Origin of the sequence: Acinetobacter sp. T_3_1 (assembly GCF_025377055.1) — a bacterium.
Taxonomy (GTDB): domain Bacteria; phylum Pseudomonadota; class Gammaproteobacteria; order Pseudomonadales; family Moraxellaceae; genus Acinetobacter; species Acinetobacter kookii.
Map to the genome: position 1 here is coordinate 115,344 of NZ_JACHVD010000004.1, position 57,671 is coordinate 173,014.

Consider the following 57,671-nt stretch of genomic DNA (forward strand, 5'->3'; position numbering starts at 1 on the left):
GCTGTTGCCGGTTTAAACAACGCGATTATTCGTATGACAGGCCAAGATCAAATTTTTAATATTGATGATAATGCCCAAGAACGCGTTACGGTAAACATACAAGAAGTCAGTTTTGAAGGTTGTCAAAAGAGCGTCTGTGCCGATCGCGGTGGTATTTTATACAACAATGAAAACCTGGTTCTAAAGTATGTCAAACTCACGGGAGGAATAGCGCGTTTAGGAGGAGCTATCTATAATGTGGGTGAAAATGCCGATGCCGACGTATATAGTAGCCGTGTATCGATTAGCAACAGTTTGATTGAAAATAACGAAGCAGTGAGTGGTGGTATTTTATACAGCCAACGGCCAAATTTCACCATCACGAATGTCGTTTTTAAAAATAATAAAACCACGTCGGGTGCGGCTAATATTTTTAGCGAAAAGAATATTCCAGACCCTTCTAAACTGACCTTTCCCTCTAAGATCAATATGATTACCAATAGTACCTTTGTGAATAACACAGGCTATGCGGTTAACATTCGGGATGGGGTAGGCTTAAATAACCTCACCATTGTTGCAAATACCGCTGGGGTGCAATTTGAAGCACCAAATGCTCAAGGCTATATGGCTAACAGTATTGTGATTGGTAATCCAAACGGAACAAATAATAATTGCCAATTTAGTGGTGATGATAAAAGTATTTTGCAAAATAACCTGGTTACTTCTGAATGTAGAAGTGGTGATGTCAATTATCCGAATGAATTTTGGACTGGAAATAAAGTTTTTGCAGGAGACAGTAGCGAGGGCAGTTGTAAATCACTTATTGCAGACCAGGAAGCTTTACTTTGTCCTTATGCAACACCAAAAGATAGCTTTTTAGGATATATACGGCCACGTATTTTACTGAGTGCAAAGAACATGTTTGATACGCTCATTTTAAATAAAGGGCGAGTTGATTCAAATACTGAGCATGTTCAGGTGATCTGTGAAGGATTAGACCAGCGTGATATGAGCCGAACCACTGATAACAGCTGGTGTGACCGCGGTGCTATCGAGATTATTGTACCCACGACTATTTCACGTATTGGACAGGATTTAAAAGTAGGTGAAACAGCGAAAATCAATATTTTGCAATATCTGGGTGATAGCGACTTATATCCAAAAGAAAAATGTGAAGCGTTATTGGGTAAACATCCTGAGGGTGAACAATGGCAAGATGGCTGTCTATATGTTGATCAAACCTTAACGGAGAGTAAAGGTTCACTGACTTTAGATATTGATGGTAATTTGGTTTACACGCCAAATGGTAGTTGGCGCGGTGCGGATATTTTTGAACTGCGTGTCGTTACATCTTCTACACGTTTTAATGAAAATAAAAAATATCTGGTGCTTAGTGCAAATATCGTGCAAGAGCAAAGTAATGCTATGGAAAGCAAGAGCGTCAACACATCAGGTGGTGCATTGGGGCTGTTGAATATATTAGCTTTATTAGGTCTAATGGGTCTACGTCATTATAAAAAATAAAAAATAAGAAATAGGGAAAAGTGATGCACAATTATAAAAAAGGATTGCTCTGTGTGATGGTTTTATCCGCTATGTCATTAATGGCAGCAGAGGATAAAACCATTAAAGTCACAACATTTGTAGATGAAAATGGCGAGAACACAAATGCTTGTTCATTGCGTGAAGCAATCATTACTGCGAAAAAAAATACAGCTTATGGTGGGTGTACTCCCGGAAATACACTGAATGGTGTAGCGGATAAGATTCAATTAGAAGCTGGTACATATAGGTTAAATTCAGAGCTGGTGCCGGAATCGGCTTTGGTGATTAGTGGCGTTTCACGTTTTAACTATGATGAAAAAGATAAACTGACGCAAAAATATCCTGCATTTGAACAGATCAAAACTATTATTAGTGGTGAAAATCGTTCAAGAATTTTTAATACCAGCGAGAGTGAAACCAGTCTAACGCTAAATGATATTCAACTTGAAAAAGGTTATGCTGAAAATGGTCGGGGTGGAGCATTATTGCTCGGTGGGACTTTAAGCTTCAATAAAGGTGCAATTCTAAACTCGAAAGCAGATATTGCGGGTGGGGCAATTTATAATATTGCGCAAAATATTGAAAAAGAAGTCAAGATAAGTAACAGCTTAATTCAAGGAAATCAGGCCAATAAAGGCAGTGTTATCGCAATGGATTGTTACAGCAATCTAGGCGATACCAAACCTGTAGTGACTATTTCTCAAAGCAGTATTATTCAGAATGGTTCGACCACCAGTACCAGTACATTAGATTTTTGTGGTGTTGCAAATATAAACTTATCTGCGAATACGATTGCGCAGAATATAGCAAACTCAAGCAGCGGTAGCATTCTACGGGCAGTAAGCGATGGTTTAGATCGTTTTAGCCCTTATTCGACTTTTACTGCTATCAGTAATACGATTGTAGAAAATTCGGGATATAGCACTTTTTTATATGATGAATCGGGCGCCAAAGTTTTCGCATTTAATATCTTAGCTTTTAATAATTCGGATAAATCTTGTCGTTATAACTCGGATAATGGTGTTCCGAGTGAAAAAATGATCTTTGTTGCCAGCAATAATGCCTTGAACTTGGCGACAGGATTAAATCAATGTGTGTTACCTAAAATTGCTTTAGAATCCACGATTGAAAGTTCGAAAAACTTAGATGTCTCTAATATCAGTTTTTCTAGCTTACTGTCTAGGATGACAGAATCATCAGCATATAATATGTTCTTGCCTTTATATTATCCAAGAGATAATCAAAATGCGGCAGATTTAATTGATGTCAATCGTTCAGGTTGCAGTGATTTTGATCAACGCGGTTTAAGCCGTTTTTTAGATACGGTTTTACAACTTGAACCAAGCAAAAAGAATAGCTGCGATATTGGTTCGGTTGAACGTATGAATTTATCCGCTATAGATATTACAGATTTAAAAAATAGCTCGATTATTAGTTTATTGGAATTTTATCAGTCCAATATTGATGAACTTAAGGCATTAATTGCAGAAGGAGTTAAAAACTCAACCGGGATCAATGATTTCAAAGAGGAATTAGCTCAATATGAAAACCTGTTGACATATACCAAGCAGCACCAAAAATACCGTGCAATTTATTTTGATCCATTTGTACTGGCGATTCCCACAGAAGAGCGGGTAAGTGATACATCGGGTGAAGATTACCGCATCAAGAGTTTAAATGCCGATAACTATACCGTTGAGGTTGAGCCTTACGGCATTGGCACACTCACCGTCACCGGTGGTAATGCTGTGCTAAAAGGTGGACTGGATGACTTAAAATGCGAATGGAATGCAGATTTTAAACAGATCATGATCTATCGCACACGCGGTGAATTGCTTAATCCCGCTGATTATGCCTACTGTAAATACACGCTTAAAGAAAAGGGTGGTGAAGCCAAGCAGTCTTCAGGTATTTTACAGGCAAGTTTTGTCAATATTACTCCTGTTGCAAAGGACGATATCTATTCAATTAGCTCAAGTTCTAATCTGGAAATAACCGTTAATCCTCTGGAAAATGATCATGATGATGGGGATGGCCTGACTTCTACTTTACCTGCAGCAAAACCAGCATTTTACCAGGATAAACAAGGACAAGAGATTCCAATCCAAATTGAGAAGTTACCAGCTGGGTTGACTATGACGGCAGAGCGTCAGGGTCCTTGTCCTGGTAATGATGTCAGCAATATATGTTATGGTGGAAAATTACATTTTGCAGTTAAGAATAATTTCAGTCAGTTCGATTATCCGGTGACTTATAAAATATATGATGCTGAGGGATTGGGATCGAATACGGCAACTATTTATTTAAACAACACTGCCAAGAATACTAATTCAACATCGAGTGGTGGGGGGGCATTCGGAGTGTATGGGGTATTTGCTCTTCTAGGTTTAACTTTATATCGACGTTATCGAATGAAGTGATAAAAAAGCCGCTCAAGTCAGCGGCTTTTTTTGATTTTAACTTCTTAAAAATAATCACATGATTAATGAATGGTAGTCGTTTGTGGGAAATATTTACTGATATATTCTTCACGAATGAGGGGGCGCTCTTCGGGTGTCGCCTTTTGCATACGAATACCTAATTCTCTACGTTCCTGACTGCTCATTTTCTGCCAGGTTTCACGCATTTTTTGTTTTTCTTGCTCTGGAAGCTGGGTAAACCAATCCATACGTTGCTGTAAGGTGGTACTTTGGGCTTCAGGTAATTCTTTCAGCGATTGGTAACGTTGAATGAGTGCACGTTGCTCACTATCGGATAATGTTTCCCAGGTTTCTGCAACTTGAGTATCGGCATCTTTGGAAAAAATCCAAAAACGTTCGAAACCAGCAAAACTGGTTTGTAAAAATCCGAGTGCACAAAAAGCAAATGCTAATTTTTTAGCTGCCATGTGGAACCTTATCCTCACCTAAAACCAGTAACATTTCCAAATCTTCAACCATTTGAGGAGAGAGTTTTGGAGTCACCACCACTTGATTTTGAGGTTTTGTTGACATTTCAAAGGAGTCTGGCAACACCACAAATCCAGCAATGGCTGCAGCAAGAGCAAAACCTGACATTTTCCAAAGACCATAACGGGATGTTTCCCGTGCTTGAATTTCTTCGATCACGTGATTCATCACCACAGGTTTAGCTTGGTGATGTTGTGCGAGCCCATCGAGTTTGGAAGTAACTTGTTTTAAGAAATCATCTTGTTTCATTCGGATGACCCTCCACGATATGGATTCAAATGTGCTAAAGCAGCCCGGAGACCTTGAATAGCACGGTGATAATGAGTTTTTACACTACCTTCACTGCACTGCATGATTTGTGCCGTCGTGTGTGTATCAAAACCTTCCCAGGCACGAAGCATAAAGGCTTGTTGCTGGCGAACTGGAAGCTGAGCGATGGCTTCTTTTATTTCTTCGGCCGTCACGGCTTGATCAAGAAAATCGAATGGACTGGGAGTGTTTTCATCGACAATATCATTCAGCTCAATATCATCATCTAGACTGACCTTCTTGAAAAAAGAAAAAGGTTGCGCCCGACGGGCTTCCTTTCTGCGCCAGTCCTGCAGTTTATGGTTTAAGATGGTATAAAACAGGGGATACCATTCATCGGTCGATTTATCGGCATAAGCTTTGTGCAAGGAAATAAATGCTTCCTGTACCAAATCCATCGCAATGCCTTGTTGACCTTGGGTCGCACTTTCCATCATGACCAGGGCACGTCCAGTCACATCCTGCATAAAAATCTTCAGGCGTTGTTCAGCCGTACTCTTCAAAGTACTTAAATTTTCCGACTGAGACTGTTTCGGTGCTGAATCCATAGAGATGGAAAATCCTGTCATTGGATACCCACCATTATTTCCAATTTCATAATTATATAACGTTGGAAATAATGGTTTGGTTGACAAAAATAATATTATTTTTCTAGTGTAGTCTATTTTTAAACATCCACCAGTGATGTTTAAAATAAAGTAACGAAAGAGCTGTTTATAAACGCTGGCGAACCATCTCGAAGAAACAGACTGAACCGGCGATGGCAACGTTTAACGATTCCTGTCCGCCAGGCTGGGGAATTGAAACCGCCTGTGCATGTGCAAGCGCATATTCAGAAACACCTTGGCCTTCGTTGCCTAAAATCCAGACACAAGCTTGAGTCAAATCTTTCGTATACAAGCTTTCTGATTCATGTGAACTGGTTACGTATACCGGAATCTTGAATTGAGACAAAATATCTTCCAGTGCCACATTTTCATAAGTATGCAAGGAAAAATGTGCGCCCATTCCGGCACGGAGTACCCGTGGCGACCAGAGCGAAGCTGAACCTTTGGTGCAGACAATTTGGCGAATACCAGCGGCGGCGGCAGAGCGGAGTAATGTACCAACATTGCCCGGATCCTGAATATTTTCCAGAATCAAGGTGTCTGCTGTGAAATCGAGTGCATTTCGGGAGCTGGGTAAATCGACGATGGCAAGACAAGCCAGTGTGGTACCGAGCGTACTTAAATCCTTATACAGGGATTCACTAATAACAAAGACTGCACCCTGATATTGCTCGGCAATACGGTCAAAATCGGGATGGCTTAAAGCCTGTTCGGTAGTAAAAATAGATTTGATTTTTCTATCTTCTGCTAACCAGGCCAGACACAAATGGGTACCTTCAAGTACGGTTTGACCTTGTTTTTTACGATAAGAATTTTGCTCAATTAAGCCACGCAAGTGCTTAATTTTAGGATTGTCTTTTGATTCTAGAAAAATAGTCGGCATGGGAGAATAAATCCACGGAAGCAAGTCATGAGGACTTACTTCCGCTATAAAAAATTAATTATGATAGCCAGTTACGAGGTCAACTTCGTTTTTAGAACCAATCACAACAGGAACACGTTGGTGAAGTTCAGTCGGCTGTATGTCCAGAATACGTACACGCCCCGTTGTTGAAGCGCCACCAGCCTGTTCCATCAGCATACTCATAGGGTTGGCTTCATACATTAAGCGCAGACGACCGGCTTTTTTCGGGTCTTTAGTGTCATATGGGTACATAAAGATACCGCTACGGCAAAGAATACGGTGGATATCACCTACCATACACGCCACCCAACGCATGTTGAAGTCTTTTTCACGCGGACCTGTTTTACCTGCAAGCAACTCGTCGATATAACGTTTTACCGGTGCTTCCCAATGACGTTGATTCGATGCATTGATCGCATATTCTTTGGTATCTGCTGCAACCTGAATACTTTCAGAAGTCAGCAAAAATTCTTTAGATTCTGGGTCAAAGGTAAAGAATACCACACCCGCACCTACAGTCAGCGCCATCATGGTGGATGGACCATAAAGAACATAACCTGCTGCGACCTGGTGGGTACCTGCCTGCAAGAAATCTTCTGCCTGTGTTAGCGCATTTTTTGCTGGAAGAATCGAGAAAATAGTCCCGACACACATGTTGATATCAATGTTGCTAGAACCATCAAGAGGATCAAACAATACCAGATACTTGCCGTTTTCTTGAGCTGGAGTGAATTCGTCCAATTCTTCAGAAGCCAGTCCACCCACGTGTGGATGGACTTTTAGGGCATCAATTAAATAATCATTTGAAATAATATCAAGTTTCTTTTGTTCTTCACCCTGAACGTTTTCGTGTTGTGCACTCCCTAAAACACCAGCCAAAGCACCTTTTTGCAATAATTGATCGATGTCTTTACATGTATTGCCAATTGTTTCAATAACTTGAGCCAATTCAGGTGTAAGATTCCCGTTTTGTTGTTGTAAATACTGGGAAAGGGTGAGGTATGACATGACAGGAAAGCTCCAATTAGAAAATGATAAAAAATTATCAAAAGAATATGGGCAGCTATTTTAGATGAGAACGCGGCAAAAGAACAATTAAACTCGACTATTTGTCGCGATTTTACTCTTGTAAGTTCTGTGGAAAATGCTATGTTGGGGTCTATAGGTTATGGAAAACGTGATAGGAGCATAATTATGACAACGCAAAAGTTTGATGCGACTCCAACGCCAAATGAAGCTATGAGTTTAGATGATATTTCTGCCGAAAAAGTGAAAGAAGCGTGGAAAGCATATGAAGCTAAACCTGAATACAAAAAATTCAACAAGCATGATCTGATTGAATCCATGCAGCATCCGCAAGAAGCCTCTCAAGCATCTGAGAAAGCTTAAAAAAAGCGCTCAAGATTGAGCGCTTTTTTATTGGAACCCTTATTTTAATAGAGGGGGAACGGCTTCGTAGTTAATTTCTACGCGGCGGTTTTCTTTCCATGCATTTTCGTCATGACCTGGATTAATCGGCATTTCCTTACCATAGCTCACGGCTTCCAATTGGGTTGCAGCAACACCGTTAGTCAGCAGGAAACTTTCTACAGCTTTGGCACGGCGTTCACCCAAAGCCATGTTGTATTCACGGGTACCACGTTCATCGGTATGACCGGTCAAAGCAACTTTTGAATTGGCATTGGCGACAAGAAATTGGGCATGTGCCTGAAGGGTTTGATAGTCTTCATTTGAAAGTTCACTGCTGTCATAGTCAAAGTGAACCACACGCTTGGCCAAGAACGCCTTGTTCGCAGCAGTGACACCTTTAGATGATGCACCTGCCAGGTTCTGTGCATTTAAGGCTGCATCTTCACTTAGACCTTCAGTACTGACGCTAGTGGCCTCACTCGGATTTTGTCCTGCCTGAATTTCAGCAGCAGGCTTGCGGCTGGCACATCCAGTCATCACCAATGCCGTTGCAAGCACAGGAAGTACCAATAATTGAACTGCTTTCATCTTTATCTCCATGATTATCATTACTTTAGATTAATAAAATTAAATTGTTATTTTGGTGCCCAAGCCGGTTCGCGAACTTCGCCCTGTTCACTTGGCAAGTTCATGCGGAAACGGCCATCCAGTGACATGATGGACAATAAGCCTCGATTTCCTTCACGGGTTGCATAGACCACCATTTGACCATTTGGAGAGAAACTTGGTGACTCATCCAGGCTGGTCGGGGTAAGAATGTTGGTAATACCGGTGTTGATGTCCTGAATGGCAACTTTGTAATTGCTGCCACTTGGACGATGGACCAAAGCAATTTTTTTGCCATCTGCACTTAATGTACCACGGGCATTAAATGCACCCCGGAAGGTCAAACGCTTACTTGTGCTATTGGCAAAATTATAGCTATAAATCTGTGCTGAGCCACCGCGGTCAGAGGTGAAAATAAAGGATTTGCCGTCAGGAGCATAACGCGCTTCGGTATCAATGGCACTGTCACTGGTCATGCGCTGCAGTTCACGCGTATCCAAGTTCATTTGATAGATTTCAGGATTGCCATGCATGGAAGCCGTAAACAACATGTTCTTGCCATCCGGTGAGAAGCTCGGTGCACCATTCAGCCCACGGAAACTGGCCAGCTTTTCACGTTTCCCTGTAGCCAGGTCCTGTACATAAATGGCCGGACGTTTGGTTTCAAATGAAACGTACGCAATTTTTTTCGCGTCTGGGGTCCAGGCCGGTGACAGGATAGGATCGCGGGAAGTCAGAATGGTTTTCGGCTGCTCACCATCGGTATCGGCAATTTGCAGGGTATAGCGCTGTTCCGGGGTGGCAGGGTTACGCAGGACATAGGCAATACGACCGCTAAAATCGCCTGGAATACCGGTTAAAGCCTGATAAATGGCATCACTGATCATGTGGCCGGCTTGACGAATACGTGAAGCAGGTACAGTCAATAATTCATTTAACAGGTATTGCTGTTTTTCTACATCATAGAGCTGATAATGAACTTCAAAACTGCCATTGTCCGTCGTTTTCACTGTTCCGGTCACCACATAGGGAACACCGGCAGATTTCCAGGCTTCTGCATTTGGAGCATTCATGCTTGCTGTTGCAGGAAGATTTTTGGAAGCGCTGGAAAATTTGCCGGAACGGTTCAGGTCGTTTTCGACGATTGGATAAATACTTTGATCATTATTAAATGGAATAATGGCAATTTTTGGCGCTTCTTCAGGGGCTTTGGCAATCTCCAGATGTAACTGAGCATGGGATTGGGTGGCTAATACCGGGCTTAAAGCGGTCAAAATGGTCAGGCAAAGTAGATGTTTACGCGTCATTTCCATCATCTGCTACGTACTCTAAAAGATATAAATTATTGTGAATTTGCTTGTGTCACATAATGGCATGATTTTGAATGATTGAAAGCACATCATGATGACTAAACTGTTATAAGACTGTGAAAAGTGAATAAAATTTTAGCTGTTTTATCAGCTGTCTTAGTTTAAATGCCAAAAAAGCCACATCAAACAAAATTTGATGTGGCTTTTTATACTATTTCGCCGTAAAGCTCGAAGTAAAGGTTCTTGCTTCACGTCGTGCATCTGGATCGGATGGCATAGGATAAGGTGCAGCTGCCCGAACTGCGGCTTCTACGCTGGCTTTCATGTCAGGGTCACTTGAGTTGACAATCACGGATTGAACCGAACCGCTATCACTTAAAGTCACACGGGCAGTGGCTTTTTGACCTGATGAGCCACTTGGAATGTCCCATGCACGTTTGATTTTATTTTCAAAATCACGTTTTGCAGTTGAGGCAATTTTCTTTGCTTCAGCCTTTTTGGTTGCCGCTTCTTCTGCAGCCTGTTTAGCAGCTGATGCCTTGGCTTCTTCCGCGGCACGTTCACGTGCTTCCGCATCTGCTTTCGCCTTTGCAGCGGCATCAGCCTTTGCCTTATTAGCCGCATCTGCCTTGGCTTTTGCAGTGGCCTCAGCTTTGGCTTTATTCGCTGCATCTGCTTTTGCTTTTGCAGCGGCATCGGCTTTGGCTTTATTTGCTGCATCTATTTTAGCCTTGGCAGCAGCGTCAGCCTTAGCTTTATTTGCAGCATCGGTTTTTGCTTTCGCAGCGGCATCTGCCTTGGCTTTATTCGCTGCATCTATTTTAGCTTTAGCAGCGGCTTCAGCGCGCTGTTTATCCGCTTCCGCTTTTCTTAATGCATCCGCTTTTAATTTTTCTGCTTTCGCACGTTCAGCCTGATCTAGTTTACGTTTGGCATCAGCTTCCGCTTTTGCAGCAGCCTCCGCTTTAGCTTGGGCTTTTAATTTATTTGCTTCAGCAACTTTTGCATTTTCAGCAGCCTTTTGTTCAGCTTTTTGTATCGCTTCTGCAGCCGCCTTGGCTTGCTGTGCAGCTTTATCCGTATCAGGTTTTACTTGCGCTGGAGTAGGGGGCGCAACTGGAATCACCGGAGCCGGTTCCACACTTGGTTCAGCCGTTTGGGTAATTTGCTCAGCGACATTTTGGTGGGCTGTTTCATCAAACTCTGTGACTTCACGTGTCATAGGTTTTAAATCTTCAGGTTTAACTAAAACCGTCGTGATTTTTTTGGGAGGCTCAGGTGGTTTACTCATGCCTAAAAAAAGTAAGCCAGTCAGTGCCACCACATGGACACCGATGGTAAATCCAAGCGCAATCGTTTTTTCTTTAGATTGTGGCTTTGTGAAATCTTTCATAAATTATTTTAATGGCTCAGTCAGTAAACCTACTTGAGTTAATCCTGCATCCTGTAAGGCAGACATGAGTTTCATGACTTCACCATAAGGACGAGATTCACTGCCGTTAATCAGTACGCTCATTTGTTTTTTCTGTTCCGACGCTTCATGTTGCGATTCAGTCAGCACAGCTTTTAATTCATCGAGTGTCATCACATCATTATTATGTGATTTATCTTCAAGTTTAATGGTGCCATCCGTTTCAAGCGTGACAATGGCAGGGCGGTCTTCGGCCTGCATGGGCGTGCCATTGGCTTGAGGTAAATCAACTTTTACCCCGGTCGTAATCATGGGGGCCGTGACCATAAAAATTACTAAAAGCACCAGCATGACGTCGATATAAGGGACGACATTCATGTCACTTTTTAACGGTTTTTTAATACGCTCGAAGCGTCCAGAACGTTGAATTGCCATCAGTCATTGTCCTGTGTAGAGCCCACAGTTTGACGTTGTAATAGCGCCACCATTTCTTCGGCAAATAAAGCCCGGTTTGAATAGACTGTTTCCCCTTTAGCAGTGTAATGGTTAAAGGCCAACACGGCTGGAATGGCTGCAAACAGGCCAATTGCGGTTGCAATTAATGCTTCCGCAATACCTGGAGCAACTGTTGCCAGTGTAACCTGATCGACATCTGCCAGACCAATAAAAGCATTCATAATGCCCCAAACCGTACCGAACAGGCCGACATAGGGCGCAACTGAACCAATGCTCGCTAAGGCGCCCAAACCTTGTTCCAGATTGCCCTGGTCACGGCTCAAGCCAACGCGTAAAAGGCGTTCTGTGCCTTCAATGCTTTGCTGGGCCGGCGCATTGCGTTTGTTAAGTTTTAAAAATTCACCCAGGCCCTGATAGAAGATATCTTCCAGACCGACACGTTTGGAATTGAGCTGGGCATTGTTATACAGGGTATTTAATTCGGCGCCCGACCAGAAGATTTTTTGAAAGTGTTGATCTTCGGCCTGGGCTTTTTTATAACTCATATGTAACTTAGCAATCAGATACCAACTATATAGTGATGCCAGAAGGAGCAGCAGCATTACCAGTTGAACGACAGGACTTGCTTGTAAAATAAGATCTGATACGTGTAGCGAAGATTCTAGTTGTGTTGCCATAGTTACAATGTGCCAATAAATTTTTTTAGTCTTGTCCTAACTCTTTCAGAATTAGTGAACGGATTTCCTCAGGAAGTCGTGTTGGACGCATGCCGTCTACACTGATACATGCCAATTCGACTTCACCAGATGCAAGCATGATTTCACCACGATAAATATTCTGTTGCAATACAAATGATGTCGCTTTACACGAAACTACACTCGCGGTAACAGTAATCAGGTCATCCATCAGGATAGGGCGTGCATATTTTACGTTAATTTTATGGACCACAAAGTGATAATCTTTTTGGTGCCAGTAATGTTCAACACCCGCCGCACGTAACCATTCAGTACGGGTACGTTCCATAAAACGAATATGGTTAGCATGATAGACAATGCCACCTGCATCGGTGTCTTCAATATATACACGAATGTTGAATTCGAATTTATTCGCCATGATGGATCCCATTTTTCAATTCAGTTTTATGGTTTTAGCTGTACTTTTAGCAGGTTAAAAAACTGTGAGAAATGACGTTTTTTCTGCCAAGAGTCAAGCTGTGTAACGCATTGCAGTTTATCATTCTGAGATTTGAGTCCAATGGCACAAGGTTTCAAATGAAATCTATTCTGTGTTCAATCGTCAAGACCTTTACATAGATGTAAAAAAAGTGAGCAAAGGATGCTCACTTTTTAAAAAAATGGACTTTATTTTTTTGCAGCTTGCATCTTTTTCCAGTCTGCCTGTACCTGTTCGGCAACTTTTGGATAATCCAAGATAAAGCGCACATGGCTTTCTACCCCGGTTTTTAAGGTCGCATTATCGACGATAAATAACGGGTTATGGTTCGGCGCCGCTTTGGCCATGTCCTGATCGGCAGGTGTTGCGCCTACAAAGACAAACAGGGATGGCATCAGCTGCCCATAATATGAAAAATCTTCGCTGGCACTGGCATTGTTGTCCAGCACATGCAGTTTGTCTTCGCCATTCACATGAGCCAGGGTGGGTTGCATCAGTTTTGTTAAGGTTTTGTCATTGGTGGTCACAGGCGCGTATGGCGCAATTTCCACTTTTGCAGTGACATTATTTGCAGCAGCATTATGTTCTAGCATTTTAGGCAAACTTTTTAAAATGCCCTGGCGGACATCTTCACTGTTAGAACGAATGGTGCCGACCATATTTACCTGATCGGGGATGACATTACCCGTTGTCCCGCCGTGAATGCTGCCAATACTGACTACGCCCATGCCTTTGGTCAAATCTGCATTACGGCTGATCAAACTTTGCATGTTGTTGATCATTTGCGAAGAAGCATAGATTGGATCGCGACCCAGCCAAGGCATGGAGCCATGTACCTGTTTGCCATTCACTTGAATGCGCAAATGATCGGCACTGTTCAGAATCGCGCCATCTTTATACAAGATATTGCCGCTTGGCATACCTGCCATGACGTGCATACCAAAAATCACTTCCGGTTTTGGATTGTCCAATGCCCCATCGGCAATCATTTTACGTGAACCGATTAAATGACCTTGGCTAAAGTTATCGACATCGGCACCGCCTTCTTCAGCCGGCTGGAATACGAATACCACGGTGCCTGCAATTTTATCTTTATTGGCTGCCAGGGCTTTGGCTGCACCCAGTAACATGGCTGTATGCGCATCGTGACCACAACCATGCATGACATGCGTTTCTGCACCCTGATACATGGCTTTGGCTTTGCTGGCATAAGGGAGTCCAGTTTTTTCTTCAATCGGAAGGGCATCCATGTCGGCACGTAAAGCCATCACTGGACCGGGTTTCGCGCCTTTAAGCACCCCAATCACACCTGTTTTGGCATAACCTTTACGCACTTCAATGCCATAAGATTTCAACTCTTTTTGTACCAGCTCAGAAGTTTTGAATTCCATGTTGCCAAGTTCAGGATGTTGATGAATATGTTCCCGCAGCTTAATAGTGTGGGCTTCTACGTTTTTAACGGAATCATCAATCCAGTCAGCAAGGCTGAGTTGGCTACAAAAGAGAAGTGGAAGACAAAGGGAAATCTGCTTGTACATGTTCATATCTTGGGAGAACCTTAAGAGTTTGAAATAGTTAAAGTGACTTTCTAGAATTGCATATTGTTTTAAATTTAATCAAAACCCTCTAAGTATTTGTTTATACTTTAAAAGTATATTAAGTATTAATGTTTGTTCTAAAAGGGCTTTATTCGCTTTTTTACATTGTAAAATTATGTATTTCATGTGAGAGTGAGTTTATAAAATTTGTATATAACACTTACTTTTTGAATCTATGCTTAGCGATTTCATTTGATTCAATCTATGGATGGCGCATTGCATGACGGGTAAATATTAGAGTTTAAAATGAACCGTTTTTTGAAATATCTCATCATTTTCGCTATTGGTTTTGCACTGTGGGATTACTGGCTGAAACCGGATAAAGGTATTTCAGATGCTGCTGATTATCAGTCTACTGGAGCAGTCCATCAGTTTCAGGGGTATCGTATCAACAATCTGGAAGCTTATGCTGGCGAGTTTCGGGTTTTATCCAGAGAAGACTATAGTTTTGGGCGAGAGGCAGAACTCAGTCCGGTTGATTTTGCTTTGGGATGGGGCAGCATGACCAATCCTGCTGTTTATAAGCAGTTGTCGATCAGTCAGAGTAACCGCTGGTATTACTGGCGTTATGAAAATGCACCACCCATTCCAGTCAATGAAATTTCAACGCACAGCGCCAATACGCATTTGATTCCTGCCTCGAAACAGATTGCAAAACAGCTAAAAGAGATTGATCAGGATGATCTGATTTATTTAAAAGGGCAATTGGTTGAAGTCTCGGCTGCTGATGGCTGGAAGTGGCGCAGTTCTTTGAGTCGGGAAGACACGGGGAATGGTGCGTGTGAGCTGATGCTGGTGGAAGAGGTGAGGGTGATTTCTAAATCATAGAGCTTTTATTTTTAGTGGTGCTAGTTTGTTGATCAAACAGCAGCTATATCCTTTGATTTTGTGCTTATAAAAGTTTTAGCATTCGCTTAGATAAATTATAAGATTTCATTGCCACAATTTTTCAATAAAATTGAAATGCATTTGTGTAGGCAAGGTCTTACTTTTGAGAGGCCAAAATGAGGATCTCAAAATATATTTTGAGTCCGCAAGAAAAGCCTTTGTTACCCATACACAACATCCTGAGCCAGTTTTAAGCACTGCTTTAAAATACAGCGTAAGAGATGACTAACGTGTGGCATCCCTGCCACACTCGTGTATCCAAAGCTTGCATAAATTAAGCTATAGGACACTAATAAATCTAAGCTACTTTACTTATCTTTCGGTTCTGGCGGCGTCATTCCAAACTGCAAATACGCCATATTGGTGGCAATACGACCACGTGCTGTACGCATGGTATAACCTTGCTGAATCAAGTAAGGTTCAATCACATCTTCCAATGTGCCTGAATCTTCCGCCATGGCAGCAGCTAAAGCTTCAACCCCGGCAGGACCGCCATCAAAACGTTCCAACAGCATGCTCAAGTAGCGACGGTCTAAAGTGTCCAAACCATCTTTATCGACATTTAGCATGTCCAGTGCACGTTGAGCCATTTCCTGAGTCACTTCACCGGTACCTTTGACTTGGGCATAGTCACGCACACGACGCAGCAGACGGTTGGCAATACGTGGTGTACCACGTGCACGACGGGCAACTTCTTTAGCCCCTTCTTCAGTGATAGGTACATCCATTAAATTCGCCGAACGCGAAACAATATGCGTCAGGTCTGCAACCGAATAGAACTCCAGACGTTGCACAATACCAAAACGGTCACGCAGTGGAGAGGTGAGCAAGCCCGCACGTGTGGTTGCAGCGACCAAGGTAAATGGCGGCAAATCCAGTTTAATGGAACGTGCACCAGGGCCTTCACCAATCATGATGTCGAGCTGGTAATCTTCCATCGCTGGATACAGAATTTCTTCAATTACAGGTGAAAGACGGTGAATTTCATCAATAAAGAGTACATCGCCTTCTTCCAGATTGGTTAGCATGGCAGCCAGATCGCCTGCACGTTCAAGGACCGGGCCTGAAGTCGATTTTAAATTACCGCCCATTTCCCGTGCGATAATATTGGCCAGCGTGGTTTTACCTAAACCCGGTGGGCCAAAAATTAAAGTGTGATCGAGTGCTTCACCACGACCACGGGCTGCGCCAATAAAGATTTCCATTTGCTCACGTACTACCGGCTGACCAATATAGTCTTCCAGGGAAGTGGGGCGAATGGCACGATCAAAATGATCTTCGGGTTTTTCAGAACCACTGATGAGACGGTCTTGCATATCTATTTAACTTAATCTCTTTATTGGAGCTGTTTGATGCTGCATAAAGCACAGCCTCAACTAATGATTTGTGTTTAACTACCATTGTGTAGGCATTGTTTTACTTTTGAAAGATCAAAAGTAACAAAAATCTTTTGTTAGATTGAGGATATATCCTGAGCAAGCTTTAAGCACTGCTTTAAAGCGTAGCGCAAGTCAATCTAACGGCGACATCCATGTCGCCTGCGTGTATCCAAGATTGTTGGACATTTTTATTTATTTATCGACTTTAATGCAGCACGGATAATGTCGCTAGCTTCAGTATAGTCAGCTTTAACGGCATTAATCAGTTTTTGTGCTTCTAAAGGTTTATAACCTAATGACTGTAACGCCGCTTCTGCCTCGGCGACAGCGGAGTTACCACTAAACTGAATTTGCTCTACGGTAGAATTGCTTGGTGTCGTGCCAGCAGACATGGCTTTGAAGCGGTCACGCAGTTCAATCATCAAGCGTTCAGCGGTTTTTTTGCCTACCCCCGGTACTTTAACCAGCGTATTCACATCTTCATGTTCAACAGTATGAATGAGCATTTCTACACTTAAAGTCGACAGAATACCCAGCGCCATTTTAGGACCCACGCCGTTGACTTTCAGCAGGGCACGGAAGATGGTTTTTTCCTGTGCATTCAGGAAGCCATACAGAAGCTGCGCATCTTCACGAACGGCCAGGTGCGTCCATAGGGTAACTTTCTGGCCTTTTTGTAATTGGCAAAATGTTGAAAGCGGGGTGTCGATTTCATAGCCCACGCCATTTACATTTAACAATACTGTCGGTGCTTCTAGAGCCAACACCTCGCCAATAAGACATCCAATCATGTTAATTTATTCACTTATCTATCGTTGGTTGCATAGTAGAGAGCATTTGTCATAAAGGCAAAATGCTCAGGCATAATGGTTTAAATTTAGCAGAAATTCCAGTCAGAATGGCCGCAACATCTTTACATCAAGCCGGCTTTATTGCCCTGTAACTCTTGCGATAGGTTGTAGGCTTGATGGTCTGAGAATTTCGAAATAATGTCCAGCACCTGCATAATATTTTCATAGTGGTTGCTTTGAAAATTGACACCGGCACGTTGCAGCATGGACATCAAGCGCTGTTCTTTAAAGCTTAAAGTCTTATGTGGTGTAGTCAGCGGAATAAAGGCATCCAGAATGTTTTGCAGACTTTGATGGGCGATAATTTCCAGACCCGCCTTTTGCGGATGTTCAAAAATCTTGTCACGCGCCAGGTTTTTTGCCCGTTCAATGCCATGTTCAATATCTTCTGAACAATATTGCAATAAACTGCCTTTCAGTTGACCCGATAAAATTTCAAAGTGATGTTTGGCAAATGCCGTGGTGACTTCATCCACCAGCCGTTTCATCACCCGGCCACGTAAAGCGGCAATTTTTTGCTGCCATGTGGTGGTTGGTATGGACAGTTCTTCGGGCTTGCCATAATCCGAGATTAAGTCGAGAAAAATCGGTTCGACTTCTTCATAGGACAGCATATTTAAAATAATGCCATCTTCCAGATCAATCAGGGCATAACAGATGTCATCGGCGGCTTCCAGTAAATAGGTTAGCGGATGTCGGCAATACTGATATTCACCGAGCTGAATTAAACCGAGCTGTTCAGCAATTTGTTTTAAGATCTCTTTTTCAGACTGGTAACAGCCAAATTTTGCCCGCTGACTGGCCGGACGATCCCCTTGCGAGGCAATGGTTTTAGACAGCCACGGATATTTGAGATAAGCCCCTAATGTGGCAAAGGTCAGGCGCATACCGCCATCATTCGGATGGTAATCAATTTTGGTCAATAAACGTAAGCCTTGAGCATTGCCTTCAAACTGGCGTACATCGGCCTGTTCTTCCGGTGTCAATTTTTCCAGAAAATTGCCATGAGATACATCATCAAACCATTCACGAATGGCGTATTCACCCGCATGCCCAAAAGGGGGATTGCCAATATCATGCGCGAGGCAGGCGGCCTGTATAATGGCACCCACATCGGCAGGGGAAATCCACACAGGGAGTTGATCTTTAATTTTTTCCGCTGCCAGCATGCCCAGTGAACGGCCAATACACGACACTTCTAGCGAATGGGTTAAACGGGTGTGAATGCCATCGTGCTGAGTTAACGGATGCACCTGGGTTTTACGGTTTAGCTGGCGAAAACTTTGTGAAAAGATAATACGGTCATAATCTTTGTGAAATGGGCTACGTGCCTGTTCTGAACTTTGTTTTTTGCTACCAATACGAACTGTCGAAAGCAGTTCCAACCAACGCATTTGTTCCATTTATCATTATTCAGTGAAGACCTGAATTCATCATGCCAAAAAAAAGTCTCACCGACTAGAGCAGGGCGACATGATTTGTCTTTCTAATAAAACAGTCTATAGATGGATTCATGACAAGTTATATGAAGGAGTCGATAGCAGGGTATTTATTGAGATAAAAAATAAGATTCGAATAGCCTACAATAAACTCAATGGCCCATACAGGATTCGGAATAAACTCAAGTTGTTGCGATAATATTTAGAAACAAGATATTCATCGATTAAATCTTCATGAGTTTTAAAATTTTTATCTGAAAAATAAAATATTCTTCCCTGTTCTTGAGTGAATAGATGCCACATTCGTGAATTTCTATCTAGCTGATTTTGCCAATACACAGTAGAATATGCGCTCTCTCTAAGTCACATTGGCGGTAGGGTCAAATAGACCTGCCCGTGGAGCCAAAATCAGCATGTTTATCGTGGCCGGTGCACCAGCACACTCTTCTTTTAAGAAAACTCAACTCTTAAACCGTCTTGCGTCAATGAGTTCTGTTCAATCAATTGAAAGTCAATGGATTTATCTGTTTGATCAAGCGCTCAACGAACAGCAGCATCAATCTGCATTACAATTATTAAATGATGGTGCTTCTTTTGAAGTTCGTCAGGCAGCAAGTGATGAAATTCAGATTCTTGTAACGCCACGTCTAGGCACGATTTCTCCGTGGTCTTCTAAAGCGACTGATATTTTTGCCAACTGTAATACTCCGATACACCGCCTAGAACGCGGTGTTTTGTTTACTTTAAAAGGTATCTCTGAAGTATCCAATGAAGTTATACAGGTTTTACATGACCGTATGACTGAAAGCGTGTTCAATCATATTGATGACGCTGCGGCTTTGTTTGTCGAAACTGCACCAAAACCTTTGAATAGCATTGATATTTTAGGTCAAGGCAAAGACGCATTGGTTAAAGCCAACTCTGAATTTGGTTTTGCCTTGTCAGATGAAGAAATTGATTATTTAACCGCAGCATTTAACAAGCTGGGTCGTAACCCGCACGACATCGAATTGATGATGTTTGCTCAGGCCAACTCTGAGCATTGCCGTCATAAAATCTTTGGTTCTGAATGGACCATTGATGGTGAAAAACAGCCATTGTCATTGTTCCAGATGATTAAAAACACCTATAAAGAATCTCCAACAGACGTATTGTCGGCTTATAAAGACAACGCTTCTGTGATCGTGGGCTTTGACACGCAGCGTTTCTATCCTAAAAAAGACAATGAAACAGGTCACCACGTTTATAAATACAAGAGCCAGGCTGCTCACATCCTGATGAAGGTGGAAACCCACAACCATCCAACCGCGATTGCACCATTTGCCGGTGCTGCGACCGGTTCAGGCGGTGAAATCCGTGATGAAGGTGCAACAGGTCGTGGTGGTAAACCAAAAGCTGGCTTAACCGGTTTCACCGTATCGAACCTGAACATTCCAGGCTTTGAACAGCCTTGGGAAGAAAACTATGGCAAGCCATCACGTATGGCATCTCCACTTCAAATCATGATTGAAGGCCCATTGGGTGGTGCTGCGTTTAACAACGAATTTGGTCGTCCTGCCTTAAATGGTTACTTCCGTACTTTTGAACAAAACGTGAATGGTGAAGTGAAAGGTTTCCACAAGCCAATCATGATTGCTGGCGGTTACGGTAACATCCGTCCTGACCATGTGGAAAAAGATGCGATTCAGCCGGGCGATTTACTCATCGTGCTGGGTGGTCCTGCCATGCTGATCGGCCTGGGAGGCGGTGCAGCATCTTCTGTAGACAGCGGTAAATTGGGTGAAAACCTAGATTTCGCTTCTGTACAACGCGAAAACCCGGAAATGGAACGCCGTTGCCAGGAAGTGATTGATGCCTGCTGGCGCATGGAAGATTTCAACCCGATCGTGTCTGTACATGACGTGGGTGCGGGCGGTATCTCCAATGCCATGCCTGAGCTTGTGAATGATCATGAGTTAGGTGCTGTGCTTGACCTGCGTAAGATTCCATCGCTTGAGCCAGGCATGTCTCCAATGGAAATCTGGTCGAACGAAGCACAGGAACGTTATGTCCTGGCGATTCGTCCAAGTTCTTTAAGCCTGTTTGAATCTCTTTGTGCACGTGAACGTTGCCCGTTTGCAGTATTGGGTGAAGCGACTGAAGCACGTCATTTGACTGTTGAAGATCCATTGTTTGAAAACAAAGCTGTGGATATGCCAATGCAGGTGATGCTTGGCGGTACGCCGCGCATGAGCCGTTCATATGAAACGATTGAACGTAAAGGCGACGACTTCGATGCATCTAAAGTCACTGACCTGAAAGATGCAATTTTCCGCGTTCTGAAAAATCCGACCGTTGCTTCTAAATCGTTCCTGATCACGATTGGTGACCGTTCAATTACCGGTATGGTTGCGCGTGACCAGATGGTTGGTCCTTGGCAAGTGCCTGTAGCAGATGCCGCAGTCACTACAACCAGCCTTGTGGGTTACACAGGTGAAGCGATGGCGATGGGCGAACGTCCACCAGTCGCATTGTTAAATCCAGCGGCTTCTGCACGTTTGGCTGTGGCTGAGTCAATCTCGAACATCATGTCTGCAAAAATTGACCAGATTAGCGATATTAAACTGTCTGCGAACTGGATGGCGGCTGCAGGTCAACCGGGTGAAGACCAGGCTCTATTCGAAGGTGTGAAAGCCATCGGTATGGAAATGTGTCCTGCGCTGGGTATCGCGATTCCAGTCGGTAAAGACTCATTGTCGATGCGTACCACCTGGAATGACGAAGGCGAAGACAAGTCTGTAACCTCTCCAATGTCTGGCGTAATCACCGCATTTGCACCGGTAACCGATGTACGTAAGACATTAACACCTGAACTGAAAAATGAAGATTCAGTACTGGTACGTATCGACTTGTCTAAAGGTCAGTTCCGTTTGGGCGGTTCGATCCTGGCTCAGGTGTATAAAGCGATTGGTTCAGTGACGCCTGATGTAGACAGCTTCGAAGATTTCAAAGCATTCTTTGCATTGGTTCAAGACTGGAACAACCGTGGCTTGATCAAGGCTTATCATGACATCGGTGATGGCGGTTTACTGGCTACTGTTGCAGAAATGATGTTTGCTTCACGTCTGGGTGTAGCGCTTGAAGATCAATCGACTGAGGCTTTATTTGCCGAAGAAATTGGTGCAGTTCTTCAAATCAGCAAATCTGATTGGGCAGAACTTCAAGCAGAAGTTGCAGCATCTAGCTTAAAAGATGCAATTTCTGTAGTAGGTACAGTCAATAACACTGATCAGTTAACTGTAAATGGTCTGGTGCTTGAACGTGCTGACTTGCAAGTGGCTTGGACTGAAGTATCGCATCAAATCCAGCGTCTACGTGACAACGTTGAAACTGCGGATTCTGAGTTTGCTTTAATCACTGACAAGAACCACAAAGGTATTATTGCTCAGCCGACATTTGACCTGAATGAACCGGTTGAAGCTCCGTTTATCAATTCACGTCGTCCAAACATGGTGATTTTGCGTGAACAGGGCGTAAACGGTCATGTTGAAATGGCTGCAGCATTCGACAAAGTGGGCTTCAACACTGTTGACGTGCACATGAGCGACTTGCTTGCTGGCCGCATCAGCCTGGATGACTTTGAAGGTATTGTGGCTTGTGGCGGTTTCTCTTACGGTGACGTAATGGGCGCAGGCGGTGGCTGGGCGAAATCAGTTCTATTTAACCCTAAACTGCGTGACCAGTTCGAGAAATTCTTCCATCGTCAAGAAACCTTCTCTTTGGGTATCTGTAACGGTTGTCAAATGTTGTCTCAATTGGCTCCACTGATTCCGGGTGCAGAAAACTGGCCTCGTTTCCACCGTAACACTTCAGAAGTGTTTGAAGCGCGTGCAGTCAACGTACGTGTTGAAAAATCTCACTCTATTCTGCTAGACGGTATGGAAGGTTCGATTCTTCCAATCGCGGTAGCACATGGTGAAGGTCGTGTGGTTGCAACTGAAGACAAGATTGCTGCGTTAAATGCAGGCAATCAGGTCAGCCTGCGTTATGTAGACAGTCTGGGTAATGCTACACAGCAATATCCATTGAACCCGAACGGTTCACCAGAAGCAATTACCGGTGTAACATCACAAGACGGTCGTGCAACGATTATGATGCCGCACCCTGAACGTAACTTCCGTGCTGTTCAGCATTCCTGGAAACCTGAGGAATGGACTGAAGATGGTGCATGGTTACGCATGTTCCGCAATGCACGTAAGTTCATTGGTTAATCATTTCTAAAATAAAAAAGGGTTGCTAATGCAGCCCTTTTTTATTAATTAAAATAAGTGTTTTAATGAAAATATTTGACCAAATGGAAAAATAATTTAAAATAGTACCGTTAGTAGCGCCACCTTTAGGGTGGCTTTTTGTTTTGTAAGTTTTATTTTTTAATTTTATTTCTCCCGCTGGACTTGGTTTGGATTTTGCTTTTATATTGGTGTGAAGGGGTATTTGTGTGTTTTATGCCCAATCTCGATGCAATATGGAAGAAAGATGGTTCACTAAATACAAGTTCAGGATTGAATCTCTAAGCGAGGTGACACAATGCCAAAAACTGTAATCTATACAAATATTGATAAAGCGACTTTACGTAAGAAAGGCTGGATGTTTTTTATGGCAGTCGTAGGGCTACAAATGTTGTTCTTGATCGGTAATTATTTGCTGCAAAGTTCTTAATTTTTAGATTGAAAAAGCCACCGTGAGGTTAATGCCAGTCAGTTAAGAAACTGACTGGCATTTTCTTTTTAAATTCATGATTGTAGTTGATATATGGAAAAGTCATCCGCAACTGTTTGAGGCCGGACTACATTAAAAAATGATTGTTTCTGCGACAAATTTGCTAGTTGATGGTGGTTGACGAGTTTTGCGGATGACAAATGCCTTTGGTTACTTTGGGCGAAACCAAAGTAACAAATTAACTGCAAATATTTGATTTAAAACGATAAGACTCCGCCATGAATTACTAAAAATTAAGGAGTTTATTTCTAAACTCCTTAACTGATCAGCATTACACCGTGAGGTGGCTTTTTCATTTTGCTTAACTGCCGTTTTGAAGTTCAAGAAAGTGAGGTTTACCCAATTTTTTATATTTAAAGTTAAATTTAATAAAAGAGCTTATGAATTATAAATTGTTCTTAAAATTATCTTTTTGACNCCGTGAGGTGGCTTTTTCATTTTGCTTAACTGCCGTTTTGAAGTTCAAGAAAGTGAGGTTTACCCAATTTTTTATATTTAAAGTTAAATTTAATAAAAGAGCTTATGAATTATAAATTGTTCTTAAAATTATCTTTTTGACAGAATTAGACTATAAAAAACGGCCTCAATCAGCCGTTTTTATTCCTGAAATTTTTATGGTACTAACGGTTCCTGCTGCTTTGGATCAGGCATAGGGGCAGATTCTTCCTCATCATTATAAGGATTTTCCAGTTCCAGTGTCTGATCCAGTTCAGAATCAAAAACATCGGTCAGCATACTGTCGTAGCGCTTGGCATTATAAACAGCAAGTTTCGATGCTTCATCTTCAATGATAAAACCGATTTCTACCGCATCTGCAAGACGTTCATCAAAAGTTAAGCCTCTAAATTTACCTTTAGATTCAGCCTTTTTAAATTTATCCCAAAGAGGTTCTATTTCTAAGAGCATGTTAAAGGTTGATTCCATACGACCAGTCACATCATTTTCCGCAGTGGTGTAAAACACATGTTTTTTCAGTTCACGACGGAAGACATTTTCCTGCATCATGATATCGCCTAACTCACGTTTTAAGCTGTCACTTGGTTTTTTCAAAGGTCGGCCCAACGGGAAACAGATAAATTTGATCAGAGCTGCTGCCATACCTACCGGAAAGTTTTCAAACAGGCCATAGAAAGCCTCCTGAGCGTTGTAAAGAGATTTTTGCAAAGCCAGTTTGGCATGGACTTTTTCAGTTTCAGTTTTCTGGCCGTGTTCATAATATTTAAGAATCGCGGTACTGATAAACAGATTGGCATGAATATCTGCCAGGCGACCCGAAAGCATTTCTTTACGCTTAATATCACCGGCCAGCAGTCCCAGACACATATCGGCAGTCACTGAAAAATCGGCACTTAAACGGTTAACAATCTTGTAATAAGGACGGGTAAATTCATCTACATTTTTGGGGGCATCTGACGAGCCACCGATATAGCCATAGGCAAATGCACGTGCGGTACGGTTAAAGGTATAGCCTAAGTGCTTGAACAGTATATCGTTAAAGCTTTTTAGTGCTGTGTCCTTATCCTTGGCTTGCAGCAGTTGCAATTCCTCAAACAGATAGGGATGGCAGCGCATCGAACCCTGACCAAAGATCATCAGTGAACGACTGAGGATATTGGCACCTTCAACGGTGATGGAAACTGGAATAGCCAGATAATATAGCGCCAGAAAATTACGTGGACCGAGCTGAACCGCACGACCACCGACCACATCCATCCCATGATTGACCACGCGGCGCATGGCTTCGGTGGCATAGTATTTTGCCATGGCTGTCATCACCGCAGGTTTACCGCCTTGATTCAGCCCACAGGTCACCAAGTAACGGAAAGCTTCCAGCATATAGGTATCACTGGCAATCTCGCTGGTGGCTTCCTGTACTCCTTCAAATTTACCCACGGAAATCTTGAATTGCTGGCGGATTTTGGCAAAAGCGCCTACGTTTAGATAGGTCATTTCACTGGCCGCAGTGGATAAGGCAGGCAGGGAAATACCACGACCGACTGCCAGACATTCCATCAGCATGCGCCAGCCTTTGCCAATATTTTCAGCACCGCCAATAATCCAGTCCAGTGGAATAAACACATCCTTGCCATCTACTGTTCCGTTCATAAATGGAGATCCCGGATTGTGCCGTGCACCGACTTTCACCCCTTCATGGCTGGCAGGAATCAGGGCACAGGTAATGCCATAGTCCATCTTGTTTTTATCGCCTAATAATCCATCCGGATCATATAGCTTAAAAGCCAGACCAATCACGGTCGCAATCGGGGCAAGGGTAATCCAGCGTTTGGAAAAATTCATGCGTAGGCCAAGCACTTGCCGGCCATCAAACTCGCCATAACAGACCACGCCAGTATCTGGAATGGCACCGGCATCGGAACCTGCTTCAGGACTGGTGAGGCCAAAACAGGGGATTTCTTCGCCCTTGGCTAAACCCGGTAAGTAACGGTTCTTTTGTTCTTCAGTGCCGTAGTGCAGTAACAGTTCACCTGGTCCCAAAGAGTTGGGTACCATACAACTCACGGCAGCGGTCAATGAGCGAGAGGCAATTTTGCTCATAATCCGGCTTTGCGCAAATGAACTAAAGTCACGGCCACCATATTCTTTGGGAATAATCAGTCCCAAAAAACCATTTTCACGAATGTAGCTCCATACTTCTGGACTTAAATGTTTGTAATGATGATGGATATCCCAGTCATTCAGCATGGCGCATAAGTGTTCTACTTCATGATCTAAAAAAGACTGTTCTTCTTCTGAAAGGGTGGGATAGGGATAACTTTCGAATTTAGACCAGTCCGGTGCGCCCATAAACAGGTCTTTTTCCCACCAGCTGGTACCGGCATCCAAAGCTTCGCGCTCAGTGGTACTCATTGTCGGCATGGCATTTGCCAGCGCTTTATACGCAGGCTTGGTCATCAATGCCATTCGTAATGAATCAATCATCACAATTAAACTGATGAGGATGAGCGGAATACCAAAAATCAGCGACCAGGGACTAATAAATGCAGTGATGACAGCCACAATAATCGTTGTAATAGCACCGGCATTACGGCTTAATCCAAAAAAGAAGATGGCCCATACTGTAAAAAATTGAATAAGCAGACTGATGATGAATAGCATGATTTTTCTCCAGTTGCTTACACCAGTACAAAGTCAGAGAAACAGTAAATGGGATGTGCGATACCTAAACATTGCCTTGGACTGTTTTATTAAAAGACTAGGGGTGTAATGAAAAATATTGTTGTCATGACCGAGATGAAAAGAAAAAATTTAATTCAAAGTATTAGAACTAAACATAGATCGTTTTTTGAACGATGTAAAAGATTGAACTGTCATAGAAATGTCAAGAAAAGTAATAGGCAGTTGTATTTAAAATGGTTTTGATTTTTGAAGCTTTGGTAAGGTCTAAATGAAATCTCATAAAGATTAATTCAGGTTTAAGCGCTAAGATAATCCTGTCTTCATTCTGTTTGTTAATCGCATGCTTAAACTCATTTATTACGTACCTGAATCTCATCTTGAATCAACTAAAATCGCGGTCTTTGAAGCGGGGGCAGGTGGCATTGGCAATTATGAACAATGTGCCTGGCAGGTATTAGGTACAGGACAGTTTAAGCCTATAAAAGGCGCTGATCCTTTTATAGGTGAAGTCGGGGAACTTGAACAGGTAGAAGAATGGCGGGTAGAAACCATTGTGCCGGAAGATCAAGCATCCAATGTGGCAAAAGCACTCAAGGCTAGCCATCCGTATGAAGAGCCGGCTTTTGAGTTTATTCAGATAGTGGATATAAATTATTGATGATGTTTGAGTGGTGAAAGGGTGACATGGATGTCATCCGCTAGCCAAAGGTTCAGGGATGAACCTTCTGGCTAGCTCAGGGTTATGATTCACTTTGAAGATTGAAAAAATATCATTTATAAAAAACGAAACATAAACAAAATAACTTATAAGCTCTCTTGTATTTTTAAAAATACCAAATTTTAGTGATATACCGCGTTAAAGCGTGATGTTTTAATAATCGATTAATGCTTGAATTTTCCTGAGATTAATCATGAACAGATTCTATAGAGTGGTTTGGAATAATAAAATGCACTGCTGGCAAGCAGTATCAGAATTAGCAAAACGCCATTCTGGCAATGGAACTGTTTCAGATACAAATAAAAATATGATTAAAGTACTGATGTCATGTGCTTTAAGTGCTGTTTTACTCACCCTCAGTAGCAGCATTTTTGCTGCCCTGAATGACACAACTTTACCAACAGGTCAGCAGGTGATGTCTGGCAGTGCTGATTTTACCCAAACCGGCAATACGCTAAATATTAATCAGCATACTCAAAACCTTTCAACCCATTGGAACACTTTTAATATTGGTCGTCATGCAACAGTCAATTTTAATCAGCAGAATCAATCTTCGGTTGCATTAAATCGTGTGCTGGATAACAACGCCAGTCAAATTATGGGTCGGCTAAATGCGAACGGTCAGATTTTTCTGATTAATCCAAATGGTGTAATTTTCTCTAAAACTGCTCAAGTCAATGTTGGCGGCATTGTTGCTTCTACCCTAGATTTACAAGAACACGATTTATTGCAAGGCAAGTTTACTTTTGCAGGTCGTGGGGAAAATGGCGCAGTTGAAAATCATGGGGATATTCAGGTCGCAAATAGCGGTACGGTTGCGCTTATTGCACCTATTGTAAAAAATACGGGTTCTATTACTGCACCCAATGGCCAGGTCAAATTAACTGCGGCGGATAAAGTCCGTGTCAGTCTGCAAAATGGAAAACTTGCAAGCTATGACATAGACCAAGGAACATTGCAGGGCTTGGTTGATAATGGCGGCGCCATTATTGCAGATAATGGTGTTGTGCATTTGACCGCAGTTGCAGAAAAACAGCTGGGCAGAGCTGTGGTGAACCACACGGGCTATATTCAGGCAAACCGTTTGGAAACCAATGCCAAGGGTGAAATTGTACTGTTAGGCGATATGTCTAAGGGTGCAGTCAATATTTCAGGCAGTTTGGTGGCTGAAGGTAAAAATGGTCAGAATGGCGGTTTTATTGAAACCTCTGCTGCAAGTGTAAATATTGCTGACCTAGCGCAGGTAAGTACAAAGGCCGGTGCAGATGGCAAAACAGGAACATGGCTGATCGATCCGGTTGATTTTGTGGTGGCTGCTAAAAATGGCAACATGACAGGTGCAGCACTGAATGCCGCCCTAAAAAACACCGATGTAACAATTCAAACCACAGAAACACAGGCGACAGTGTCGAACAATTCTTCCCTGACCCAGAACAACAGCGCCGGGAAAGGCGATATTTTAGTGAATGACGCCGTTCAATGGGACAGTGGAAAAACACTGACACTGGATGCTTATAACAATATTTATATCAATAATGTCATAGATGCCAGTCAGGGAGATGGCGGAAAACTTGTTTTGAAATATGGACAGCAAAGTGCAGATGGCAGTAATGGTACCGTTTATAGTGCTATTAATGATCGGAACATACCAACCTATGCGGACTATTTTATACAAGCACCAGTGCATTTACAGCAAGGTTTAAATTTTAGTACACAACGTGGCTCGGATGTTGCAAATTTAAAAGAATTTCAAGTCATTGCTGATGTGACAGCTTTGCAGGCAATGAAAGATGATTTGGTAGGTAACTACGCACTAGGCACTCATATTAATGCAAGCAGTATCGCTAATTTCACACCGATTGGCAGCATGATTGAAGGTAGTGGGCCAAATGCAGGAAACAGTCCATTTACAGGATTGTTTGATGGTTTAGGTCATGTGATTGAAAATCTGAAAATCGATAAGCAGGGCTACCAAGGACAAGGCAGCTATGTTGGCTTATTTGGAAAGATTGAGGATGCGGATATCCGCAATGTAGGTTTAATCAATGCACAGATTCAAGGTGGTGAGTCAGTAGGTGGACTTATTGGCAGTATGGTTAATTCAAAGCTGAGTAACAGTTTTGTGCAAGGGAGTGTGACAGGGGACTATAATGTAGGAGCTTTGGTTGGTGCTAGTTATTACAGCACTGTCGATCGGGTTTATAGCACTGCTCAGGTAAATAGTACAAATGGCCCAAGTGTACTGATTGGAGATAATTGGGGATCTTCCATAAGCAATGGTTATTTCACTCAGGCAGATGGCGATATAACAGTCTGGAATGATGCCGGAGCGGAAAGCATCTTAACAAACAGTCAGGCTAAATCAAAACAAAACTACCTGGATTTAGGTTGGAACATTAGTGATATGGCGGGCAGTGGTGCAGCATGGCGGATTTATGAGGGACAGACAGGGCCATTACTGAGAGCATTTTTAACGCCATTGGCAGTTAAAGCAGATGACTATCACACTGTATATAATGGTTCAAATCAAAACAGCAGCAGTTATGCCAACTCTGTACAGAATGCCGATACTTCAAAGATAAGGGGAAATGCTGTTTATGAAGGCGGTGGCAAAAATGCAGGTGTTCATAAGTCACAATTGAGCGGGTTGTATTCTGTACAAAATGGATATGACCTTGCATTTGAAGCGGCCGATGTCAAAATTGATAAGGCCACTATCAGCAATATCACCGGAATTAGCGCAAATAATAAGACTTATGACGGGACAAATTTAGCGGTACTTAATACTGCCAATGCCGTTTTTGATGGTCTCTTGCAGGGAGATCAGCTAGGTGTTATCGGGCAAGGGATATTTTCTGATGCTGCTGTGGGCAACAATAAGCAAGTCAATATTCAGAATCTGGTGTTAACAGGTGCCGATGTACAAAACTATCAGCTAGCTAATTTACAGCTTACTGCACAAGCCAATATTACTGCGGCTAGTAATGCAAATATAAGTGATTTAGCAACGGCAGGCAGCACGCCTAATATGAATAATATCGGTGCGATTTCGCCAATAAATCTGTCTGGAATGGATCTTGAAAGTGCGTTAATGGCTGTTCAAAGTCAAAGAGCGAACTTATTAGAAAGTCAGCTTCGAGATCAGATTTCGGCAGTGCAGGCTAGGAATGATCAAATTGGCAAACTCAATACGACATTGAATAGCTTGTACGCTTTATTGGCGATATTTTCTTCACCAAATCAAAAGTCTATCCAACTTACTGCCGGATCAAATATCGACAAGCTATTCCAGAAGCTAAAAGTTGATGCTCAAGCTGCTGGCGTAGATATTGGAAGCCTATTGAAAGGCAATACTTTAAATAAAGCAGATATAGAGGCATTGCAAACAGGAATTAAAGGTCAAATAGATTCAGCGTCAAACTCTCAGCAAATGGACATGCTCCGCTTGCAGGGTTTGTCTAATAAGCGCAATGAGGCATTTGATACTATGACGAATTTCATTAAGAAAATGCAGGACAGCCGAAGTTCTATTATTGGCACTATGCGCAATGTTGCTCAGCCACCAGCCGTTCCTGTCATGAGCAATAATGGAAACTCATCTGTTCCAGCTGCTGCAAGTGCTGCGCTTCAAGCAAGTATTTTACCTTCTGCAAGTGCGGGAGGGAATCCGAGTCTTCCAAAGCCCTTAGATACTTCAAATACCAATAATTCTAATAACCCAGCAGTTCCAGCTGGAATAGCTTCCAATCCTGGCAGCTCGAATAATAGTGCGAATAAACCAAAGACTTCTGCTGATTTTAGTGAATTGAAAGATCTGGATGCTGCGACAAAGGCAAAGTTTGATGCATTAATAGCTGCTGGGGTTTTTGATGGAAGCGGTGGTTCCTTGGGTGTTAATGGTGAGATGAATCGAGCACAATTTGCCAAAGTGGCTGCATTAATTCAGGGATTAGCAGATAACAACCCATCAAACACTTCAGGCTTTCAGGATATGCCTGCTGGTGGGTATGCACTGCCATATATAGAAGCTATAAAAAAAGCTGGATTAATTGATGGTACTGGAGCGTTTAATCCTTCTGGAAATATAACAAAAGAGCAATTGGCTACATTGCTGGCCAAGCTTCCAAATTCGAATAGCGTGCCTAATCCTACTACGGATTTAGCTTCACCCGATGCATCAAAGCCGTCATCCTCAGGTNATGGTACTGGAGCGTTTAATCCTTCTGGAAATATAACAAAAGAGCAATTGGCTACATTGCTGGCCAAGCTTCCAAATTCGAATAGCGTGCCTAATCCTACTACGGATTTAGCTTCACCCGATGCATCAAAGCCGTCATCCTCAGGTGTGAACAGCTCAGATATAGAGCAATTGAAAAAGCTCTTAAAGCAAATAAATTCAAGCAATAATTTACCATCACCACCTTCTCCTGCGACAGTGGCGCCTGCATCACCAGCTGCCCCTGTACAAGACAGTAGAAACTCGTCGGGAGCAGACTCAAGCACGAATGGTGGCAGTTCAGCTTTGAGAACTAACACGAGCAACGAAGCTATACAGCAGCTCTATATAGCATATTTTGGACGACCGGCTGATGAGGCCGGACTTGCCTATTGGACAGCACAATTATCTTCTGGCGCCATCAGTCAGTCAGATATTAATGCTTTCACTAATGCTGGTAATGCTGCACAAGATAGTCGAAATTCGTCTGGAGCAGCCTCAAGCACGAATAGCGGCAGTTCAGCTTTGGGCACTAACCAGAGAGAAATTGTAGAGCAAATCTATCAAGGATTATTTGCACGTTCGCCTGACGAGGCAGGTCTAGCCTATTGGACAACACAATTATCTTCTAATGGTAGCACCATCAGTCCTCAGTCAGTTACTGATGCTCTTAGTAGAGTTGATGGTAATAACAACGGGACGTTTAATCCTTCTGGAAATATAACAAAAGAGCAATTNNNCGAGGCAGGTCTAGCCTATTGGACAACACAATTATCTTCTAATGGTAGCACCATCAGTCCTCAGTCAGTTACTGATGCTCTTAGTAGAGTTGATGGTAATAACAACGGGACGTTTAATCCTTCTGGAAATATAACAAAAGAGCAATTGGCTACATTGCTGGCCAAGCTTCCAAATTCGAATAGCGTGCCTAATCCTACTACGGATTTAGCTTCACCCGATGCATCAAAGCCGTCATCCTCAGGTATAAACAGCTCAGATATAGAGCAATTGAAAAAGCTCTTAAATCAAATGAATTCAAGCAGTGATGGATCAGCGGCATCTAATCAAGCGTTGATTGAAAAATTGAAACAAGCTACTCCTGCAAAATGAAATTGAGCTATAAGGACACATGATGCAGGCCCCATTTCGGCAGCACAGCGTTTAAACCATTGGCTGTGCTGCAAAAGGGGTTCTGAAGTTGTGCAGAGGGTGAAAATACTGAAAATTTAATTTTGAATTTCAGTAAGGATGCCCAGAAATCGGCATGGGTATATAGCCTTTTCTATAAGTTGAATAACGGTCTCTTTTTAAGATTAAATATTGGGGTTGAAATGAATAAAAATTTAATGGCGATTGCTTGTCCTAAAATGTTGCTTTTATGCAGTTTAATCGCAACAGGGCAGCTTTGTTTTGCAGAAAATATCCCAAATGCAGGTCAATTATTGCAGGAAGCAAAAAGCCCGCAGATTCAGCCTGCACAAGAAAATAAAGCTCTGCAAGCACCAGCGCCACAACGTGCTGTTCATGGGGAGCAGCAAGTGTTTGTTCGCCAATTTGAGATTCAGGGCAATACGCAGTTTTCTGAATTAATACTTCGCCAACAAATTCAAGCCTATGAAGGCAAACAGCTGACATTGACGGAATTGCAGCAAGCAGCAAATAAGGTCAGTGATTATTATGCACAAAATGGCTATAGCTACAGCTATGCATTTTTGCCGGCCCAAACGTTGAATGGGGGAATTGTTACCCTTCAAGTGGTAGAAGCGCAATTGAATGGCGTGCATTTAAGCAATGCATCTAATACCCAGCCGTGGCTGGTAAATCAAATAATTGCACCGTTGCAAAATAAACAGTTATTGAGTGATCAATCTCTAGATGAAATATCATCCCTCTTGAATCGGCTAAATGGGGTGAAAAATAATTTATCTTTTACTGCAGGACAGTCACAAAATGAAACTTTGCTAAATGTTGAGCTGGTTCCGTCACAAAAATATCAGGCATATTTAGGTGCAGATAATTTCGGTAGTAAATATACGGGTGAAGTCCGGGGTACAGGCGGTATACGTGTGAACAGTCTATTGGGGCTGGGCGATCAGCTGTCATTGGATGCAATGAGCAGCGGTCAGCGAATGAACTATGGAAAAATTGGTTATTCAGCATTGGTACATGGTTCAGGAACAGAAGTAGGGGCGAGCTATTCATATTTAGAATATGAATTAGGTCAAGATTTAAAAGATTTAGGTTATGAAGGCAATGCTAAAGAAACCTCTGTTTGGTTGCAGCAGCCAGTCATGCAAAGTACAAAACAGCAAACCATGCTGTCTTTAAACTATACGCACAAACAATTAGAAGATGATGTGGCGACTGTTAAAAATTACAATCACCGTAATGTTGAAAGCTTCCAGCTCGGATTAAATCATTCATCCTATGACGCAGTGGGGGGCGCGGGCTTTAATGAGTTTGCAGTGATTAATTCATTTGGACATTTAGACATTAAAGATGACGCGGTTAAAGCTGCAGATGCACTTTCGCGTCAATCTAATGGTGACTATTTAAGTGTATTTCTAAAAGCATCACGCCTGCAAAGCATTATGAAGAGTAATGAATTATTTGCATCTGTTGAAGGTTTTTATAGTCCTGATAATCTGGACAGCTCTGAGGCTTACTATGTGGGTGGTTCAAACTTCATGCGCGGTTATAAGAGCAGTGTATTTTCTGCATCGCAAGGCTTGGCATCAAGTTTGGAGCTGAGGCAGGACTTATGGTCAAATGCCCAAAATCGGCTAAACGGAAAACTATTTCTTGATATGGCTAAATTAAAGTTGAATGCGCATACATGGGTAGGTTCTAATGAAAAGAATAGAGTATCGCTGAGAAGTGCGGGCGTAGGCCTCAACTGGGACAATTATTATGTAGGCAGCGTTCAAGCTACATTAGGGTTCCCTTTAGGTGACAAGCCTGTACAAATGAATGATCGTGATGATTATCAGGTATGGCTGAATTGGCAGAAAACTTTTTAATTGAAAAATAAGTTTTCTACTGCCAATTGCCTTAAATTTCTAAAGATTAAATATTCAAATAATGTCTTTTGTGCTTGTTCCATTGTCAACCAGGAGGCAATCTCTTGGTTAGGCTGATGGTACGTCCATATGCTACAGTCTGATGGGCGACATCCATGTCGCCTTGCACGTATCAAATACTGTATCAGCGGGATAAGGATTATACCTTCTGAATAAACAGCTCACGATCAAAACGGTACTGCGGGAAGAACACGCCGTCTTTAGCCCGTTCACCTGCACCAATCACCATTATGGGATACTGTTCGTCATTTAATTTCAGAATTTCACGAACCATCGGCTCATCAAAACCTTCCATCATACAGCTATCAAAACCATAAGCACGCAAGGCTAATACCAGATTTTCACAAGCTAACGCTGTAGTTTTGCTTGCCCAAAGTTTCGCATCTGCGGGGTTAAAAGCAGTTACTGGCAATTGCTTATCCAGTGTACGTGCAATTTTGAAAGCCACTTTCTTAAAGTTACCCAGGGCATTGAAATAACCCGTTTTATAATTATATGGAATAAACTTGTAATACTTTTGCACAGCAGCAGGCGCTTCAGGAAATGGAAACTCGGAAATGTTCATTTTCGCCATTTCATCAATACGGTCAGTCCGTGCCACGCAGACAATCAGTTCAGCGGCAGTTTTCGCAGCCAATTGACCTAGACAGGCTTTCACCAACTGCTTTTTCTTGGTCGGGTTTTGGACTATATAAAAAGTCCAAGGCTGTAAATTGGATGAGTTCGGTGCAAGCAAAGCCAGATCTAAACATTCATCCAGAATATCGGCAGGAATGGCTTTGTCCGTAAATTTGCGTACTGAACGACGGCTTTGTACAACTTTCTTAAAGTTTTCGACATCAATATCTTGTGGGGCTGGCTCAAAGTAACGTTTCTTTTCAGTCTTGGCTTGGCTGGTCATGGTGCGTTCCTTAACAATTTTTACTTGATGTTGGGGTAGAAATGAAAAAAACCACCAAGCAAGGGTAAATTACTCAGTGGTTTTTTATGTATCTTTCAATTAATTAAATTGAGCGAAATCCGGTTTACGCTTTTGCATAAATGCAGCAACCGCTTCAGCCATTTCCGGTGAAGAGACGCGCTTCATAAAGATCTCGGCTTCATCATCAATACAATCAATAATTTCCTGCAGATTATGTTTCATTAAGGCTTTGGTTTGCTTGATTGAAGCGAGCGGCAGCGCTGCTAAAGTCTGGGCCTGTTTCAGTGCAGTTGTATACACATCATCTTCAATGCTATTCACAATGCCGGCACTTAAGGCTTTGTCACTGTTGAACTTTTGTGCAGTAAACAGCAGCTCGGCAGCTTTATGATATCCCGCTTGCTCAATCAGCAATTTGCTCGAAGCGCCTTCCGGAGAAAGTCCAAGACTGACAAATGGAATCTGGAACAGGGCAGTAGAATCGCTATAAACCAGGTCGGCATGCAGTAAAATCGTTACTCCAATGCCAATCGCAACACCACGGACAGCGGCAATCAAGGGCTTGGAAAATTTCGCAGCAGATTTTAAAACCACGAATGGAGGGGCATCACCGGCTTTGCCTGCCAGTGGTGTCTGAATGAACTTCATGAAATCCTGCATATCATTGCCGGCACTGAAATCGGCATCCTCACCACGTAAAATTACCACGCGAACGTCTTTATCCTGATCGGCTTCATCCAGGGCTTGGGCAATTTTTAAATACAGCTCGCCATATAACGCATTTTTAGCTTCAGGACGATGAATGGCTAAGGTCAGTACGCCATTGTCTAAATTCGCATTTAAATGTTGATGTGGTTGTTGAATACAGCTCAGTGTCATCGTACTATCCTTGCTTTAAAACTTAATTTGATTTTATGGCGTTTATTATGTCGCATATTTATTTTAGCGGCACAACTCACGAGTCATAAAAAATTGATCTGTTATGAACTATACATTTGATTATCTGGTTTTCATTGGTCGCTTCCAGCCTTTTCATCTGGCACATATGCAAACGATTAAGATTGCCTTGCAGCAAAGCCAAAATGTGATGCTGGCCTTAGGTTCAGCACAAAATGAACGTAATATCAAAAATCCGTTTAGTGCTGTGGAACGTGAACAGATGATCTTGTCCAATTTTTCAGAAGCAGACCAGCAGCGGATCAAGTTTGTGCATGTCATTGATGTCTATGACGATCAGAAATGGCAACAACTGGTTAAATCTCTGGTGACGGAAGTTGCTGAACCAGAAGCCAAAATCGGCTTGATCGGTCATTTTAAAGATGAATCTTCTTATTATCTGAAGCTGTTCCCGGAATGGGAGATGGTGGAACTGGAAAGCCTGGTGGGGGCCATTTCAGCAACGCCGCTACGCGAAGCATATTACCGTGGTGAAATTATTGAATCTGCTTTTCCGCTCGGCACCAGCGAGTTTTTACACAAATTTCAAAAAACTTCGACTTACCAACAATTGCAGCACAAATACCTGACCCAAGATAAAACCAATCTGGAATAATCTTCAGTAAGCTACTAGGTCGAGGCAAGTAATTGCAGCGACCCAGGAGTGGATAAGATGAATATTCCAACCACATTGCAACGTATCCTGATTCTCGGGCTAATCCCTCTGGGTATTGTCACACAGGTCAATGCACAGGAATGGACACTGACTCCACAAACCTATGTGGGCTTTGAGGTGAAGTCGATGGGCTTTTCAACCGTAAAAGGCAAGTTTGGACAGGTTCAGTCCAGTATGAGCTTTGATCCGGCAGTACCTCAGAATGCCTCGGCACGGTTTGTCATGCAAGTAAATAGCCTAAGTTTGAGCAAGCCTTCACTGAAAAATATGATGATGGGGGAAGATTTATTCTACGTTGAAAAATACCCCACCGCGATTTTTAACAGTCGTGAATTTATTGCTTTGGGAAATCATCAATACAAGATTAAAGGGGACCTGACCTTGCGCGGTATTACCCGGCCGGTGATCCTGGACACTTCCTTGCAACCCAATCCAGCCAATCCACAACGCTTGGATGTGGAATCCAAAACTGTGGTGAAACGTAGTGATTTTGGCATGAAAAAAGCCTTCGGCGGGATCGGGGAAAAAGTCAATATTGAAGTGTCTGGACAATGGCACATGAAATAAAAACGACATATCCATCTGAAACCAGCTTTGTCAGCGTCTTTATTCATTCATCTGATGGTGAGCCTTTTCCAGCAAATCAAGTGTCAATTGTTGCAGCAGTGCAGATTGCTGCTTCCAGTGATGCCAATACAGTTTCATTTCGGTTTTGGCATTTGGCATAATTTCAATCAATTTTCCGCTTTGCAGATCATCACCAATCTGATATTCCGGCACCAAACCAAAGCCTAAACCCAAATGCACTGCTTCCACAAATGCAGTCGAGGAGGGAATAAAATAATGCGGATAACTTTGCTGATTTAATCCAAACAAGTTCAGGATTACCTGATGATGCATCAGATCTTTACCATTAAAAATAATGGCTGGGGCATGTCTTAAGGCATCGCGGTGAATGCCATCTTTAAACCACTTTTCTACAAAGGAAGGTGTTGCGACCATGCGATAAGTCATCTGCCCCAGATAATGCACTTCACAGCCCTTCATGGCTGTGGATTCTGTGGAGATGCAGGCATTGACCAAACCGGTTTCAAGCAGCTGATGGGTTTGGGGCTGGTCATCCAGAGACAGTTTCAGGGCAATTTTATGCTCGATTAATGTGCTTTGCAGGACCTTGAGCAGCCAGGTCGATAAAGAATCAGCATTGGTGGCAATACTGAATTGATGAAACTCATGCTGGCTGGATTGACCCATGAATTGTTGTAACAGATTCTGTTCACGTAGGCGTTGATGCTGTAAATGCTCTAACAGCTGTTGGCCAGCTTGAGTGACCCGACAGGGGCGTTCGCGCAGCAATAAAATCTGTCCCAAATCTTTTTCCAAAGCCTGCACCCTCAAGGTGACTGCAGATGCCGTAATACACAGGCGCTGCGCAGCTGCATCAAAACTGCCTAATTCAGCCACGGCAAGAAAAGCTTCACAGAACTTACTTGAAAGCATACAGCACAACCTAAAAAAAACTGAGTTGAATTGATATTTTCTTAATTATACTTAATTTGTAGTGTGAACTGGGATAATTCAAAACATGTTTTTTGAATGACCTTAACGTTTTAATACCTATGTTAAATAGTGCCTTACATGGTTTTGCCATGGCTTTAAGTCTGATTGTACCGATTGGCGCACAAAATGCGTTTGTGCTGAAACAGGGTTTAAAGCAGCAACACGTCTTTGCCATTTGCCTGTGTTGTGCCTTGTCTGATGCGATTTTGATTTCATCCGGAGTGCTGGGCTTTTCAGAACTGGTCACGTTACATCCGCATTGGCTGAATATTGCCAGGTATTTGGGTGCAACTTTCTTATTGGTCTATGGTGCGCAACATTTTTATCAGGTCTGGAAAGGCGAGCAGCGTTTAGAAATCAGTTCAAATGAAGTGCCTTCTTTGGGCAAGGTCTTGTTCATCTGTTTAGGTTTGACCTGGCTGAATCCGCATGTGTACCTGGATACGGTGGTGTTATTGGGCTCGATCTCGACCCAATATCCAGACACGCAACTGTATTTTGCCTTGGGAGCAATCAGTGCATCATTCCTGTTCTTTTTTAGCTTGGGCTATGCAGCACGTTATTTGCAACCGATTTTTCAACGTCCCAAAGCCTGGAAAATATTGGATATAGTGATTGGAGGTGTGATGTGGTCCATTGCCATTTCTTTATTGAACTAAGGAAAATGTAAAAGAGCAGGCCAAAAGAAAAAGGCATGAGTCATCCTATTTCTGGTTTAAATCATGCCTTTTTATCAAAAGAAATTAGGCTGCTTGCAGGGTTTTTAAATCTTCAAGGACCTGTTCGGCATGTCCTGCAGCCTTGACCTTGCGATATTCTTTGACCAGTTTGCCGTTATGGAAAATAAAGGTGGAGCGCTCAATGCCCATCACCTGTTTGCCATACATGTTCTTTTCTTTAATCACGTCGAAAAGATTGCACAGTACTTCTTCTTTGTCACTGATCAGGTTAATGCTCAGCTTCTGCTTTTCGGTAAAGTTCTGATGCGCTTTTACCGAATCACGTGAAATACCCAAAATGGTGCTATTTAAGGCATCAAATTGATCTTTTAAACACGAGAAACCGATCGCCTGTGTAGTACAGCCCGGAGTAGAATCTTTAGGATAAAAATACACAATCAGCCATTCTGTAGGAATTTCAGTCAGGTTAATTTCACCGGTTGTGGTCGGGAAGGCTTGATTAGGCAGCGTAATAGCAGACATGCGTTCATCCTTATAAAGTTAAATTGTCATATGAATGGTAAATTTATGCTGCCATGATAGCGAATTTAACGAGGTTTATGCTGAACTCGGGAAGGTAATTTTACCCATAAAAAAAGCCTGCAACGATGCAGGCTTTTCTTCAACATAAAGTAATTATTTCTTTTGTTGAGCAGATTTCATGGCTTCTTCAGTCAAGCTTTTGAGCTTGCCTGTCAATTGTGGACCAAAACACGCTTGTAAATCTTTATTTTGTTTTTGCACAAAAGCTAAAGTCGCAGGACTTTTCTTCTGGTTAATGGTACTTTGGATTTCCCATTTTTGTGCATTTGTTAAACGGCCATCCGCTTCCACTGCACACGTACAGTATTTGCTTACTTCAGCAGAAGTAAGTTTTTTGCCTTTCGCAGTTTCTTCCTTACAAACATTAATTAAAGCAGATTTTACATTGGTGCTTTTATAAGCTTCCTGAAGCTTGTTTGTTTCGGCTGCATTTGCAGCAGTCGCCATCAATGCGACTGCAGAAACCAATGTAGAAAGAATAATGTTTGACTTCAAATTTTTCATGTACTGTACCCTGTTATGACGGTATATAACGTGTCGGATCGGCGATACCCGCATCAGCAAAACCTTGTTTACGTAAGCGGCAACTATCGCATTTACCACAAGCACGTCCTTGGTCGTCTGCTTGGTAGCAAGACACCGTTTGACTATAGTCTACGCCATGTTCTATACCTAAGCGAATGATATTTGCTTTGGATAAATGTAACAAAGGTGTTTCAAATTTAAGAGGTTTTCCTTCTACACCAACCTTGGTTGCCAGGCGTGCCATGTTGGCAAAAGCTTCAATAAATTCAGGGCGACAGTCCGGATAACCTGAATAATCAACGGCATTGATGCCAATCACAATGGCTTCTGCACCAAAAACTTCCGCCGCTGCGAGCGCATAAGACAGAAATATTGTGTTACGTGCTGGAACATAAGTTACAGGAATACCTTCTTGTTCATGTTCTGGTACGTCAATGTTATGGTCTGTTAATGCGGAACCGCCCAGGTTACCTAAATCGATATTAATCACCCGGTGTTCTACACCAGCACGCTGGGTTAATGCTCGAGCGGCATCCAGTTCAGTGGTTGAACGCTGACCATACATGAAACTTAAAGCAATACATTCATAACGTGCTTGCGCCCAAGCCAAACAAGTCGTTGAGTCTAAGCCGCCAGATAATAAAACTATGGCACGAGGGCGCATATTCAAATCTCCAAAAAATAAGTCACAATAACAATGGATTAACGACCAGTTTCATCATTCCAGAGCAATTTATGTAATTGCAGCTGGAAACGGACCGGGAGATGATCATCTAAAATCCATTGAGCCAAATCACGTGCCAGTTGGGGTAATTTCACCGCACCTTTTTCTACCGCAAAAGCAGGCGAGAACCACACGGTACTGACTTTATCGGCAAGTTTGAATTGTTCAACCTGCTGTTTTGACCATTCATAGTCTTCACGGTTACAAATCACAAACTTGATTTGATCATGCGGGGTTAAATGATCGAGATTGCTAAGCAAATTTCGTGCAACTTCTCCAGAAGTTGGCGTTTTTAAATCCAGTACTTTGGAAACTCGTGGATCGACTTTAGATACATCGAGTGCACCACTGGTTTCTAAAGACACTTCACAGCCCAGGTCAGCTAAACGCTGCATTAAAGGCAGGGCATTCGGCTGTGCCAATGGTTCACCACCGGTCACACAAATATAGGGTGTTTTAAAATCCAGTGCGGTCTGAATAATGTCATCAAGGGATTGGCGTTCGCCACCTTCAAAAGAATAAGTGGTATCGCAATAAGTACAACGTAAAGGGCAACCGGTTAAACGGATAAATACGGTCGGCAATCCTGCAGCATTGGCTTCACCTTGTAATGAATAGAAAATCTCCGTAATACGTAACCCCGCAGACGGATCGGTAACAGGAATAGCGGAAGATCGAAGAGTACTCATAACAACATAATCCAGCTCAGGATAAATAACACAGTATAAAAATAAAAATCCCTACGGCTATTGCTAACCGTAGAGACGAGGAGCGGTTGAAGCTCCGGGGAACAATCAATGTTCCGCAGCAGACTACATCTTAGTCTTCGCGCAATAAATCGTTCAAGCTCGTTTTTGCACGGGTTTTCGCATCTACTTTTTTCACGATCACAGCTGCGTACAGGCTGTATTTACCGCATTTAGATGGAAGGCTACCAGAAACAACCACCGAACCTGCAGGAACGCGGCCGTAATGGATCTCGCCAGTTTCACGGTCATAAATCTTGGTAGATTGACCAATGAATACGCCCATTGAAATGACAGAACCTTCTTCAACAATCACGCCTTCAACAATTTCAGAACGAGCACCGATGAAGCAGTTGTCTTCAATAATGGTTGGGTTCGCTTGAAGCGGTTCAAGCACGCCGCCAATGCCTACACCACCAGACAAGTGAACGTTTTTACCAATTTGCGCACATGAACCCACAGTTGCCCATGTATCAACCATGGTACCTTCATCCACATAAGCACCAATGTTCACATAAGAAGGCATCAAGACCACATTTTTCGCCTGGAATGAACCTTTACGGGCTACAGCAGGAGGTACTACACGTACACCTGCAGCTTTAAACTGTTCTTCAGTCCAATCGCCAAATTTAGTATCAACTTTGTCATAGAAACGAAGATCACAAGCTTCCATTGGTTTGTTGTCGTTTAATTTAAATGATAACAATACCGCTTTCTTAATCCATTGATGAACAACCCATTCACCCTCGATTTTTTCAGCAACACGTAAAGTACCATTGTCCAGGCCAGCAATGACTTCCTCAACTGCTTGACGGATTTCAGCAGGGCAATCTGCTGCTGTGAAATTCGCACGGTCTTCAAAAGCCTGTTCAATGATTGTTGAAAGCTGAGACATGATCTTCCTTCCAGAAAAAATTTTTCAAGATTTTACACTATATTGAGACAGAAATAGATGAAAAAGTGGCTTTGGATCGGAATTTATTATGAAAGAGGAGCAAAATCGGACAAAAAACGACGAGTGAGATTAAGTAAACAAAAAATGGGTTAATAATCAAAAACAAATAGAAAATGTATCAAAAAATAACAAAAACTAAGCAAATTTCGAATAAAAGTTAAGCAATTAATATTTTATAGTTTTAACTATTAGATAGAAAAGCACTAATGATGAAATAGAAACTTTTTTGAGGAGATCTACAATGAAAACTTTAGCTAAGCTTTTAGCAGTATCTGTTTTGACCTCTATTGCCGGAACAGCCATGGCAGCTGATGATGCAGTAGTACAAGACGGCTATGCCTTTGAACGTAACCAGCTGATTCCAACTGGCGTTCGTGCTGAAGTAGGTACTACCGGTTATGGTGGTGCATTACTGTGGACTGCAAACCCCTATGTAGGTTTGGCGCTAGGTTATAACGGTGGTGATATCTCTTGGTCTGATGATATCTCGGTCAATGGCTCAGATTATGACATTGATATGGAGAATAAAAATACCTATTTAAATGCTGAAATTCGCCCTTGGGGTGCAAGTGAAAATAGATGGGTGCAAGGTCTATATATGGCCGCTGGTGTAGCCTATTTAGACAATGAGTATGAACTTGATCGCCGTGTAAATGCGGGAGAGGGTTTTACCATTAACCATACAGACTTTGTCGCAGGTCCAGATGGCGCTCATATTAGAGGTAACATGGACTACAAAAATGACATCGCTCCCTATTTAGGCTTTGGATGGGCGCCTAAGATTAATAAAAATTGGGGCGTGTTTGGTGAAGTGGGTGCCTACTATGCAGATAACCCGGATGTCAACTTGCAGTTAGTCAGTGGTGGTGCGGCCGATAACCCAACACGCGGCTCATTGGTTGACAACATTGCAGCTGACGAAGCCAAAATTGCGACTGATGACAAACATAAATGGCTTCCTGTCGGTAAAATCGGTGTAAGCTATCATTGGTAAGAAAAATTAGTATCTAAAAAACGGGCTTCGGCCCGTTTTTTATTTTTTAAAATGAAACCATTTTAGTTAAAAGCGGTAACCGAGCTTCAGGCCATAAGCAATAATCTTGTTATGATTTACCGAAGATAACACACCAAAAAGACTGCCTGAACCTGCCTGATTTTGCTCAACTTTAGCTTTGTTGAGTCTAAAATATTTGATGCCCCCGGCAATAAATAAATTAGAGCGCATATGATAAAAACCGCCAACCCCAAAACTGTAGTAATCATCCGAAGGACTTAAGGTGGAGGCTGGATTGCCAATACCTGAATCGAATCCTATATCCAGAGCCGTAGTCCATTGTTCATTGAAAACATGGGCAACTCCCAGGGTGGTGGAAAGCTGATTTTTCTGATAATCCACCAAATTGACTGGTACAGGCTCAGCTGAACTCATCAGGGGAGATATCATTTTGAATTTTTTCCAATTTACCCAGCGCAACGTGCTATACACGATATTCCGTGGCGTAATCCCGGATTGAAACTCCAGGTTTATGGACTGCGGTGTATCGATGCTGATGTGCTGTGTAGAAGTTGAATTCAAGATGGGAATTTCAGGTGTAGATGAGGTCTGCTCATGAAATTGCGGTTTATGCTGAATCCTGGAACGATAGGTGAGAGAAGTCTTCAGCGCATATTCGGGTATTTCATAACTGATGCCTGTTAACCAGCCTACAGCCGGGTCTTGATCCGTAGTTGCTATATAATCAGCCAGTATTCCCATCGATTGTCCTGAAATTTTCAGCTCTGTGTCCAGGGTTTGATAACTTAAACCCGTATAAAAATTCCAGGATGGATTGGGCTGATAGCCGAAAAGGGCGGTTAAATTATGGGTGTCCAGTTGAAAATGTACGGCATTGACTAAATCGGCAGGATTGCTGACGACAGGTTCTAGCGCGTAGCCAATATCTGTACTAAAAGGCTGATCGTAAATTAGCCCCAAGGACCAGTGAGGGTGTAATTGTAATTTAAATGCCGCATTTGAAATATAAAAGGAATCCGTAAAATTGGGGGTAGAAATTTCAGTAAATGTGGAGGGATTATTTGCATCTGGTCGAAGCGTTTTGCCTGAAATATTGGCATCTACAATGGCAGTTGAGAGCTCGGCATAATGATGCGGTTGTAAAAAAGAGGCGATGGATTGGCTAGAGCTTTCCAGTGCCGAAGCATAGAGATCGCCAGGCATGAAAATGCAAATACTGATGCCAAATGCCGTTGCTTTCATGGAGATCCCCATTCAATTTTTTTCGTTATGTCAATGTCTGTATAAAGTGTGAATACACACATGAAATAGAATTCTTTTTATGGACAGGGTTACTGTATGTGATTTTGTATGGAATGAGCAAGTTTTGTGTGAATTTTTTTTATTTAAATAATTGAATAATTGAAAGTATTTTTATGAATCAGTCTTTGCCGTGAAAAATGAATGAAAAAAGGGATATTTTTTATATCCCTTTTTTAAAAAAATCATGAAATGCTTATTCTTCGGGATAAGCCACTTTTTTCAGTGCCTTAATGTCGGCTTCTGGCGAGCAGAGTGAAATAAACTCATAACCATAACCGCGCAGCAAATGGCCTTTGCGCACCGCAATCCAGGTGGTATTTACTCCGAAGATATCGGTTTGAATCTGTTTGAGGCGATAGTCGCGTTCAGCGTCATAAGCGACATTGTTGACAATACCGACCCCCATATTCAATTCGACATAGGTTTTGATGACATCGGCATCCAGTGCTGACATGACAATATCAACGTCAATGCCTGCCTCTTCAAAGGCCTTGTCAATTTTAGAACGACCTGTGAAACCGCCATGGTAGGTAATAATTGGATATTGCGCCAAGTCTTCCAGGGTGATGTCTGCTTTATTGGCAAGCGCATGGTTTTGCGGAGTAATAATACTGTGCTGCCAATTATAATAAGGTACGCTGGCCAGATTTTCTTCCGTGGTCAGAGACTCGGTGGCAATACCAATATCCGCTTCACCTTGCAGCAACATTTCGGTAATTTCAACCGGGCTGGCCTGCTGCAGAATCAAATGAACTTTGGGGAATTCTTTTTTAAATTGGTTCACAATCGGCGGTAATACATAACGCGCTTGGGTATGCGTGGTTGCAATGGTCAGCGTACCTTCATCGACGCGGTTAAAGTCATCTGCCAGACGTTTAATATTGTCGGCATCTACCAGCATGCGTTCCACAATCCCAAGTAAAGACTGGCCCGGTTCGGTCAGTCCCAGTAAACGTTTCCCTTTACGGATAAACAGCTGTACGCCCAGTTCATCTTCTAAATCTTTAATGTGCTTACTTACGCCAGATTGCGAAGTATAAAGTGCTGCCGAAGCTTCGGTTAAATTAAAGTTTTGTCTAACAGTTTCTCGAATAATTCTTAATTGTTGGAAATTCATAATGCTGTATACCCTAAAGAGGATGGGGCTGTTTTTGCCCCATCTATTTGTTATTAAGCGACGTCATTGGCAAACAGGTGCAATGCCGTTGGACTTAACCACACTGTTTGATTTGGCTTGAATTGATGTAATTTCGCTTCTTCAGAATTAAGCGAAATTTCAATTAAATTGCCTTGGCGATCTTGAAGTTCAGCAATGACTTTGCCGGCAATCCAGATTTCACGCAGAAAAGTGGCCTGAATGGCATTTTCTTGCGGTGTGGCATGAATACGCAATTCATTTGGACGGGCAAAGGCAACCACATTACCTTGCGGAGCATCTTTCACCTGCGGCAGTTGCAGACGGTCATCACCAATCTGGATAATGCCTTGCTGGTTTTGACCTTCGAAACGGTTGGCCTGACCCAGGAAGTCAAATACAAACGGCGTTGCCGGTTTTTCATAAACTTCACGTGGTGAACCGATCTGTTCGACATTGCCTTTGTTCATTACCACGATTTGATCGGCGACTTCCAAAGCTTCTTCCTGATCGTGCGTGACGAAAATCGAGGTGATATGCAATTCATCATGCAAAGTACGTAACCAGCGACGCAATTCTTTACGCACCTTGGCATCGAGTGCGCCAAAAGGTTCATCCAGCAATAATACACGAGGTTCAACTGCTAAAGCGCGTGCCAGGGCAATACGTTGACGTTGGCCCCCTGAAAGTTGTGCAGGATAACGGTCAGCCAGAAAGCCCAGCTGAACCAGATCAAGGAGACGGGTCACACGTTTTTTAATTTCAGCTTCCGATGGTCGGGTAGAGCGCGGACGCACACGTAAACCAAAGGCAATGTTGTCAAATACGGTCATATGACGGAACAGGGCATAATGCTGGAATACAAAGCCGACTTCACGTTCACGTACATGCACATTGGTTGCATCTTCGCCTTCCAGAATCACCTGACCGCCATCTGCCGATTCCAGCCCTGCGATAATACGCAGCAATGTGGTTTTACCGCAGCCAGATGGGCCGAGTAATGCCACCAGCTGACCATCTGGAAAGTCCAGCGAGATATTTTTAAGTGCATGGAAAGCACCAAAGTGTTTTTCAATATTTTTAACTTGAATACTCATGATGTCATTCCTTAAGAAACTGTTGAATCGTCATTACGTTTATTTTGTTTTTCCTGGCGTACTTCTACCCATGTTTTCAGGATCAGGGTCACAATTGCCAGTAACGCCAGAAGCGATGACACTGCAAATGCCGCACTAAAGGTATATTCGTTGTAAAGGATTTCTACATGTAGCGGCAGGGTATTGGTTTCGCCACGAATGTGGCCTGACACTACCGATACGGCACCGAATTCACCCATGGCACGGGCATTACACAGAATCACCCCGTAAATCAGACCCCATTTAATGTTGGGTAAGGTCACTTTCCAGAAAGTTTGCCAGCCTGAAGCACCCAGTACAATCGCAGCTTCTTCTTCCTCGGTACCTTGGGCTTCCATTAAAGGAATCAGTTCACGCGCCACAAAAGGAACGGTAATAAACACGGTAGCAAGTACAATGGCAGGAATGGCATACAGAATTTTAATATCATTGTCCATTAACCAGCCGCCAAGCCAGCCTTGAGTACCGAAAATCAGAACCAGCATCATGCCGGCGATAACCGGGGAAACCGAGAAAGGTATATCAATAATGGTGGTTAGAATGGATTTGCCACGGAAATTAAATTTTGCTACTGACCAGGCTGCAGCCACACCAAAGATCACGTTTAATGGCACGGCAATTGCGGCGGTCAATAAGGTCAGTTTTACGGCAGACAAGGTATCTGGATGCACCAGTGCCTGGAAATAAACCCCAACCCCCTGTTTAAATGCTTCAACAAAGACCAGAATTAAAGGCAGAATCAAGCAGCTTAAAAAGAAAATCAGGGCAATGGTCAGCAGTAAATAGCGAACCCAGACCGGTTCACGGGTTGCATCGCGGGACTGTAATTTCTCTGCTAAGGCATTGCTATTGGTGATTAAACTCATCGTGCAGTTCTCCCGGTACGTTTGCTGGCCCAAGCTTGTAACAAGTTAATCAGGAACAAGATGGCAAAAGACAGTACTAACATGACCACAGCAATGGTGGTTGCACCGGCATAGTCATATTCTTCCAGACGGGAAATAATCATCAGGGGCGCAATTTCGGTTTCAAACGGCTGGTTACCGGCAATAAAGATCACGGAACCATATTCACCGACACCGCGTGCAAAGGCCAGGGCAAAACCGGTCAGTAGCGCTGGAAACAGAATTGGCAGGATAATTTTTGTGACAATCTGAAAACGGTTGGCACCCAGAGCAGAAGCCGCTTCTTCAAGTTCAGTTTCAAGATCACTCAGTACAGGCTGTACGGTACGTACCACGAAAGGCAAGCCAATAAAAATCAGCGCCAGCGTAATCCCGATCGGGGTGTAGGCTACTTTAATTCCCATCGGCTCCAGATACTGGCCAATCCAGCCAGTCGGTGCATATAACGAGGTTAAGGCAATACCCGCCACAGCTGTCGGCAGGGCAAAGGGCAAATCGACCAAAGCATCAACAATGCGTTTACCGGGAAAACTGTAGCGGACCAGACACCATGCCAGTAACAAGCCAAACACGACATTGATTAAGGCTGCAAATAGGGCAGCACTAAAACTTAACTGCAAGGATTTCAAGATACGTTCTGAACTTAAAATTTCCCATAAACCGTCCCAGCCTATATCTAGCGATTTGATAAACACCGCAGATAGAGGAATAAGAACAATTAATGACAGATACGCTAGGGTAAAGCCTAGAGAAAGACCAAATCCTGGCAGCACTCGGGATCGCTGCGACATGATGATTCCTTAAAAAGAGCGAATACTGACCAATAAAGTCAGCGAAAATAAAAGTTTAATTCGGCACAAGCATAATTTGCAGGGTTTAAATTGCAAATTTAAAAAAGCACTTGCTGTCATCAGTAAAATTGATATTTTGCAGCACATTTTCTGAAATCAGATAATCAAAAATTTCAGGAAAAGGCCCAAAACCGGAAGCAACATTAATATGTCCAACCTGACCCAGATTAACCGGATTAAGTTTCCATGCCTTGGCAAGTTGCTGGGCATCTTCAAAATTTAACCAGGGATCATTTTCACTGATCAGTAAAGTGGTTGGCACCGCAATTTTCAGCTGATGAAAATAGCGTTGATAATCTTGCTGGCTATCACGTGAAAAACCGGCTTCACCAAAACGGGCAGGGTTGGCTGGTGCAACCAGAATCAAATTTTTAATTTTTTGATTGAGTTCCGGATGCTGGACTAAAGCTGCCACTGTGGTTAAACAGCCAAAACTATGCGCCACAATCTGGATGCTGCCTTGAATAGGTGCCACGGTCTTTACAAACTCGGCAACCCAGTTTTGTAACACAGGCGTGTTCCAGTCCTGTTGCTGCACACGGGAGCATGACATGAGCTGTCGTTGTAGCCATGACTGCCAGTGGGCAGGCTCACTGCCACCTACGCCCGGAACAATTACGGTATGAATCATGTCGATGCTCCTGTCTATCGAATACTGTTATTTTGCATTATTGGCTTTAACAATCTGGTCAAATACGCCGCCATTTTCAAAGTGCGCTTTTTGAACTTTATTCCAGCCGCCAAATTCCTGATCGATGCTGACCAGTTTTAATGGCTGGAATACCTTGCTGTATTGCGCCAATGTTTTTGCGTTGCGTGGACGATAAAAGTTCTCAGCCGCAAGTTGCTGGCCGCGTGGCGAGTAAAGGAAATTCAAGTAGCCTTGAGCGAGATATTTGTTGCCTTTTTTCTCTGCATTTTTTTCGACAATCGCCACGGGTGGCTCAGCCAGAATAGACAAAGATGGCGTGATAATTTCAAACTTGCCCGGTTGTTCACGAAGGGCTAAGTGAGCCTCGTTTTCCCAGGCCAGCAAGACATCACCAATGCCACGTTCTGCAAATGTTGTGGTTGAACCGCGTGCGCCAGAATCGAGAACCTTGGTGTTTTTATAAATTTTACGCACAAATTCCTGTGCAGTTTTGTCGTTGCCACCCGCTTGGTGTTTTGCCCAAGCCCATGCCGCCAGATAGTTCCAGCGTGCGCCGCCAGAAGTTTTAGGGTTTGGGGTAATGATGCCTACTCCCGGTTTAACCAGATCACCCCAGTCCTTAATGTGTTTCGGGTTGCCTTTACGCACTAAAAATACGATGGTAGAGGTATAGGGTGTCGAGTTATGCGGCAGCTTCTTTTGCCAGTCTGCAGGTAACTGTCTGGTTTTTTCCGCAATCACATCAATGTCGGCAGAAAGGGCTAAAGTCACCACATCGGCATCCAGGCCATCAATCACCGCACGCGCCTGTTTGCCTGAACCGCCATGAGACTGCTTGAAATTGATTTTCTGACCGGTACGGCTTTCCCAGTATTTGCTGAAATCTTTGTTTACGCTTTCATACAGTTCGCGTGTTGGGTCATAAGAGACATTGAGAAAATCTTTCGCTGCAGCACCTAAAGAAATGGTAGATATAACTGCTGCTAAAACCCCAAGTTTCAATTTTGCCGAAATGCTCATGCGAACCTCAATATTCTTAATATGTTTCATTACAGAGGTACAGAATAGCCTTCTTCTTTATGCATAAAAAATAATAAAAAATGAATTTTATATGAATAAAAAAGATAAATGGACTTGTTTTATAAAATAAGCACCAGCCTTATTCATAAAACTGATGCTTAGGGTGATTGGCTAAGATTATTTGGTGCCATTGGCTTTCACAATCTGGTCAAATACGCCGCCATTTTCAAAATGTGCTTTTTGGACTTTGCTCCATCCGCCAAATTCTTTATCAATGGTGACCAATTTCAGTGGTTTGAATACGGATTTGTATTTTGCCAATACTACTGCATTACGTGGACGGTAGAAGTTACTGGCAGCAATCTTTTGACCTGCAGGTGAATACAGGTAATTTAAGTAGGCTTTAGCTAAATTCAGGTTGCCGTCTTTTTGAGCATTCTTTTCTACAATGGCAACGGGTGGTTCAGCCAAAATAGACAATGACGGTGTGATAATTTCGAACTTGCCCGGTTGTTCACGGATCGCTAGGTGAGCTTCGTTTTCCCATGCCAGCAAGACATCACCAATGCCACGTTCTGCAAATGTTGTGGTTGAACCGCGTGCACCTGAGTCCAGGACTTTGGTGTTTTTATAAATTTTACGTACAAATTCCTGTGCTTTGGCATCGTTACCGCCTGGCTGATGTTTCGCCCAAGCCCAGGCTGCAAGATAATTCCAGCGGGCACCGCCAGACGTTTTTGGGTTTGGGGTAATAATGCCCACATCATTTTTGACCAGATCGCCCCAGTCCTTAATGCCTTTCGGGTTGCCTTTACGTACCAGGAATACAATGGTGGAGGTATATGGGGTAGAGTTATTCGGGAACTGTTTTTGCCAGTTTTTTGGTAAAAGATTTGAATTTTCGGCAATGGCATCAATATCTGCTGCAAGTGCCAGTGTCACCACATCGGCATCCAGGCCATCAATCACCGCACGCGCCTGTTTGCCAGAACCGCCGTGTGACTGTTTAAAGTTAATATCTTGGCCGGTGGTTTTTTTCCAGTATGCGCCAAACTCTTTGTTGTAGTTTTCATACAATTCACGGGTTGGATCATAGGAAACGTTTAAAAAGTCTTTTGCCAGTGCAGTAAAAGAGGTTGCTGAAATAAGTGCTGCCAAAACCCCAATTTTTAATGTACGCATTTTGCTGTCCTTTGAATTTGAATTATGAATGTTTCGTAACGGGGCCAAGCATAGCTTTATCTTTTATATGAAAAAAATAATAAGAAATGAATTTGATATGAATAAAAAAGCTATCAATTCAGCGCCACTATTTTTAAACTAGGTCATCATTTGCAGGATATTTGTTATGCCATGTTTTAAGAATGCACGGGAAATCAATGAAGTGTCATTACAGGACCGTGCCTTTCATTACGGAGATGGCTGTTTCACTACAGCACGTGTTCGGCATGGCAAAATGGAACTCGAAAATTTGCATAAGTCGCGGTTACAGTTAAGTTGTGAGCGGCTGATGCTGCAGGCAGATTTAAGCTGCATTGAAAAAACTTTGGCTGTGTTGCAGCAGCAATTTTTGCAAGTCAATGGCACATTGAAAATCATCATCAGTCGCGGAGAGGGGCAGCGCGGTTATAGCCTGCCAGATCATCCGGCCGATGTCTGGGTGTTTTTTTATCCCAAAGCAGTGGATGATTTTCAGATAGAGAAAATTAAATCCGGGGTACTACAACAGGCATTGGGCTTGAGCATGCCCAATCTGGTCGGCTTAAAAAGCCTGAACCGACTGGAACAGGTCCTGTTAAAACATGAAGCCGATCAGCGCGGATGGGCAGAGGCTTTGGTGACCGATGTACAAGGGACGGTTGTTGAAGGAGTAAGCAGTAATTGTTTCATTCGTTTAAACAATACATGGGTTACACCGGAACTTCGCTATAATGGCGTGCATGGGGTGATGCGGGCGGAAATTTTGTCCCGGATGCAGCAGCATGGCATTCAATGCGAACAGCGTTTTATCGATCTGGATGACATTGGAAAATTTGAAAGCCTGTTTTTCTGTAATGCCCTAAGTCCCATGAAAGTTGTGACTGAACTTAATCAACACGCGTTGAATGTTCAACCGTGTATTGAACTTTTTAATATCCTTCAATTAGATCAGATTCATTAATATGTCCAGCCCAAAGAAAAAATCGAAAAAGAAAGTAACCCGCGTATTTCCATTCAAAGGCATTGTCGTTCTAATTGCAGGTTTTGTGGTCCTGATTGGCGTAATCCTCGGGTCAAGCTTGTTCAGGTCCTATCCGGTGCAAGGTGAAAAGCAAATGCTGGCGATTGGAGACGGTGATAGTTATTCCAGCTTTATTGACCGTTTAGCCAAGGAAAATAAAGTCAGTTTTCCTGTCGTGTTAAAGCTTTATCAAAAAATCATGATTCATGACAGCATGAAAGCCGGTGTTTATGAAATTCACCAGGGCATGTCGGTACGTGAAGTCATGGAACTGGTCTCGAATGCTGAAAATGCACAGATGAACCGTATTCTGGTGATTGAAGGCACCACGTTTAAACAGCTGATTGAGCAGCTGAAAAAGGATGATCTGGTCACCAAGGAAGTGATTAATCTGCCTCAGGATCAAATGCTAAAAGCCTTAGGTATTCCGTTTAATCATCCCGAAGGCCTGTTTGCGCCAGATACCTATTTCTTTGCCAAAGGGGAAAGCGATAAGAAGATTTTGACCGATTTATATAAACGTCAAATGAAGGCTTTGGATACGGCATGGGAAAACCGTGCAGGCGGTTTACCTTATAAGGATAAATATGAAGCGCTGATTATGGCTTCCATTGTGGAAAAAGAGACCAGTCTGGATCATGAGTTAAATCAGGTGTCAGGGGTATTTATCCGTCGTCTGCAACAAGGCATGCGTCTGCAAACCGATCCAACCGTAATTTATGGCATGGGCGACCGTTATAAGGGTAACATCACCCGTACCGATTTGCGTACGCCTACGCCATATAATACTTATACCAACAATGGCTTACCGCCGACACCGATTGCTTTGCCAAGTCAAAAAGCCATAGAAGCAGCTATGCACCCGGACAATTCCAACAATATCTATTTTGTGGCTACAGGCAATGGTGGGCATAAATTTAGCGCAAGTTTGGATGAGCATAATCGCGCTGTGCAAGAATATTTAACTGTCATACGTTCAAAAAATTAAGGAGTGGGGATGTTTATTAGTTTTGAAGGCACTGAAGGTGTCGGGAAAACCACACTCATTCGTAAAATCCACGAGCACTTGATTGAGCAAGGTCAAGATGTCGTTCTCACACGTGAGCCGGGTGGCACGCCGATGGCAGAACAAATCCGTTCCCTGTTGCTGTCAGTCAACCATGAAGAAAGCATGTCGAACGACACCGAACTGCTGTTAATGTATGCGGCACGTGCACAGCATTTACAGCAAGTCATAGTTCCTGCATTGGCGGCGGGTAAAACAGTACTGTGTGACCGCTTTACCGATGCCAGTTTTGCCTATCAGTGTGCAGGGCGTGGCTTAAGCAAAGAAAAATTACAGTTATTGAATGCCAACTTTGTTTCACATATGCCTGATATCACTTTTTGGCTGGACGCACCGACTGAACTGGGAATGTCGCGTGCGCGTGCACGGGGTGCGCTGGACCGTTTTGAACAGGAAAAAGCTGCTTTTTTTGAGAAAGTGCGTTCAGGCTATCAGGAGCTTTGGGAACGGCAGGGTGAACGGATTAAACGTCTGGATGCCACACAAACCCCAGAACAGGTATTTAGCCAGGCACTGGCGTGTTTGCAATCGGTGTAGTCATTCTCAGCGATTGGGTTTAAATGAAAAATCTTCTATAGTGGCTAACATTATGGAAGATTTTTTATCAACAATGAAAAGTAATAAAGCCGAAATTATTGAGTTTTTGCAACGTGAGTTTCCGCAAAGCCTGCAAAAATGCGAAATAGAAACCGTCACTGAAAAAGGCGCATCCATTATTTATCATGTGGGAAGTGCAGATTTAAGACCGGGTGGAACGGTGTCTGGCCCAACCATGATGACTGCTGCCGATTATGCGCTTTATATTGCGATACTAGGGGAAATTGGTATTGTGGCATTGGCTGTTACGACCAATTTATCGGTTAATTTTTTAAGAAAACCGACTGCTGCACAGGATATTCGGGCAGTTTGCCAATTAATGAAAGTGGGTAAAGCCCTTATTGTCGGGGATGTATGGTTATATTCCATTGATCTGAATGAACCGATTGCCCATGCGGTAGGTACTTATTCCATACCACCCCGACAATAAATAGACATTATGCAGATTGAAAAAGACCGAACAAAATGTTCGGTCTTTTTATTTATGCTACACGAATTTAAGCATCCACATTGACCAACGGGGTTTCCACCTGAAAGTTTGGCGGAGTCAGCACCGTTTTACGCAATTCAGGTCCAAGCTCCGGATAATCCAGAGTGTAATGCAAACCGCGTGATTCCTTGCGTTCCATGGCGCAGCGAACAATCATCTCGGACACCAAAACCAGATTGCGCAGTTCGATCAGATTTTTGCTGACCTGGTAATCCTGGTAATATTCAGTGATTTCGCGTTTCAGCATTTCAATACGATGTAAGGCACGTTGCAGACGTTTGGTAGTCCGTACAATGCCGACATAGTTCCACATGGTCTGACGCAGTTCGTCCCAGTTTTGCAGAATAACGACATCCTCATCCGGATTCGTCACTTGTGAATCATCCCAGCTTGGCGCATCAGGAGAAACATAATCTGGATTGAACAGGCTTTCTATATGTTTCGCTGCACTCATGCCATAGACGAAACATTCTAAAAGTGAGTTGCTGGCCATACGGTTAGCACCATGCAAGCCGGTATAAGACGTTTCACCAATGGCATATAAACCGTCAATGTCGGTCTGGCTGTTTTCATCAACCACCACGCCGCCACAGGTGTAATGGGCGGCAGGAACCACGGGAATCATGTCTTTGGTAATGTCGATGCCTAATTCAAGTAAACGTGCATATAGGGTCGGGAAGTGCTCTTTAATAAACCCTTCATCTTTATGGCTGATGTCGAGCCAGACATGACGGATACCCAAACGCTTAATTTCATAGTCAATGGCACGTGCCACAATATCACGTGGTGCCAGTTCTGCACGTTCGTCAAAACGCAGCATGAAACGTTCGCCATCAGGCAAGCGTAAATAAGCCCCTTCACCGCGCATGGCCTCGGTAATTAAAAAGGAACGTGCCTGCGGATGATACAGGCAGGTTGGATGGAACTGGTTGAATTCCATATTGGCAACCCGGCATCCGGCACGATAGGCCATGGCAATGCCATCACCGGTCGCAATATCCGGATTAGAAGTATATAAATAAGCTTTCATTGCCCCGCCACAAGCTAGGGCGGTAGAGGGTGCCAAGAAAGTATGAACCTTTTCAGTCTTTTCATCGAGCGCGTATAGGCCTAAGGCGCGATTACCTTGATCTTTCAGGCCAAGTTTTTTTGAAGTGATTAAATCAATGGCAATGTAATTTTCAAAAATAGTGATGTTTTGTTTTTCTTGGGCGCGCTGCACCAGCGTGGTTGAAATGGCACGACCTGTCGCATCTGCGGCATGGATAATACGACGCTGAGAATGGCCGCCTTCACGGGTTAAATGCAGCTGTTCCTGTTCATCTAAGGTAAATTGCACGCCATGCTTTAACAGAAAGTCGACCGAAGGTTTGCCGCCTTCTACAGTCTGCTTGACGGCTTCACGTTCGCATAACTGCGCACCTGCAATCATGGTGTCATCAATATGTTGTGCAATGGAGTCGGTTTCATCTAAAACCGCAGCAACGCCGCCTTGCGCATAAAAAGTACTGGCTTCGGTGAGTGTCGATTTGGCCAAAACAGCAATATTGAAATGATCGGGTAATGATAAGGCCAGACTTAAACCTGCGCCACCACTGCCCACAATGATCACGTCAAAATGATGTGTTGTGTTTAAATTAAACATGTCCATCAGCTAATTTGAAAAAAGTTTGCTAATAACACCCCTTTTTTACTCAAAAAACAAGACCTAATATGCTAATGTATGATGAGAAAAAGTAATAAGGCAACAAACTTTTAAGAAAGATTTAAGCTGTTGTTTATACAAATATAATCAAACATATTATTACCCAAGACAGGCATGTTTTGTGCTAAATACTGTTTACGCATACTTATAATGAATGGAGTGAATGCTTTACATGAACAATCGCTATATACAAAAAGGAATGTATGCTGCTGTATTCACCATGGCAGCAATGCAAACACAAGCAGCTTCTTCGGTAGACTTTTCCAATCTGGTTGAACAGGTCAGCCCTGCTGTAGTGAGTGTCAATGTCGTTAAAAAAATGACTCAGGAAGAGCTGATCCAACAGCAAATCCCTGAAATTTTAAAACGCTTTTTTGGCAATCAGGTGATTGTTCCACAGCAACAGGCTCAGCAAGAGAAAACTGCTTACGGCAGCGCATTTTTTATCAGTAAAGATGGTTATCTGTTAACCAATCATCATGTGGTTGAAGATGCATCTAAAGTGACCATTATGTTTAATGACCGCCGTGAAATTGATGCCACTGT

General features: G+C 42.9%; 51 protein-coding genes (2 of these 51 cut by a window edge). 18 read left to right on the forward strand and 33 right to left on the reverse strand.

The window, feature by feature from the left end; all coding sequences use genetic code 11:
- Window positions 1-1,503, forward strand: partial view of a rhombotarget A gene (rbtA, locus tag H4I94_RS06850; RefSeq protein ID WP_261182505.1) — the 3' portion only. 300 nt of this gene lie to the left of the window's left edge; the window shows 1,503 of its 1,803 coding nt (coding positions 301-1,803); its start codon lies beyond the left edge, outside the window; its stop codon occupies window positions 1,501-1,503.
- Between the two features lie 23 nt (window positions 1,504-1,526).
- Window positions 1,527-3,944, forward strand: coding sequence for a CSLREA domain-containing protein (locus tag H4I94_RS06855; RefSeq protein WP_261182506.1), 2,418 nt, complete (start codon window positions 1,527-1,529; stop codon window positions 3,942-3,944).
- A 62-nt stretch (window positions 3,945-4,006) separates the two neighbouring features.
- Here H4I94_RS06855 and H4I94_RS06860 read toward each other — a convergent pair whose 3' ends face one another.
- The 5 genes from H4I94_RS06860 to H4I94_RS06880 all read right to left on the reverse strand — a co-directional run bounded on the left by H4I94_RS06860 (window position 4,007) and on the right by H4I94_RS06880 (window position 7,301).
- Complete coding sequence (locus H4I94_RS06860; RefSeq protein WP_261182507.1) at window positions 4,007-4,411, reverse strand: DUF3106 domain-containing protein; 405 nt, start codon at window positions 4,409-4,411, stop codon at window positions 4,007-4,009.
- Complete coding sequence (locus H4I94_RS06865) at window positions 4,401-4,721, reverse strand: hypothetical protein (RefSeq protein ID WP_092818641.1); 321 nt, start codon at window positions 4,719-4,721, stop codon at window positions 4,401-4,403. The genes H4I94_RS06860 and H4I94_RS06865 overlap by 11 nt, the downstream gene beginning before the upstream one ends.
- A complete protein-coding gene (locus H4I94_RS06870; RefSeq protein ID WP_261182589.1) occupies window positions 4,718-5,329 on the reverse strand; it encodes an RNA polymerase sigma factor in 612 nt (203 codons plus the stop codon). The genes H4I94_RS06865 and H4I94_RS06870 overlap by 4 nt, the downstream gene beginning before the upstream one ends.
- 166 nt (window positions 5,330-5,495) lie before the next feature.
- A complete protein-coding gene (locus tag H4I94_RS06875) occupies window positions 5,496-6,272 on the reverse strand; it encodes a TrmH family RNA methyltransferase (protein ID WP_131273419.1) in 777 nt (258 codons plus the stop codon).
- A gap of 54 nt (window positions 6,273-6,326) precedes the next feature.
- Window positions 6,327-7,301: a class 1 fructose-bisphosphatase gene (locus H4I94_RS06880; RefSeq protein ID WP_261182508.1), complete on the reverse strand. Its 975-nt coding sequence runs from the start codon at window positions 7,299-7,301 to the stop codon at window positions 6,327-6,329.
- 186 nt (window positions 7,302-7,487) lie between these two features.
- Here H4I94_RS06880 and H4I94_RS06885 point away from each other — a divergent pair, with 186 nt between their 5' ends.
- On the forward strand, window positions 7,488-7,682 hold the full coding sequence (locus H4I94_RS06885) for an NF038105 family protein (RefSeq protein WP_086196183.1): 195 nt from the start codon (window positions 7,488-7,490) through the stop codon (window positions 7,680-7,682).
- Between the two features lie 39 nt (window positions 7,683-7,721).
- Here the strand turns inward: H4I94_RS06885 and pal are convergent, their stop codons facing one another.
- From pal to H4I94_RS06920, 7 genes are all read right to left on the reverse strand, one after another.
- Entirely contained in the window at window positions 7,722-8,291 is a 570-nt protein-coding gene (gene pal, locus H4I94_RS06890) for a peptidoglycan-associated lipoprotein Pal (protein WP_092818637.1), read from the reverse strand.
- 47 nt (window positions 8,292-8,338) lie between these two features.
- Window positions 8,339-9,622 (reverse strand): Tol-Pal system beta propeller repeat protein TolB, encoded by a 1,284-nt coding sequence (gene tolB / locus H4I94_RS06895; protein ID WP_261182591.1) that lies wholly within the window; start codon window positions 9,620-9,622, stop codon window positions 8,339-8,341.
- A 208-nt stretch (window positions 9,623-9,830) separates the two neighbouring features.
- Complete coding sequence (gene tolA, locus H4I94_RS06900) at window positions 9,831-11,012, reverse strand: cell envelope integrity protein TolA (RefSeq protein ID WP_261182509.1); 1,182 nt, start codon at window positions 11,010-11,012, stop codon at window positions 9,831-9,833.
- Between the two features lie 3 nt (window positions 11,013-11,015).
- On the reverse strand, window positions 11,016-11,465 hold the full coding sequence (gene tolR, locus H4I94_RS06905; RefSeq protein ID WP_261182510.1) for a protein TolR: 450 nt from the start codon (window positions 11,463-11,465) through the stop codon (window positions 11,016-11,018).
- Complete coding sequence (gene tolQ / locus H4I94_RS06910) at window positions 11,465-12,163, reverse strand: protein TolQ (protein ID WP_261182511.1); 699 nt, start codon at window positions 12,161-12,163, stop codon at window positions 11,465-11,467. Before tolQ ends, tolR begins: the two co-directional genes overlap by 1 nt.
- A 25-nt stretch (window positions 12,164-12,188) precedes the next feature.
- The gene (gene ybgC / locus H4I94_RS06915; protein ID WP_092818632.1) at window positions 12,189-12,599 is read right to left on the reverse strand and encodes a tol-pal system-associated acyl-CoA thioesterase; all 411 of its coding nucleotides are present in this window, start codon (window positions 12,597-12,599) and stop codon (window positions 12,189-12,191) included.
- Window positions 12,600-12,847: 248 nt separating this feature from the next.
- The gene (locus H4I94_RS06920) at window positions 12,848-14,197 is read right to left on the reverse strand and encodes an amidohydrolase (RefSeq protein WP_261182512.1); all 1,350 of its coding nucleotides are present in this window, start codon (window positions 14,195-14,197) and stop codon (window positions 12,848-12,850) included.
- A gap of 306 nt (window positions 14,198-14,503) precedes the next feature.
- On the opposite strand from H4I94_RS06920, the gene H4I94_RS06925 reads away from it, so the two are divergent.
- Window positions 14,504-15,085: a hypothetical protein gene (locus H4I94_RS06925; protein ID WP_261182513.1), complete on the forward strand. Its 582-nt coding sequence runs from the start codon at window positions 14,504-14,506 to the stop codon at window positions 15,083-15,085.
- A gap of 368 nt (window positions 15,086-15,453) precedes the next feature.
- On the opposite strand, the gene ruvB is transcribed toward H4I94_RS06925, so the two are convergent.
- The 3 genes from ruvB to H4I94_RS06940 all read right to left on the reverse strand — a co-directional run bounded on the left by ruvB (window position 15,454) and on the right by H4I94_RS06940 (window position 18,778).
- Window positions 15,454-16,461 carry a Holliday junction branch migration DNA helicase RuvB gene (gene ruvB / locus H4I94_RS06930; RefSeq protein ID WP_092818628.1) on the reverse strand — a complete coding sequence of 336 codons (1,008 nt, stop codon included), beginning with the start codon at window positions 16,459-16,461 and terminating at the stop codon, window positions 15,454-15,456.
- Between the two features lie 251 nt (window positions 16,462-16,712).
- A complete protein-coding gene (gene ruvA, locus H4I94_RS06935; RefSeq protein WP_261182515.1) occupies window positions 16,713-17,315 on the reverse strand; it encodes a Holliday junction branch migration protein RuvA in 603 nt (200 codons plus the stop codon).
- 122 nt (window positions 17,316-17,437) lie between these two features.
- On the reverse strand, window positions 17,438-18,778 hold the full coding sequence (locus tag H4I94_RS06940) for a deoxyguanosinetriphosphate triphosphohydrolase (protein WP_261182516.1): 1,341 nt from the start codon (window positions 18,776-18,778) through the stop codon (window positions 17,438-17,440).
- Between the two features lie 449 nt (window positions 18,779-19,227).
- On the opposite strand from H4I94_RS06940, the gene purL reads away from it, so the two are divergent.
- Together purL and H4I94_RS06950 are read left to right on the forward strand one after the other, a co-directional pair.
- Entirely contained in the window at window positions 19,228-23,064 is a 3,837-nt protein-coding gene (purL, locus tag H4I94_RS06945; RefSeq protein ID WP_261182518.1) for a phosphoribosylformylglycinamidine synthase, read from the forward strand.
- Window positions 23,065-23,380: 316 nt separating this feature from the next.
- Window positions 23,381-23,512, forward strand: a complete 132-nt coding sequence (locus H4I94_RS06950) for a KGW motif small protein (protein WP_261182520.1) — start codon at window positions 23,381-23,383, stop codon at window positions 23,510-23,512.
- 672 nt (window positions 23,513-24,184) lie between these two features.
- On the opposite strand, the gene H4I94_RS06955 is transcribed toward H4I94_RS06950, so the two are convergent.
- Complete coding sequence (locus H4I94_RS06955) at window positions 24,185-26,689, reverse strand: acyl-CoA dehydrogenase (RefSeq protein WP_261182521.1); 2,505 nt, start codon at window positions 26,687-26,689, stop codon at window positions 24,185-24,187.
- A gap of 361 nt (window positions 26,690-27,050) precedes the next feature.
- Here H4I94_RS06955 and H4I94_RS06960 point away from each other — a divergent pair, with 361 nt between their 5' ends.
- The 3 genes from H4I94_RS06960 to H4I94_RS06970 all read left to right on the forward strand — a co-directional run bounded on the left by H4I94_RS06960 (window position 27,051) and on the right by H4I94_RS06970 (window position 34,664).
- Complete coding sequence (locus H4I94_RS06960; RefSeq protein WP_261182522.1) at window positions 27,051-27,368, forward strand: NGG1p interacting factor NIF3; 318 nt, start codon at window positions 27,051-27,053, stop codon at window positions 27,366-27,368.
- 253 nt (window positions 27,369-27,621) lie between these two features.
- Window positions 27,622-32,754 carry a filamentous hemagglutinin N-terminal domain-containing protein gene (locus H4I94_RS06965; protein ID WP_261182523.1) on the forward strand — a complete coding sequence of 1,711 codons (5,133 nt, stop codon included), beginning with the start codon at window positions 27,622-27,624 and terminating at the stop codon, window positions 32,752-32,754.
- A 221-nt stretch (window positions 32,755-32,975) separates the two neighbouring features.
- A complete protein-coding gene (locus H4I94_RS06970) occupies window positions 32,976-34,664 on the forward strand; it encodes a ShlB/FhaC/HecB family hemolysin secretion/activation protein (protein ID WP_261182524.1) in 1,689 nt (562 codons plus the stop codon).
- 199 nt (window positions 34,665-34,863) lie between these two features.
- On the opposite strand, the gene H4I94_RS06975 is transcribed toward H4I94_RS06970, so the two are convergent.
- Together H4I94_RS06975 and H4I94_RS06980 are read right to left on the reverse strand one after the other, a co-directional pair.
- The gene (locus H4I94_RS06975; RefSeq protein ID WP_261182525.1) at window positions 34,864-35,625 is read right to left on the reverse strand and encodes a nitroreductase family protein; all 762 of its coding nucleotides are present in this window, start codon (window positions 35,623-35,625) and stop codon (window positions 34,864-34,866) included.
- Window positions 35,626-35,724: 99 nt separating this feature from the next.
- Window positions 35,725-36,525 carry an enoyl-CoA hydratase-related protein gene (locus H4I94_RS06980; protein WP_261182526.1) on the reverse strand — a complete coding sequence of 267 codons (801 nt, stop codon included), beginning with the start codon at window positions 36,523-36,525 and terminating at the stop codon, window positions 35,725-35,727.
- A 103-nt stretch (window positions 36,526-36,628) separates the two neighbouring features.
- On the opposite strand from H4I94_RS06980, the gene H4I94_RS06985 reads away from it, so the two are divergent.
- Together H4I94_RS06985 and H4I94_RS06990 are read left to right on the forward strand one after the other, a co-directional pair.
- Window positions 36,629-37,198 carry a nicotinate-nicotinamide nucleotide adenylyltransferase gene (locus tag H4I94_RS06985; RefSeq protein ID WP_261182527.1) on the forward strand — a complete coding sequence of 190 codons (570 nt, stop codon included), beginning with the start codon at window positions 36,629-36,631 and terminating at the stop codon, window positions 37,196-37,198.
- A 57-nt stretch (window positions 37,199-37,255) separates the two neighbouring features.
- Window positions 37,256-37,825 carry a YceI family protein gene (locus tag H4I94_RS06990; RefSeq protein ID WP_261182528.1) on the forward strand — a complete coding sequence of 190 codons (570 nt, stop codon included), beginning with the start codon at window positions 37,256-37,258 and terminating at the stop codon, window positions 37,823-37,825.
- A gap of 39 nt (window positions 37,826-37,864) precedes the next feature.
- Here H4I94_RS06990 and H4I94_RS06995 read toward each other — a convergent pair whose 3' ends face one another.
- A complete protein-coding gene (locus H4I94_RS06995; protein WP_261182529.1) occupies window positions 37,865-38,758 on the reverse strand; it encodes a LysR family transcriptional regulator ArgP in 894 nt (297 codons plus the stop codon).
- Window positions 38,759-38,877: 119 nt separating this feature from the next.
- On the opposite strand from H4I94_RS06995, the gene H4I94_RS07000 reads away from it, so the two are divergent.
- A complete protein-coding gene (locus H4I94_RS07000; RefSeq protein WP_261182531.1) occupies window positions 38,878-39,477 on the forward strand; it encodes a LysE/ArgO family amino acid transporter in 600 nt (199 codons plus the stop codon).
- A gap of 84 nt (window positions 39,478-39,561) precedes the next feature.
- On the opposite strand, the gene H4I94_RS07005 is transcribed toward H4I94_RS07000, so the two are convergent.
- From H4I94_RS07005 to dapD, 5 genes are all read right to left on the reverse strand, one after another.
- Window positions 39,562-40,020, reverse strand: a complete 459-nt coding sequence (locus tag H4I94_RS07005; protein WP_092818616.1) for a peroxiredoxin — start codon at window positions 40,018-40,020, stop codon at window positions 39,562-39,564.
- Between the two features lie 153 nt (window positions 40,021-40,173).
- A complete protein-coding gene (locus H4I94_RS07010) occupies window positions 40,174-40,584 on the reverse strand; it encodes a hypothetical protein (protein ID WP_092818615.1) in 411 nt (136 codons plus the stop codon).
- A gap of 13 nt (window positions 40,585-40,597) precedes the next feature.
- Complete coding sequence (gene queC / locus H4I94_RS07015; protein ID WP_092818614.1) at window positions 40,598-41,269, reverse strand: 7-cyano-7-deazaguanine synthase QueC; 672 nt, start codon at window positions 41,267-41,269, stop codon at window positions 40,598-40,600.
- Between the two features lie 38 nt (window positions 41,270-41,307).
- Window positions 41,308-42,018 carry a 7-carboxy-7-deazaguanine synthase QueE gene (queE, locus tag H4I94_RS07020; RefSeq protein ID WP_261182532.1) on the reverse strand — a complete coding sequence of 237 codons (711 nt, stop codon included), beginning with the start codon at window positions 42,016-42,018 and terminating at the stop codon, window positions 41,308-41,310.
- A 130-nt stretch (window positions 42,019-42,148) separates the two neighbouring features.
- The gene (dapD, locus tag H4I94_RS07025) at window positions 42,149-42,970 is read right to left on the reverse strand and encodes a 2,3,4,5-tetrahydropyridine-2,6-dicarboxylate N-succinyltransferase (RefSeq protein WP_092818612.1); all 822 of its coding nucleotides are present in this window, start codon (window positions 42,968-42,970) and stop codon (window positions 42,149-42,151) included.
- A gap of 301 nt (window positions 42,971-43,271) precedes the next feature.
- On the opposite strand from dapD, the gene carO reads away from it, so the two are divergent.
- Window positions 43,272-44,024, forward strand: coding sequence for an ornithine uptake porin CarO (gene carO / locus H4I94_RS07030; protein ID WP_261182533.1), 753 nt, complete (start codon window positions 43,272-43,274; stop codon window positions 44,022-44,024).
- A 66-nt stretch (window positions 44,025-44,090) separates the two neighbouring features.
- Here the strand turns inward: carO and H4I94_RS07035 are convergent, their stop codons facing one another.
- From H4I94_RS07035 to H4I94_RS07070, 8 genes are all read right to left on the reverse strand, one after another.
- Window positions 44,091-45,287: an outer membrane protein transport protein gene (locus tag H4I94_RS07035; protein WP_261182534.1), complete on the reverse strand. Its 1,197-nt coding sequence runs from the start codon at window positions 45,285-45,287 to the stop codon at window positions 44,091-44,093.
- 253 nt (window positions 45,288-45,540) lie between these two features.
- Window positions 45,541-46,464 carry a CysB family HTH-type transcriptional regulator gene (locus H4I94_RS07040; RefSeq protein ID WP_092818609.1) on the reverse strand — a complete coding sequence of 308 codons (924 nt, stop codon included), beginning with the start codon at window positions 46,462-46,464 and terminating at the stop codon, window positions 45,541-45,543.
- 53 nt (window positions 46,465-46,517) lie between these two features.
- On the reverse strand, window positions 46,518-47,579 hold the full coding sequence (locus H4I94_RS07045) for a sulfate/molybdate ABC transporter ATP-binding protein (protein WP_261182535.1): 1,062 nt from the start codon (window positions 47,577-47,579) through the stop codon (window positions 46,518-46,520).
- A gap of 11 nt (window positions 47,580-47,590) precedes the next feature.
- Window positions 47,591-48,484: a sulfate ABC transporter permease subunit CysW gene (cysW, locus tag H4I94_RS07050; protein ID WP_261182536.1), complete on the reverse strand. Its 894-nt coding sequence runs from the start codon at window positions 48,482-48,484 to the stop codon at window positions 47,591-47,593.
- A complete protein-coding gene (cysT, locus tag H4I94_RS07055) occupies window positions 48,481-49,314 on the reverse strand; it encodes a sulfate ABC transporter permease subunit CysT (RefSeq protein ID WP_261182537.1) in 834 nt (277 codons plus the stop codon). The genes cysW and cysT overlap by 4 nt, the downstream gene beginning before the upstream one ends.
- An 85-nt stretch (window positions 49,315-49,399) precedes the next feature.
- Window positions 49,400-50,005, reverse strand: a complete 606-nt coding sequence (locus H4I94_RS07060) for an alpha/beta hydrolase (protein ID WP_261182539.1) — start codon at window positions 50,003-50,005, stop codon at window positions 49,400-49,402.
- A gap of 27 nt (window positions 50,006-50,032) precedes the next feature.
- Window positions 50,033-51,046, reverse strand: a complete 1,014-nt coding sequence (locus H4I94_RS07065; protein WP_261182540.1) for a sulfate ABC transporter substrate-binding protein — start codon at window positions 51,044-51,046, stop codon at window positions 50,033-50,035.
- A 177-nt stretch (window positions 51,047-51,223) separates the two neighbouring features.
- Window positions 51,224-52,228, reverse strand: coding sequence for a sulfate ABC transporter substrate-binding protein (locus H4I94_RS07070; protein WP_261182541.1), 1,005 nt, complete (start codon window positions 52,226-52,228; stop codon window positions 51,224-51,226).
- Between the two features lie 166 nt (window positions 52,229-52,394).
- On the opposite strand from H4I94_RS07070, the gene pabC reads away from it, so the two are divergent.
- The 4 genes from pabC to H4I94_RS07090 all read left to right on the forward strand — a co-directional run bounded on the left by pabC (window position 52,395) and on the right by H4I94_RS07090 (window position 55,360).
- Window positions 52,395-53,207, forward strand: a complete 813-nt coding sequence (pabC, locus tag H4I94_RS07075; protein WP_261182542.1) for an aminodeoxychorismate lyase — start codon at window positions 52,395-52,397, stop codon at window positions 53,205-53,207.
- 1 nt (window position 53,208) lies between these two features.
- Window positions 53,209-54,255, forward strand: a complete 1,047-nt coding sequence (gene mltG, locus H4I94_RS07080; protein ID WP_261182543.1) for an endolytic transglycosylase MltG — start codon at window positions 53,209-53,211, stop codon at window positions 54,253-54,255.
- Between the two features lie 9 nt (window positions 54,256-54,264).
- Window positions 54,265-54,870, forward strand: a complete 606-nt coding sequence (gene tmk / locus H4I94_RS07085; protein ID WP_261182544.1) for a dTMP kinase — start codon at window positions 54,265-54,267, stop codon at window positions 54,868-54,870.
- Between the two features lie 73 nt (window positions 54,871-54,943).
- The gene (locus H4I94_RS07090) at window positions 54,944-55,360 is read left to right on the forward strand and encodes a PaaI family thioesterase (RefSeq protein ID WP_261182545.1); all 417 of its coding nucleotides are present in this window, start codon (window positions 54,944-54,946) and stop codon (window positions 55,358-55,360) included.
- A 67-nt stretch (window positions 55,361-55,427) separates the two neighbouring features.
- On the opposite strand, the gene nadB is transcribed toward H4I94_RS07090, so the two are convergent.
- The gene (nadB, locus tag H4I94_RS07095) at window positions 55,428-57,071 is read right to left on the reverse strand and encodes an L-aspartate oxidase (protein ID WP_261182546.1); all 1,644 of its coding nucleotides are present in this window, start codon (window positions 57,069-57,071) and stop codon (window positions 55,428-55,430) included.
- 226 nt (window positions 57,072-57,297) lie between these two features.
- Here nadB and H4I94_RS07100 point away from each other — a divergent pair, with 226 nt between their 5' ends.
- Window positions 57,298-57,671 carry the 5' end (the start) of a Do family serine endopeptidase gene (locus H4I94_RS07100; protein WP_261182547.1) on the forward strand. 1,009 nt of this gene lie beyond the right edge of the window, so 374 of the gene's 1,383 nt are visible here — the first part of the coding sequence; the start codon lies at window positions 57,298-57,300; its stop codon lies beyond the right edge, outside the window.

Bases quoted from the DNA above. Each gene is read 5' to 3' on its own strand.
- H4I94_RS06970 (WP_261182524.1), top strand. From the start codon at position 32,976: ATGAATAAAAATTTAATGGCGATTGCTTGTCCTAAAATGTTGCTTTTA.
- H4I94_RS07035 (WP_261182534.1), bottom strand. From the start codon at position 45,287: ATGAAAGCAACGGCATTTGGCATCAGTATTTGCATTTTCATGCCTGGC.
- H4I94_RS07060 (WP_261182539.1), bottom strand. From the start codon at position 50,005: ATGATTCATACCGTAATTGTTCCGGGCGTAGGTGGCAGTGAGCCTGCC.
- H4I94_RS06860 (WP_261182507.1), bottom strand. From the start codon at position 4,411: ATGGCAGCTAAAAAATTAGCATTTGCTTTTTGTGCACTCGGATTTTTA.
- H4I94_RS06855 (WP_261182506.1), top strand. From the start codon at position 1,527: ATGCACAATTATAAAAAAGGATTGCTCTGTGTGATGGTTTTATCCGCT.
- H4I94_RS06995 (WP_261182529.1), bottom strand. From the start codon at position 38,758: ATGCTTTCAAGTAAGTTCTGTGAAGCTTTTCTTGCCGTGGCTGAATTA.
- H4I94_RS06940 (WP_261182516.1), bottom strand. From the start codon at position 18,778: ATGGAACAAATGCGTTGGTTGGAACTGCTTTCGACAGTTCGTATTGGT.
- H4I94_RS06960 (WP_261182522.1), top strand. From the start codon at position 27,051: ATGCTTAAACTCATTTATTACGTACCTGAATCTCATCTTGAATCAACT.
- queE (WP_261182532.1), bottom strand. From the start codon at position 42,018: ATGAGTACTCTTCGATCTTCCGCTATTCCTGTTACCGATCCGTCTGCG.
- H4I94_RS06865 (WP_092818641.1), bottom strand. From the start codon at position 4,721: ATGAAACAAGATGATTTCTTAAAACAAGTTACTTCCAAACTCGATGGG.
- H4I94_RS06925 (WP_261182513.1), top strand. From the start codon at position 14,504: ATGAACCGTTTTTTGAAATATCTCATCATTTTCGCTATTGGTTTTGCA.
- H4I94_RS06975 (WP_261182525.1), bottom strand. From the start codon at position 35,625: ATGACCAGCCAAGCCAAGACTGAAAAGAAACGTTACTTTGAGCCAGCC.
- tolB (WP_261182591.1), bottom strand. From the start codon at position 9,622: ATGGAAATGACGCGTAAACATCTACTTTGCCTGACCATTTTGACCGCT.
- ruvA (WP_261182515.1), bottom strand. From the start codon at position 17,315: ATGATTGGATGTCTTATTGGCGAGGTGTTGGCTCTAGAAGCACCGACA.
- ybgC (WP_092818632.1), bottom strand. From the start codon at position 12,599: ATGGCGAATAAATTCGAATTCAACATTCGTGTATATATTGAAGACACC.
- H4I94_RS07005 (WP_092818616.1), bottom strand. From the start codon at position 40,020: ATGTCTGCTATTACGCTGCCTAATCAAGCCTTCCCGACCACAACCGGT.
- H4I94_RS07000 (WP_261182531.1), top strand. From the start codon at position 38,878: ATGTTAAATAGTGCCTTACATGGTTTTGCCATGGCTTTAAGTCTGATT.
- H4I94_RS07040 (WP_092818609.1), bottom strand. From the start codon at position 46,464: ATGAATTTCCAACAATTAAGAATTATTCGAGAAACTGTTAGACAAAAC.
- cysT (WP_261182537.1), bottom strand. From the start codon at position 49,314: ATGTCGCAGCGATCCCGAGTGCTGCCAGGATTTGGTCTTTCTCTAGGC.
- queC (WP_092818614.1), bottom strand. From the start codon at position 41,269: ATGCGCCCTCGTGCCATAGTTTTATTATCTGGCGGCTTAGACTCAACG.
- carO (WP_261182533.1), top strand. From the start codon at position 43,272: ATGAAAACTTTAGCTAAGCTTTTAGCAGTATCTGTTTTGACCTCTATT.
- H4I94_RS06885 (WP_086196183.1), top strand. From the start codon at position 7,488: ATGACAACGCAAAAGTTTGATGCGACTCCAACGCCAAATGAAGCTATG.
- H4I94_RS06985 (WP_261182527.1), top strand. From the start codon at position 36,629: ATGAACTATACATTTGATTATCTGGTTTTCATTGGTCGCTTCCAGCCT.
- H4I94_RS07010 (WP_092818615.1), bottom strand. From the start codon at position 40,584: ATGAAAAATTTGAAGTCAAACATTATTCTTTCTACATTGGTTTCTGCA.
- H4I94_RS06950 (WP_261182520.1), top strand. From the start codon at position 23,381: ATGCCAAAAACTGTAATCTATACAAATATTGATAAAGCGACTTTACGT.
- pabC (WP_261182542.1), top strand. From the start codon at position 52,395: ATGCCATGTTTTAAGAATGCACGGGAAATCAATGAAGTGTCATTACAG.
- H4I94_RS06990 (WP_261182528.1), top strand. From the start codon at position 37,256: ATGAATATTCCAACCACATTGCAACGTATCCTGATTCTCGGGCTAATC.
- H4I94_RS07090 (WP_261182545.1), top strand. From the start codon at position 54,944: ATGAAAAGTAATAAAGCCGAAATTATTGAGTTTTTGCAACGTGAGTTT.
- ruvB (WP_092818628.1), bottom strand. From the start codon at position 16,461: ATGCAAGACCGTCTCATCAGTGGTTCTGAAAAACCCGAAGATCATTTT.
- nadB (WP_261182546.1), bottom strand. From the start codon at position 57,071: ATGGACATGTTTAATTTAAACACAACACATCATTTTGACGTGATCATT.
- H4I94_RS06920 (WP_261182512.1), bottom strand. From the start codon at position 14,197: ATGTACAAGCAGATTTCCCTTTGTCTTCCACTTCTCTTTTGTAGCCAA.
- H4I94_RS07065 (WP_261182540.1), bottom strand. From the start codon at position 51,046: ATGAGCATTTCGGCAAAATTGAAACTTGGGGTTTTAGCAGCAGTTATA.
- dapD (WP_092818612.1), bottom strand. From the start codon at position 42,970: ATGTCTCAGCTTTCAACAATCATTGAACAGGCTTTTGAAGACCGTGCG.
- tolR (WP_261182510.1), bottom strand. From the start codon at position 11,465: ATGGCAATTCAACGTTCTGGACGCTTCGAGCGTATTAAAAAACCGTTA.
- H4I94_RS06870 (WP_261182589.1), bottom strand. From the start codon at position 5,329: ATGGATTCAGCACCGAAACAGTCTCAGTCGGAAAATTTAAGTACTTTG.
- tmk (WP_261182544.1), top strand. From the start codon at position 54,265: ATGTTTATTAGTTTTGAAGGCACTGAAGGTGTCGGGAAAACCACACTC.
- H4I94_RS06980 (WP_261182526.1), bottom strand. From the start codon at position 36,525: ATGACACTGAGCTGTATTCAACAACCACATCAACATTTAAATGCGAAT.
- pal (WP_092818637.1), bottom strand. From the start codon at position 8,291: ATGAAAGCAGTTCAATTATTGGTACTTCCTGTGCTTGCAACGGCATTG.
- H4I94_RS06955 (WP_261182521.1), bottom strand. From the start codon at position 26,689: ATGCTATTCATCATCAGTCTGCTTATTCAATTTTTTACAGTATGGGCC.
- H4I94_RS07070 (WP_261182541.1), bottom strand. From the start codon at position 52,228: ATGCGTACATTAAAAATTGGGGTTTTGGCAGCACTTATTTCAGCAACC.
- H4I94_RS07045 (WP_261182535.1), bottom strand. From the start codon at position 47,579: ATGAGTATTCAAGTTAAAAATATTGAAAAACACTTTGGTGCTTTCCAT.
- tolQ (WP_261182511.1), bottom strand. From the start codon at position 12,163: ATGGCAACACAACTAGAATCTTCGCTACACGTATCAGATCTTATTTTA.
- H4I94_RS06880 (WP_261182508.1), bottom strand. From the start codon at position 7,301: ATGTCATACCTCACCCTTTCCCAGTATTTACAACAACAAAACGGGAAT.
- cysW (WP_261182536.1), bottom strand. From the start codon at position 48,484: ATGAGTTTAATCACCAATAGCAATGCCTTAGCAGAGAAATTACAGTCC.
- mltG (WP_261182543.1), top strand. From the start codon at position 53,209: ATGTCCAGCCCAAAGAAAAAATCGAAAAAGAAAGTAACCCGCGTATTT.
- tolA (WP_261182509.1), bottom strand. From the start codon at position 11,012: ATGAAAGATTTCACAAAGCCACAATCTAAAGAAAAAACGATTGCGCTT.
- purL (WP_261182518.1), top strand. From the start codon at position 19,228: ATGTTTATCGTGGCCGGTGCACCAGCACACTCTTCTTTTAAGAAAACT.
- H4I94_RS06875 (WP_131273419.1), bottom strand. From the start codon at position 6,272: ATGCCGACTATTTTTCTAGAATCAAAAGACAATCCTAAAATTAAGCAC.